At 69.8% G+C, this 56,474-nt stretch carries 52 protein-coding genes, 1 tRNA gene, 1 rRNA gene and 1 riboswitch (1 of these 55 running past the window's edge); of the genes, 30 read left to right on the top strand and 24 right to left on the bottom strand.

Translation table 11 applies throughout. The annotated features are described in order from the left end of the window. Positions 1–289, bottom strand: the start of a protein-coding gene (locus CX1_RS00275) for a 5-(carboxyamino)imidazole ribonucleotide synthase (protein WP_306302934.1). It extends 959 nt beyond the left edge of the window; 289 of the gene's 1,248 nt are visible here — the first part of the coding sequence; its start codon is at positions 287–289; its stop codon lies beyond the left edge, outside the window. Positions 290–402: 113 nt separating this feature from the next. Between CX1_RS00275 and CX1_RS00270 the strand changes: the two genes are divergently transcribed. Next, positions 403–1,899: a DUF1846 domain-containing protein gene (locus tag CX1_RS00270; RefSeq protein ID WP_060925123.1), complete on the top strand. Its 1,497-nt coding sequence runs from the start codon at positions 403–405 to the stop codon at positions 1,897–1,899. Between the two features lie 4 nt (positions 1,900–1,903). Here CX1_RS00270 and CX1_RS00265 read toward each other — a convergent pair whose 3' ends face one another. Both CX1_RS00265 and CX1_RS00260 read right to left on the bottom strand, forming a co-directional pair. After that, positions 1,904–2,365 carry a PH domain-containing protein gene (locus CX1_RS00265; protein ID WP_046649911.1) on the bottom strand — a complete coding sequence of 154 codons (462 nt, stop codon included), beginning with the start codon at positions 2,363–2,365 and terminating at the stop codon, positions 1,904–1,906. A 2-nt stretch (positions 2,366–2,367) separates the two neighbouring features. After that, positions 2,368–3,216, bottom strand: a complete 849-nt coding sequence (locus CX1_RS00260) for a biotin--[acetyl-CoA-carboxylase] ligase (RefSeq protein ID WP_046649912.1) — start codon at positions 3,214–3,216, stop codon at positions 2,368–2,370. A 220-nt stretch (positions 3,217–3,436) separates the two neighbouring features. Between CX1_RS00260 and CX1_RS00255 the strand changes: the two genes are divergently transcribed. The 4 genes from CX1_RS00255 to CX1_RS00240 all read left to right on the top strand — a co-directional run bounded on the left by CX1_RS00255 (position 3,437) and on the right by CX1_RS00240 (position 7,919). Then, a complete protein-coding gene (locus CX1_RS00255; RefSeq protein ID WP_082718941.1) occupies positions 3,437–5,092 on the top strand; it encodes an acyl-CoA carboxylase subunit beta in 1,656 nt (551 codons plus the stop codon). A 126-nt stretch (positions 5,093–5,218) separates the two neighbouring features. Beyond that, complete coding sequence (locus tag CX1_RS00250) at positions 5,219–6,847, top strand: acyl-CoA carboxylase subunit beta (protein ID WP_046649957.1); 1,629 nt, start codon at positions 5,219–5,221, stop codon at positions 6,845–6,847. Then, positions 6,844–7,107 (top strand): acyl-CoA carboxylase subunit epsilon, encoded by a 264-nt coding sequence (locus CX1_RS00245; RefSeq protein WP_046649913.1) that lies wholly within the window; start codon positions 6,844–6,846, stop codon positions 7,105–7,107. Before CX1_RS00250 ends, CX1_RS00245 begins: the two co-directional genes overlap by 4 nt. Before the next feature lie 116 nt (positions 7,108–7,223). Next, a complete protein-coding gene (locus tag CX1_RS00240) occupies positions 7,224–7,919 on the top strand; it encodes a Maf family protein (protein ID WP_060925122.1) in 696 nt (231 codons plus the stop codon). A 61-nt stretch (positions 7,920–7,980) separates the two neighbouring features. On the opposite strand, the gene CX1_RS00235 is transcribed toward CX1_RS00240, so the two are convergent. Next, complete coding sequence (locus CX1_RS00235) at positions 7,981–9,048, bottom strand: Cj0069 family protein (protein ID WP_113570114.1); 1,068 nt, start codon at positions 9,046–9,048, stop codon at positions 7,981–7,983. A gap of 291 nt (positions 9,049–9,339) precedes the next feature. Here CX1_RS00235 and CX1_RS00230 point away from each other — a divergent pair, with 291 nt between their 5' ends. The 6 genes from CX1_RS00230 (at position 9,340) to CX1_RS00205 (ending at position 14,981) form a co-directional block, all read left to right on the top strand. Next, the gene (locus tag CX1_RS00230; protein WP_046649916.1) at positions 9,340–10,233 is read left to right on the top strand and encodes a sulfurtransferase; all 894 of its coding nucleotides are present in this window, start codon (positions 9,340–9,342) and stop codon (positions 10,231–10,233) included. 446 nt (positions 10,234–10,679) lie between these two features. After that, positions 10,680–12,458 carry an acetyl/propionyl/methylcrotonyl-CoA carboxylase subunit alpha gene (locus CX1_RS00225; protein WP_046649917.1) on the top strand — a complete coding sequence of 593 codons (1,779 nt, stop codon included), beginning with the start codon at positions 10,680–10,682 and terminating at the stop codon, positions 12,456–12,458. A gap of 221 nt (positions 12,459–12,679) precedes the next feature. Then, a complete protein-coding gene (locus CX1_RS00220; RefSeq protein WP_052753102.1) occupies positions 12,680–13,126 on the top strand; it encodes a GNAT family N-acetyltransferase in 447 nt (148 codons plus the stop codon). Between the two features lie 66 nt (positions 13,127–13,192). Beyond that, a complete protein-coding gene (locus tag CX1_RS00215) occupies positions 13,193–14,155 on the top strand; it encodes an FGGY family carbohydrate kinase (RefSeq protein WP_046649959.1) in 963 nt (320 codons plus the stop codon). Positions 14,156–14,228: 73 nt separating this feature from the next. Beyond that, on the top strand, positions 14,229–14,459 hold the full coding sequence (locus tag CX1_RS00210) for a hypothetical protein (RefSeq protein ID WP_046649918.1): 231 nt from the start codon (positions 14,229–14,231) through the stop codon (positions 14,457–14,459). 33 nt (positions 14,460–14,492) lie between these two features. Next, positions 14,493–14,981, top strand: a complete 489-nt coding sequence (locus CX1_RS00205) for a CPBP family intramembrane glutamic endopeptidase (protein ID WP_052753104.1) — start codon at positions 14,493–14,495, stop codon at positions 14,979–14,981. Here CX1_RS00205 and cobF read toward each other — a convergent pair. Next, positions 14,978–15,808 (bottom strand): precorrin-6A synthase (deacetylating), encoded by an 831-nt coding sequence (cobF, locus tag CX1_RS00200; protein WP_046649919.1) that lies wholly within the window; start codon positions 15,806–15,808, stop codon positions 14,978–14,980. The genes CX1_RS00205 and cobF overlap by 4 nt on opposite strands. Positions 15,809–15,811: 3 nt before the next feature. Next, positions 15,812–16,099: a cg0963 family protein gene (locus CX1_RS00195; protein WP_052753105.1), complete on the bottom strand. Its 288-nt coding sequence runs from the start codon at positions 16,097–16,099 to the stop codon at positions 15,812–15,814. Between the two features lie 270 nt (positions 16,100–16,369). On the opposite strand from CX1_RS00195, the gene CX1_RS00185 reads away from it, so the two are divergent. The 4 genes from CX1_RS00185 (at position 16,370) to CX1_RS00170 (ending at position 19,532) form a co-directional block, all read left to right on the top strand. After that, positions 16,370–16,445, top strand: a tRNA-Arg gene (locus CX1_RS00185). Positions 16,446–16,783: 338 nt separating this feature from the next. Further along, positions 16,784–17,116 carry a hypothetical protein gene (locus CX1_RS00180; RefSeq protein ID WP_052753106.1) on the top strand — a complete coding sequence of 111 codons (333 nt, stop codon included), beginning with the start codon at positions 16,784–16,786 and terminating at the stop codon, positions 17,114–17,116. A gap of 298 nt (positions 17,117–17,414) precedes the next feature. Then, complete coding sequence (locus tag CX1_RS00175; protein WP_060925120.1) at positions 17,415–18,665, top strand: hypothetical protein; 1,251 nt, start codon at positions 17,415–17,417, stop codon at positions 18,663–18,665. Positions 18,666–18,887: 222 nt separating this feature from the next. Continuing rightward, a complete protein-coding gene (locus tag CX1_RS00170; RefSeq protein ID WP_046649924.1) occupies positions 18,888–19,532 on the top strand; it encodes a hypothetical protein in 645 nt (214 codons plus the stop codon). A 39-nt stretch (positions 19,533–19,571) separates the two neighbouring features. Here the strand turns inward: CX1_RS00170 and gcvT are convergent, their stop codons facing one another. The 7 genes from gcvT to CX1_RS00135 form a co-directional block, all read right to left on the bottom strand. Next, positions 19,572–20,753 carry a glycine cleavage system aminomethyltransferase GcvT gene (gene gcvT, locus CX1_RS00165; protein WP_046649962.1) on the bottom strand — a complete coding sequence of 394 codons (1,182 nt, stop codon included), beginning with the start codon at positions 20,751–20,753 and terminating at the stop codon, positions 19,572–19,574. A 260-nt stretch (positions 20,754–21,013) separates the two neighbouring features. Next, complete coding sequence (locus CX1_RS00160; RefSeq protein WP_060925119.1) at positions 21,014–22,669, bottom strand: solute symporter family protein; 1,656 nt, start codon at positions 22,667–22,669, stop codon at positions 21,014–21,016. Between the two features lie 3 nt (positions 22,670–22,672). Beyond that, a complete protein-coding gene (locus CX1_RS00155; RefSeq protein ID WP_046649925.1) occupies positions 22,673–23,059 on the bottom strand; it encodes a DUF485 domain-containing protein in 387 nt (128 codons plus the stop codon). A gap of 283 nt (positions 23,060–23,342) precedes the next feature. Further along, positions 23,343–25,799, bottom strand: coding sequence for an HAD-IC family P-type ATPase (locus tag CX1_RS00150; protein WP_046649926.1), 2,457 nt, complete (start codon positions 25,797–25,799; stop codon positions 23,343–23,345). Positions 25,800–25,811: 12 nt separating this feature from the next. Beyond that, positions 25,812–26,561, bottom strand: coding sequence for an enoyl-CoA hydratase (locus CX1_RS00145; protein WP_046649927.1), 750 nt, complete (start codon positions 26,559–26,561; stop codon positions 25,812–25,814). Positions 26,562–26,595: 34 nt separating this feature from the next. Further along, on the bottom strand, positions 26,596–27,447 hold the full coding sequence (locus tag CX1_RS00140) for an aldo/keto reductase (protein ID WP_046649928.1): 852 nt from the start codon (positions 27,445–27,447) through the stop codon (positions 26,596–26,598). Between the two features lie 75 nt (positions 27,448–27,522). After that, positions 27,523–29,289, bottom strand: a complete 1,767-nt coding sequence (locus tag CX1_RS00135; protein WP_082718940.1) for an FMN-binding glutamate synthase family protein — start codon at positions 29,287–29,289, stop codon at positions 27,523–27,525. A 107-nt stretch (positions 29,290–29,396) separates the two neighbouring features. Here CX1_RS00135 and CX1_RS00130 point away from each other — a divergent pair, with 107 nt between their 5' ends. From CX1_RS00130 to CX1_RS00115, 4 genes are all read left to right on the top strand, one after another. Further along, complete coding sequence (locus tag CX1_RS00130) at positions 29,397–29,714, top strand: helix-turn-helix transcriptional regulator (protein ID WP_046649929.1); 318 nt, start codon at positions 29,397–29,399, stop codon at positions 29,712–29,714. Further along, entirely contained in the window at positions 29,711–30,310 is a 600-nt protein-coding gene (locus CX1_RS00125; protein WP_046649930.1) for a hypothetical protein, read from the top strand. The genes CX1_RS00130 and CX1_RS00125 overlap by 4 nt, the downstream gene beginning before the upstream one ends. Positions 30,311–30,401: 91 nt before the next feature. Continuing rightward, the gene (locus tag CX1_RS00120) at positions 30,402–31,313 is read left to right on the top strand and encodes an ABC transporter ATP-binding protein (protein WP_046649964.1); all 912 of its coding nucleotides are present in this window, start codon (positions 30,402–30,404) and stop codon (positions 31,311–31,313) included. Continuing rightward, positions 31,310–32,572, top strand: coding sequence for an ABC transporter permease (locus tag CX1_RS00115; RefSeq protein WP_052753107.1), 1,263 nt, complete (start codon positions 31,310–31,312; stop codon positions 32,570–32,572). The genes CX1_RS00120 and CX1_RS00115 overlap by 4 nt, the downstream gene beginning before the upstream one ends. Before the next feature lie 92 nt (positions 32,573–32,664). Here CX1_RS00115 and CX1_RS00110 read toward each other — a convergent pair whose 3' ends face one another. Then, positions 32,665–33,672 carry a ribokinase gene (locus CX1_RS00110; protein ID WP_255217613.1) on the bottom strand — a complete coding sequence of 336 codons (1,008 nt, stop codon included), beginning with the start codon at positions 33,670–33,672 and terminating at the stop codon, positions 32,665–32,667. Beyond that, complete coding sequence (locus tag CX1_RS00105; protein WP_046649932.1) at positions 33,665–34,612, bottom strand: nucleoside hydrolase; 948 nt, start codon at positions 34,610–34,612, stop codon at positions 33,665–33,667. Before CX1_RS00105 ends, CX1_RS00110 begins: the two co-directional genes overlap by 8 nt. Before the next feature lie 196 nt (positions 34,613–34,808). On the opposite strand from CX1_RS00105, the gene CX1_RS00100 reads away from it, so the two are divergent. Then, a complete protein-coding gene (locus tag CX1_RS00100; RefSeq protein WP_046649933.1) occupies positions 34,809–36,293 on the top strand; it encodes a carboxyl transferase domain-containing protein in 1,485 nt (494 codons plus the stop codon). A gap of 98 nt (positions 36,294–36,391) precedes the next feature. Here the strand turns inward: CX1_RS00100 and CX1_RS00095 are convergent, their stop codons facing one another. Next, positions 36,392–36,751: an FKBP-type peptidyl-prolyl cis-trans isomerase gene (locus tag CX1_RS00095; protein ID WP_046649934.1), complete on the bottom strand. Its 360-nt coding sequence runs from the start codon at positions 36,749–36,751 to the stop codon at positions 36,392–36,394. A 175-nt stretch (positions 36,752–36,926) separates the two neighbouring features. Continuing rightward, positions 36,927–38,222, bottom strand: a complete 1,296-nt coding sequence (locus tag CX1_RS00090) for a citrate synthase (protein WP_244465423.1) — start codon at positions 38,220–38,222, stop codon at positions 36,927–36,929. Between the two features lie 650 nt (positions 38,223–38,872). Here CX1_RS00090 and serC point away from each other — a divergent pair. The 3 genes from serC (at position 38,873) to CX1_RS00075 (ending at position 42,146) form a co-directional block, all read left to right on the top strand. Continuing rightward, positions 38,873–40,009 (top strand): phosphoserine transaminase, encoded by a 1,137-nt coding sequence (gene serC, locus CX1_RS00085; RefSeq protein ID WP_060925118.1) that lies wholly within the window; start codon positions 38,873–38,875, stop codon positions 40,007–40,009. 134 nt (positions 40,010–40,143) lie between these two features. Then, positions 40,144–41,229, top strand: a complete 1,086-nt coding sequence (gene sepH / locus CX1_RS00080) for a septation protein SepH (RefSeq protein ID WP_046649935.1) — start codon at positions 40,144–40,146, stop codon at positions 41,227–41,229. Between the two features lie 11 nt (positions 41,230–41,240). Further along, positions 41,241–42,146 carry a DUF6928 family protein gene (locus CX1_RS00075; protein WP_060925117.1) on the top strand — a complete coding sequence of 302 codons (906 nt, stop codon included), beginning with the start codon at positions 41,241–41,243 and terminating at the stop codon, positions 42,144–42,146. On the opposite strand, the gene CX1_RS00070 is transcribed toward CX1_RS00075, so the two are convergent. From CX1_RS00070 to CX1_RS00060, 3 genes are all read right to left on the bottom strand, one after another. Beyond that, entirely contained in the window at positions 42,125–42,970 is an 846-nt protein-coding gene (locus CX1_RS00070) for a TrmH family RNA methyltransferase (protein ID WP_060925116.1), read from the bottom strand. The genes CX1_RS00075 and CX1_RS00070 overlap by 22 nt on opposite strands. Further along, entirely contained in the window at positions 42,971–44,473 is a 1,503-nt protein-coding gene (locus CX1_RS00065; RefSeq protein ID WP_060925115.1) for an NCS2 family permease, read from the bottom strand. It abuts the gene before it with no gap. Positions 44,474–44,605: 132 nt separating this feature from the next. Then, complete coding sequence (locus CX1_RS00060) at positions 44,606–45,340, bottom strand: DUF3027 domain-containing protein (protein ID WP_046649936.1); 735 nt, start codon at positions 45,338–45,340, stop codon at positions 44,606–44,608. A 15-nt stretch (positions 45,341–45,355) separates the two neighbouring features. On the opposite strand from CX1_RS00060, the gene CX1_RS00055 reads away from it, so the two are divergent. After that, positions 45,356–46,216: a glutaminyl-peptide cyclotransferase gene (locus tag CX1_RS00055; RefSeq protein WP_046649969.1), complete on the top strand. Its 861-nt coding sequence runs from the start codon at positions 45,356–45,358 to the stop codon at positions 46,214–46,216. A 62-nt stretch (positions 46,217–46,278) separates the two neighbouring features. Further along, positions 46,279–46,821: a DUF2771 family protein gene (locus CX1_RS00050; protein ID WP_240452536.1), complete on the top strand. Its 543-nt coding sequence runs from the start codon at positions 46,279–46,281 to the stop codon at positions 46,819–46,821. 12 nt (positions 46,822–46,833) lie between these two features. Here CX1_RS00050 and CX1_RS00045 read toward each other — a convergent pair whose 3' ends face one another. Next, the gene (locus CX1_RS00045; protein ID WP_046649972.1) at positions 46,834–47,244 is read right to left on the bottom strand and encodes a cold-shock protein; all 411 of its coding nucleotides are present in this window, start codon (positions 47,242–47,244) and stop codon (positions 46,834–46,836) included. Positions 47,245–47,587: 343 nt separating this feature from the next. Then, positions 47,588–47,772, top strand: a riboswitch (cyclic di-AMP (ydaO/yuaA leader). 20 nt (positions 47,773–47,792) lie between these two features. Here CX1_RS00045 and CX1_RS12705 point away from each other — a divergent pair. Then, positions 47,793–48,464 carry a transglycosylase family protein gene (locus CX1_RS12705; protein WP_082718938.1) on the top strand — a complete coding sequence of 224 codons (672 nt, stop codon included), beginning with the start codon at positions 47,793–47,795 and terminating at the stop codon, positions 48,462–48,464. A gap of 196 nt (positions 48,465–48,660) precedes the next feature. Here CX1_RS12705 and CX1_RS00035 read toward each other — a convergent pair whose 3' ends face one another. Further along, complete coding sequence (locus tag CX1_RS00035) at positions 48,661–48,852, bottom strand: hypothetical protein (RefSeq protein WP_046649974.1); 192 nt, start codon at positions 48,850–48,852, stop codon at positions 48,661–48,663. A 64-nt stretch (positions 48,853–48,916) separates the two neighbouring features. Here CX1_RS00035 and CX1_RS00030 point away from each other — a divergent pair, with 64 nt between their 5' ends. The 3 genes from CX1_RS00030 (at position 48,917) to CX1_RS00020 (ending at position 53,777) form a co-directional block, all read left to right on the top strand. Next, entirely contained in the window at positions 48,917–51,328 is a 2,412-nt protein-coding gene (locus CX1_RS00030; protein WP_082719034.1) for a helicase-associated domain-containing protein, read from the top strand. Positions 51,329–51,421: 93 nt separating this feature from the next. Next, complete coding sequence (locus CX1_RS00025) at positions 51,422–53,098, top strand: DNA repair helicase XPB (RefSeq protein ID WP_060925113.1); 1,677 nt, start codon at positions 51,422–51,424, stop codon at positions 53,096–53,098. A 43-nt stretch (positions 53,099–53,141) separates the two neighbouring features. After that, a complete protein-coding gene (locus CX1_RS00020; RefSeq protein ID WP_046651012.1) occupies positions 53,142–53,777 on the top strand; it encodes a DUF3239 domain-containing protein in 636 nt (211 codons plus the stop codon). Between the two features lie 28 nt (positions 53,778–53,805). Here the strand turns inward: CX1_RS00020 and CX1_RS00015 are convergent, their stop codons facing one another. After that, positions 53,806–54,909: an alpha/beta hydrolase gene (locus tag CX1_RS00015; protein ID WP_060925112.1), complete on the bottom strand. Its 1,104-nt coding sequence runs from the start codon at positions 54,907–54,909 to the stop codon at positions 53,806–53,808. 79 nt (positions 54,910–54,988) lie between these two features. Here CX1_RS00015 and CX1_RS00010 point away from each other — a divergent pair, with 79 nt between their 5' ends. Next, positions 54,989–56,203, top strand: a complete 1,215-nt coding sequence (locus CX1_RS00010) for an aminotransferase class I/II-fold pyridoxal phosphate-dependent enzyme (protein WP_046651014.1) — start codon at positions 54,989–54,991, stop codon at positions 56,201–56,203. Positions 56,204–56,297: 94 nt separating this feature from the next. Here CX1_RS00010 and rrf read toward each other — a convergent pair. Beyond that, positions 56,298–56,414: ribosomal RNA gene (rrf, locus tag CX1_RS00005) — 5S ribosomal RNA — on the bottom strand. Positions 56,415–56,474: the final 60 nt, after the last annotated feature.

Below are 56,474 nucleotides of genomic sequence, written 5' to 3'. Positions count from 1 at the left end.
GGAGATGCTCGGTGGGCACGTGTTCATGGTCGAAGGTCACGGCGTCGACGGGGCGGATGGTGCCGTCGGCGCGCACGCGGGTGGCGCGGCGCAGGTCCTCGAGGTCGGTGTAGTCGCCGAGCTCGACGTCGCGGCAGATCTGCGCGGCCGAGGAATCCCCCGAACCGGCGAGCAGGCGGACGGACTGCCCGATCTCGATTGCGGCGGTCTGCATCATGCGGGCCAGCTGGCCGTCGCCGATGACGGTGACGACGGGCATGCCCGGCGCGTGCGCGGGATTCGCGGGCACGGTCCGGTCGGCGGATTCGTTCTGGCTGTTCTCCGGTGCGGTCACGGGTCCATCATAGGCGGCGGCCGCCCGCCGCCCGGAGGCGGTGGCCCGGGCGGCTACGATGGGTGCCCATGCAGGATCATGCCGTGGGATTCGATCGCGACCAGTACATCAACCTCCAGTCCGAGCACATCCGCCGGCGCCGCGAATCCATCGGCGGCCGCCTCTATCTGGAGATGGGCGGCAAGCTGTTCGACGACATGCACGCCTCCCGCGTCCTGCCCGGGTTCACGCCGGACAACAAGATCGCCATGCTCGAGCGCATCAAGGACGACATGGAGATCCTGGTGTGCATCAACGCCCGCGATCTGCAGCGCAACAAAGTCCGCGCCGACCTGGGCATCCCCTACGAGGAAGACCTCCTGCGGCTGGTCGACGTCTTCCGCGAGCGCGGCTTCCTCACCGAGCACGTGGTGCTCACCCAGTACGAGGAGGGCAACGCCGCCGCAGCGGCGTTCCGCACCCGCCTGGAGCGCCTGGGCATGAAGGTGTCGCTGCACTACATCATCCCGGGATACCCGGCCGACGCCGAGCGCATCGTCGGCGAGGACGGCTTCGGCCGCAACGAATACGCCGAAACCACCCGCGACGTCGTCGTGGTCACCGCCCCCGGGCCCGGCTCGGGCAAGCTGGCCACCTGCCTGTCGCAGATCTACCACGAGCACGTCCGCGGCGTGACCTCCGGTTACGCGAAGTTCGAGACGTTCCCCATCTGGAACCTGCCGCTGGATCACCCGGTGAACATGGCCTACGAGGCCGCGACGGCCGACCTCGACGACGTCAACATGATCGACCCGTTCCACCTGTCCGCCCACGGCGAGCAGGCGGTCAACTACAACCGCGACGTCGAGGTCTTCCCGCTGCTCAAGCATTTGTTGGAGCTGATCTCCGAGCGTTCGCCGTACGAGTCGCCCACCGACATGGGCGTCAACATGGCCGGATTCGCCATTTCCGACGACGCCGTGTGCCGCCACGCCGCCGAACAGGAGGTGGTGCGCCGCTACTACAAGGCGCTTGTCGACGAACGCCGCGACGAGGCCGATCCCGTCGTCTCCGATCGGATCGCCATCATCATGGGCAAGCTGGGGCTCAACCGCCGCTCACGGCCCGTCGTCGAGCCCGCCCTGCAGTTGGCCGAGGAAACCGGCGCCCCCGCGTCGTCCATCCAGCTGGCCGACGGCGAGATCATCGTCGGCAAGACGTCAGAGCTGCTCGGCTGCTCCGCGGCGATGCTGCTCAACGCCCTGAAGCACCTGGCCGGGATCGACCCGCGCATCGACCTGCTCGCGCCGTCGTCGATCGCGCCGATCCAGACGCTTAAGACCCGCCACCTGGGCAGCCGCAACCCCCGCCTGCACACCGACGAGGTGCTGATCGCCCTGTCGGTGTCCGCCGACGGCGACGACAACGCCCGCCGCGCCCTCGACGAGCTGGCCAACCTCCGCGGCTGCGACGCCCACACCACCACGATCCTGGGGTCCGTCGACGAGGGCATCTTCCGCCACTTGGGCATCCTGGTCACCTCCGAGCCGGAGTACCAGGTCAAGCAGCTGTACCGGAAACGGTAGACCCTCAGGTCATCCGATTGACCATCTTCGCCACCTTGCGGGTGGCGGGGACGTCGCGGATGGCCATCGGCGGCCCGAACGGGCTGACTCGCAGCTGCAGGACGTTGCCGCGGCGGTCGACGCCGCGCACCGACCGCAGATCGACCGTCACCACGCGCGGCCGCAGCAGGCCGCGCCGCAGGATGATCCGCCGGTCCGTCAGCACGAACCGTTCCCCCAGCCACTCCAGGCCGGGCTTGACGACGCGCCACGCGACCAAGATCGGCCACAGCAGAAGCAGAAGGTCCCGGAGTCCGGCGAGGTCCCCCGGCGCGATGCGCGGGGAATCGATGAATCCGACGAGCAGCCAGATCACCCCCGTGATCGCGGCGAGCTCCAGCAGCGGCCACGTCAGGCGGCCGAACACCGGGTTCGTGTCCAGGAGGACGTCTTCGCCGTCGTCCATCTCGTCCCAGGGAAACGCCATGCCTACTTCGCCGCCTCCCCCGCGTAGCCGCCGTCGACCGCGCGCAGGTGGCGGACGTCCCCGGCGGTGACGGCACGGTTCTCCCCCGCGTCATCGCGGACCACCAGTTCGCCGTCGTCGAGGATGTCGACGGCCTCGCCGACCAGCTCGCCTCCGCCGGGCAGCTCCACGCGCACGCGGGCGCCCAGGGTCAGGCAGGTGGCGCGGTAGTCGGCCATCATCGCCTCGCGGTCGAAGCGCCACTGCCGCTCGCGGCGGTCCAGCGCATCGAGCAACGCCGCGGCCAATTTCGTGCGATCCAGATTCGAGGCGCCGGCCAGCGCCAGCGACGTGGCGTGCGGCACCGGGAGCTCGTCCTCGCGCAGGTCGACGTTGACGCCGATGCCCACCACCAGCGCCGGGGGCGCGATCGACGCGGCCTCGACGAGGATGCCGCACAGCTTGCGGCCGCCGAGCAGCACGTCGTTGGGCCACTTCAACCCGACCTCGGGGCGCGCCACGGCGTCGTCGTCGAGCACACCCGTCGCGTCACGGACCATGTCGACGACCGCGAGACCGGCGACCAGCGACAGCAGGCCCAGGTCCTCCGCGGGAACGCCCTCCGGGCGGAACAACGCGGACACCGCCAGCGACGCACCGGCGGGCGCGGTCCAGGACCGGGAGAGGCGGCCGCGGCCGGCGGTCTGCTCCGAGGCGACCACGGCGATGCGGTCCGGCGCACCCTCCGCCGCCATGCGGGTGACGTCGGCGTTCGTCGAGCCGGTGGACTCCACCGCGAGCACCCTGCGCCAGCGCGGCAGGGCGGCGCGGAGGGCTGCGGCGTCCAACGGGGAACGGGGGTCGTGGGTCATGGCACCGAAGTCTAGCCGGGGGTGCGGATGCCCCGCGTCCGCCCATGGGACGAGAAATCACCGCGAATGCACACCCGCCGTTACCGTCCCGTTATTTGGCCGTGACCTGGATGAATGAAAAACAGTGTTCGCCACCCTGCAAGTTACGGTTTTGGCAAGTGACATTTATCACAGGGCATCGACTTCACCTTTTCGCTCCCAAACGCTATCTTCCTCAAACATGACCTTCTCCTCACGTTTGCTCCCCGCCGATCAGGACACCGCCGCCGCGTCCGCCGCCGACCAGTTCGGCGACGACCGCCCGCCGCAGACCACCGCGGCGAAGAACGAGGACCTGCTCCGCCGCCGCGCCGAGGCCACCATGCCCGTCGGGCCCGCCGCGCACCAGAAGGTCCGCGACAAGGGCCGCATGACCGCCCGCGACCGCATCGCCCACCTCCTCGACGAGGGTTCCTTCGTCGAGACCGACGCCCTGGCCCGCCACCGCACCAAGGACTTCGGCATGGACGCCAAGCGCCCCGCCACCGACGGCATCGTCACCGGCTGGGGCACCGTCGACGGTCGCGAGGTCTGCGTCTTCTCCCAGGACGGCACCGTCTTCGGCGGCGCCCTCGGCGAGGTCTACGGCGAGAAGATGGTCAAGCTGCAGCAGCTGGCCATCAAGACCGGCCGCCCCATCGTCGGCCTGTACGAGGGCGCCGGCGCCCGCATCCAGGACGGCGCCGTCTCCCTGGACTACATCGCCCAGACCTTCCACTACAACGTGAAGGCCTCCGGCGTCGTCCCGCAGATCTCCGTCATCTTCGGCGCCTGCGCCGGCGGCAACGCCTACTCCCCCGCGCTGACCGACTTCGTGGTCATGGTCGAGAACTCGTCGCGCATGTTCGTCACCGGCCCCGACGTGATCAAGACCGTCACCGGCGAGGAGATCACCCAGGAGGAGCTCGGCGGCGCGTCCACCCATATGGAGCTGGCCGGCAACACCCACTACACCGCCACCGACGACGAGGACGCCCTGGACTGGGTCCGCGACCTGCTCGACCACCTGCCGGACAACAACCGCGTCCTCCCGGAGATCATCGAGGACGACTTCGACTTCGAGGTCAACGAGGACGACCGAGCCCTGGACAACATCATCCCGGACAACCCGTCGCAGCCGTACGACGTCCGCGACGTCATCTCCTCCCTCGCCGACGACGGCGACTACATGGAGATCCAGGAGGGTCGCGCCGACAACGTCGTCATCGCCTTCGGCCGCATCGAAGGCCGCGTCGTCGGCTTCGTCGCCAACCAGCCGCTGCAATTCGCCGGCTGCCTGGACATCGACGCCTCGGAGAAGGCCGCCCGCTTCGTCCGCACCTGCGACGCCTTCAACATCCCGCTGGTCCTGCTCGTCGACGTCCCGGGCTTCCTGCCCGGCGCCGACCAGGAGTACCAGGGCATCCTGCGCCGCGGCGCGAAGCTGCTGTACGCCTACGCCGAGGCCTCCGTCCCGAAGATCACCGTCACCATGCGCAAGGCCTACGGCGGCGCGTACTGCGTCATGGGCTCCAAGGGACTGGGCGCGGACCTGAACCTGGCGTGGCCGACCGCGCAGATCGCCGTCATGGGCGCCGCCGGCGCCGTGGGCTTCCTGCACCGCCGCGAGATCAAGGCCGCGATCGAGCGCGACGGCGACGCCTCGGAGCTCATCAAGCAGTACGAGCAGGCCTACGAGGACCACATGCTGAACCCGTACCTCGCCGCCGAACGGGGGCTCATCGACGAAGTCATCCTTCCGTCGGAGACCCGCGTCCGCATCGCCCGGAACCTGCGCCTGCTGCGCGACAAGAAGGTCGCCTGGCCTGCGCGCAAGCACGGGAACATGCCGCTGTAACAAGGCGTCCGCGCCACCCTTCGGGGGCGGCGCGCACCCCCGGCGACGACCCCCTATCCACCCGCAAGCGAACGCCGGTTGCCCCCATTTCCCGGACCGTAGTTCCCTGAACGTAGACTCGTGAACATGACGACTGCCGCACACACCACCACCGGCACCGAGCCGGACAAGTCCACCACCGCTGGCAAGCTCGCCGATCTGCGCGCGCGCCTCGCCGAGACCCAGGCCCCGATGGGCCAGGCCTCCATCGACCGCGTCCACGACAACGGCAAGCTCACCGCCCGCGAGCGCATCGAGTTCCTCCTCGACGATGGTTCGTTCGTCGAGATCGACGCCCTGGCCCGCCACCGCTCCAAGAACTTCGGCCTGGACTCCCGCCGTCCGGTTACCGACGGCGTGGTCACCGGCTACGGCACCATCGACGGCCGCAAGGTCTGCGTCTTCTCGCAGGACGGCGCGATCTTCGGTGGCGCGCTCGGCGAGGTCTACGGCGAGAAGATCGTGAAGATCATGGATCTGGCCATCAAGACCGGCGTGCCGATCATCGGCATCAACGAGGGCGCCGGCGCCCGCATCCAGGAGGGCGTCGTCTCGCTCGGCCTTTACTCGCAGATCTTCTTCCGCAACACCCAGGCTTCGGGCGTCATCCCGCAGATCTCCCTGATCATGGGCGCCTGCGCCGGTGGCCACGTGTACTCGCCGGCCCTGACCGACTTCATCATCATGGTCGACGGCACCTCCAAGATGTTCATCACCGGCCCGGACGTCATCAAGACGGTCACCGGCGAGGAGGTCACGCAGGAGGAGCTCGGCGGCGCCGGCACCCACATGGCCACCTCGGGCACCTCGCACTACACCGCCTCCGACGACGAGGACGCCCTGTCCTTCGTCCAGGAGCTGGTCGGCTACCTGCCGTCGAACAACCGCGCCGAGGCCCCGCGCCTGGAGGCCGAGCCGTTCGAGGGCTCCATCGCCGACAACATCAACGAGACCGACCTCGAGCTGGACACGCTGATCCCGGACTCCCCGAACCAGCCGTACGACATCAAGGACGTCATCACGCGCCTGGTCGACGACGGCGATTTCCTGGAGATCCAGGAGGACTACGCGCAGAACGTCGTCATCGGTTTCGGCCGCGTCGAGGGCCGCTCGGTCGGCTTCGTCGCCAACCAGCCGATCCAGTTCGCTGGCTGCCTGGACATCAAGGCGTCCGAGAAGGCCGCCCGCTTCGTCCGCACCTGCGACGCGTTCAACATCCCGATCATCATGCTGGTCGACGTCCCGGGCTTCCTGCCGGGCACGTCCCAGGAGTTCGACGGCATCATCCGCCGCGGCGCGAAGCTGCTGTACGCCTACGCCGAGGCGACCGTCGGCAAGATCACGGTCATCACCCGCAAGGCGTACGGCGGAGCGTACTGCGTCATGGGCTCCAAGGACATGGGCGCGGACATCAACCTCGCCTGGCCGACCGCGCAGATCGCCGTCATGGGCGCCTCCGGCGCCGTGGGCTTCATCTACCGCAAGGAGCTGAAGCAGGCCGCCGCCGACGGCAAGGACGTCGTGGCGGTGCAGAAGGAGTACGAGGCCGAGTACGAGGAGACCCTGGTCAACCCGTACATGGCCGCCGAGCGCGGCTTCATCGACGCGGTCATCCCGCCGTCGGAGACCCGCGGCCAGATCATCGAGGGCCTGCGTCTGCTCGACCGCAAGGTCGTCAACGTGCCCGCCAAGAAGCATGGGAACATTCCGCTGTGACCGATAACGCCAACGACACCACCGCCACCGACAACGCCGAGGCGCAGGAGGCCCCCAAGGCCCCGTTCCTCAAGGTCGTCAAGGGCAACCCGACCGATGCGCAGGTCGCGACGCTGGCCGTGCTGTTCGCCGGCATGGCCAACGGTGCCGCCGACGCCGGCCCGAAGGGTCCCCGCAATCAGTGGGGCAACCTGGACGACCGCCTGCAGCAGCCGCTGAGCTACAGCCCGGGCAGCTTCCAGAACGTCCAGTTCTACTAGGCCGTTACCGGGCCAGACCCGCTTGCTTTGCGACGACGCCGTCGCCTCCCTTCACCGGGGAGGCGGCGGCGTCGCCGTTTTTCGGGTCCGGCGCGGCCCCGCTACCGTTGTCCCCCATGAGTACCGTGCCCGCCGCAAGCCCCGCGCCCACCCGTCGCATCGTCCTGGCGTCCAGTTCCCCGTCCCGGCTGATGGTCCTGCGTTCGGCGGGGGTCGAGCCGGTGGTGTCGCCCCCGGACGTCGACGAGGACGCCATCCTCGATGAATTGAGAGCGAAGGGCGCGGACGCCGGCACCGTCGTCAAGCGGCTGGCGCAAGCCAAGGCCGCGGCCGTGACCGGCGCACTGGCCCGGGAGGAAACGGGCGGGGGCACGGATGGCGGGGACGGCGTCACCGTGGTCATCGCGTGCGATTCGATGCTGCTGATGGGCGGGGAGCTGTCCGGCAAGCCGCACACCGTCGAGGAGACGGTGCGGCGGTGGAAGGCACAGCGTGGGCGTAACGCGGAGCTGGTGACGGGGCATTCGATCACGGCCCTGCTGCCCGGCGGGGATATCCGCACGGCGACGGAGGCGGTGTCGACGGTGGTGCGGTTCGGCGAGCCGTCGGACGCCGACATCGTCGCCTACGCCGAGTCGGGCGAGCCGCTGGGTTGCGCCGGCGCGTTCACGCTCGAGGCGCTGGGCGGATGGTTCATCGACGGCATCGACGGCGACCCGTCCAGCGTCCTGGGGCTGTCCCTGCCCCTGATCCGGCGCACGCTGGCCGGATGGGGCCTCGACGTCTCCGCGTTCTGGAACGTGGCGCGGTAGAAGCGGCGAATCGGAAGGCCCGCCCGGCGGGAACCGGGCGGGCCAATGGGGGGCGGGGCGACTAGGCGTCGCCGAACTTGTCGACGACCCGTTTGATGGCCTCGTCCGCCACCATCTCCTGGATGCCCATGTCCAGCTCCGAGGTGAAGCCGACGCAGGAGCAGTTGATCTCGCCGAGGACGAAGGTGTCGCCGCCGTCCTCGCCGTCATCGAGCATGAAGTCGGCGGTCCAGATCAGCGGGATGTTGTCGCCGCCGAGCTTCTCCGCGATGACCGGGCGGGCCTCGGCGAACATGTCGACGAGCTCCTGCCAATCCTCCGGCTTGTCGTAGGTGTACTTCGCGCCCGAGAACAGGGTGGCGGAGAAGTTGTCGCCGCCGGCGGCCGGCTTCTTGTGCACCACGAACACCGGGTGCGGGCCGACCATGAGAACGCGGACCTCGCCCTCGACGATGCGCGGCATGAAGCGCATGTCCACGAGCATGCCGTTGTCGCCGATGATGTACTGGTCGCAGAAGTCCATGAAGTCGCCGAGCTCGCGGACCTCGGTGTGGTTGTCCACGGCCTCGGTGCACTTGAGCTTGGTGTCCAGCGGCAGGGAGGTGCCCGGCTCGACGGACGCGGCGACTTCCTTGTCCTCCAGCTGCACGCGCCAGATGCCGGAGCCGGTCGAGCCGCGGTTCTGCTTGAGCACGCGCTCGCCGTAGGACAGCGACGTCGGGAACGTCTCGTGGAAGGACGCGACGTCGTAGTACGCGGCGGTGTCGGTGGGCACCAGGCCGGTGTCCTTGAGCTTGACCAGCGCGTCCTTGGCGCCGTACGCCATCATCTCCTCCGGCGTGGACATGCCCACCAGGCCGGCCTCGTCGGACAGGCGGGTGAGCAGATCGAAGTAGTCCTTCTCGCCGCCGGGGATGTTGCCCGGGTTCACGCGGGAGATGTAGCCGTCGTAGTTGGCGGACACGTGCTCGTAGAGGGCTTCGGCCCATTCGGGGCGGTAGTAGACGACGTCGGCGCCCCATCCCTTGGCGCGGATGGCCTCGACGATCGGCATGGTGTCGCGGCGGTGGCCATCGAAGAATTTGTCGGATCCGCCCTCGACCTCGAAGACGACGATGTTCTTGGGCATTTTTGCTCCTTGAAAGCATGGGGCCGGGATCGCCGGCACCGCATCCCCGTGCAGGTCGGGGCCCCGGAACCGGCGGGGTGAGTGCCCGTTCCGAGAAAAATCTTAAATGCGGAGTAAGAATTTATAAGGGTAACTTCCGTCACTTTCGCCCCCGCGCCAAGGTGCCCGCATTTACGCAGGTCACGAGCAACTTTCCGCCACGTGAAAAGCGACCGGCGGCAAGCCCCGTAAGGTGGTGGGTACCGTACAGCGCCGACCGCGCCGGCGCGGCACCCTCGAGAAGGAGCAAAGATGGCGGCCCCGCACGACCCGCACCCGCAGTTCCAGCAATACGCCCACCCGGAACGCCTGGTGTCCAGCAATTGGCTGGCCGCCCGCCTGGGCTCCCCCGGCCTGCGCGTCGTCGAATCCGACGAGGACATGCTCCTCTACGACATCGGCCACATCCCCGGCGCGGTGCGCATCGACTGGCACACCGACCTCAACGATCCGACCGTGCGCGACTACGTCGACGCGGAGGCGTTCGCGGAGCTCATGCGCTCCAAGGGCATTTCGCGCGACGACACCGTGGTGATCTACGGCGACAAGTCCAACTGGTGGGCGGCGTACACGTTGTGGGTCTTCGAGCTGTTCGGGCACCCCGACGTGCGCCTGCTCAACGGCGGCCGCGATGCCTGGATGACCGAGGAGCGCGACACCAGCTTCGAGGTCCCGGAGTACCCGCGCACCGACTACCCGGTCGTCGAGCGCGACGACCACACGCTGCGCGCCTACGCCGCGGATGCGCGCGAGCTCATGGGCAAGGGCAACCTCATCGACGTGCGCACGCCGGAGGAGTACTCGGGCAACCGCACGCACATGGTCGATTACCCGCAGGAGGGCGTGCTGCGCGGCGGCCACATCCCCACCGCGGTGAACGTCCCCTGGAACCAGTCCGTGCACCCGAATTCGCGGTTCCGCTCCCGCGAGGAGCTCGGCGCCATCTACTCGGACGTGCAGGCCGGCGACGACACGATCGTCTACTGCCGCATCGGCGAGCGCTCCGCCCACACCTGGTTCGTGTTGCACCATCTGCTGGGCCACGAGAACGTCCGCAACTACGACGGGTCCTGGGTCGAGTGGGGCAACATGATCCGCACGCCGATCGCACGCGGCATGGAACCGGGCGACGCCCCGGCGACGTAGCACGCCGGCTTCGGCCCGTCCGCGGAATGGTCTCGTTTGCTTGACGACGCCACCCGCGCCGACCCGGCACTTCCGTTCCCGCACCTCAGCCACCCCCGACGCAATCCCCCCGGACCCCCGCGCGCGATGCCGGTACGGCGATGGCGGCGGGGGTCCGGCGTTTCCCCGGTGGCGCGATGAAATGCGAACTTTGTCCGGTGCAACCATCGCCGCGCGAAACGGGCCGCGAACGAACATCGTTCAAGTTCATCGGGTGGCCCCAGGGTGGGGTGGGCCGACAAAGGCCGAAACGGCCACCTGTGACAGAATGACCGTATTGGGTTGGACGGTGTTAGCCCGTACATGTGCCCCGTGCATGTGGCGTGCGTGACCGTCGGACCCCGATGACTGTCGTTTCACCGCCGGTCGGACGAGCCGTCCGGCGCCCACGAAAACAGGAGGGTTTCGTGTCCGAGCAGACCACCGAGAAGATCACGAAGGTTCTCGTCGCCAACCGTGGCGAGATCGCCGTTCGCGTCATCCGCGCCGCGAAGGACGCCGGCATTCCGTCGGTCGCCGTTTATGCGGAGCCGGATGCTAACGCGCCCTTCGTGACGATGGCCGACGAGGCGTTCGCGCTGGGCGGCCAGACGTCCGCGGAGTCTTACCTCGTCTTCGACAAGATCCTCGACGCCGCCAAGAAGTCCGGCGCCAACGCCATCCACCCGGGCTACGGCTTCCTGTCGGAGAACGGCGACTTCGCCGAGGCCGTCGAGAACGCCGGCCTGATCTGGATCGGCCCGTCGCCGGAGTCCATCCGCTCCCTGGGCGACAAGGTCACCGCGCGCCACATCGCGCTGCAGGCCAACGCCCCGATGGCCCCGGGCACCAAGGAGCCCGTCAAGGACGCCGACGAGGTCGTCGCGTTCGCCGAGGAGTTCGGTCTGCCGATCGCCATCAAGGCCGCCTTCGGCGGCGGTGGCCGAGGCATGAAGGTCGCCTACGAGATGTCCGAGGTCAAGGACCTGTTCGAGTCCGCCACCCGTGAGGCCGTCGCCGCCTTCGGCCGCGGCGAGTGCTTCGTCGAGCGTTACCTGGACAAGGCCCGCCACGTCGAGTGCCAGGTCCTGGCCGACAAGCACGGCAACGTCATCGTCGCGTCGACCCGCGACTGCTCCCTGCAGCGCCGCTTCCAGAAGCTGGTCGAGGAGGCCCCGGCCCCGTTCCTCACCGAGGACCAGGACCGCCGCCTGCGCGAGTCCGCGAAGGCCATCTGCAAGGAGGCCGGCTACTACGGCGCCGGTACCGTCGAGTACCTGGTCGGTTCCGACGGCCTGATCTCCTTCCTCGAGGTCAACACCCGCCTCCAGGTCGAGCACCCGGTCACCGAGGAGATCACCGGCCTGGACCTCGTCCGCGAGCAGTTCAACATCGCCGAGGGCAAGGAGCTGTCCCTCAAGGAGGACCCGGCCCTGCACGGCCACGCCTTCGAGTTCCGCATCAACGGCGAGGACGCCGGCTCCAACTTCATGCCGGCGCCGGGCGCCATCACCAAGTACGAGGAGCCGTCGGGCCCGGGCGTCCGCATGGACACCGGCATCCGCGAGGGCGACGTCATCGGCGGCCAGTTCGACTCGATGCTGGCCAAGCTGATCGTGTGGGGCAAGGACCGCGATGAGGCCCTGCGCCGCTCCGCCCGTGCCCTGGCCGAGTACAACGTCGAGGGCCTGGCCACGGTCATCCCGTTCCACCGCCACATCGTCGAGAACCCGGCGTTCGTCGGCGACGGCGAGAAGTTCGACGTCTACACCAAGTGGATCGAGGAGGAGTGGGACAACCCCATCCAGCCTTACGCCGGCGACTCCGAGGTCGACGAGGACGAGGCCGTGCCGTCGCAGAAGGTCACCGTCGAGATCGACGGCCGCCGCGTCGAGGTTGCCCTGCCGGGCGACCTTGCTCTGGGCGGCGGCGCCGGCGGCGCCCGCAAGAAGGCCAAGAAGCGTCGCTCGGGCGGCGCCAAGAAGGCCGCCTCCGGTGACGCCGTGGTGGCCCCGATGCAGGGCACCGTCATCAAGGTCGAGGTCGAGGAGGGCCAGGAGGTCGCCGAGGGCGACACCGTGGTCGTGCTCGAGGCCATGAAGATGGAGAACCCGGTCAAGGCCCACAAGGCCGGCACCGTCACCGGCCTCGCGGCCGAGGCGGGCGCGGGCGTCGGCAAGGGCGACGTCCTGATGGAGCTGAAGTAAGCTCCCCCTTCCGGCCTCCGGGCCGGAGCCGAACCACGGCGATCCCCGCCGCACCGGAAGGTGCGGCGGGGATCGCCTTTTCGTGTCCGGCCGTCGATTCGGGGCCATTCCGGGGCCGCGCTTCCACTACTCTGGAGGGCAGTGAAGCCGCCGTTCCGGGCGGTTCGAGACGCGGATGCCGCCCGCTTCGGGTGACCCGCCGCACGAGAGGAATGCCCCCCATGGAACCCATGGAAATCAATGCCGGCCGTTTCCATCTCCGCCCGCTGCGCCAGGACGGCCGCGTCGACGACGCCCCCGCGCTGACCATCGCCCATGGCCGCGGCGTCTACCCCGAGTACTTCGAGGACGCCGCCGCCGATTGGGAGAACGACCGCGTCTACCGGTGGGCCGTCGCGGAGCAGACCAACATCGAGCTGCTGGCGGAGGTTGCGGTGACTCCGGTGGGCGACGACGCCGCAGAGGTCGCCATCTGCGTCGCCGGTGATCCGGAGCGGGTCGTGGAGGTCGACGACCCGGCGCAGGAGCCGGTCACCGTCGCCGACGCGGCGGATGCCGCCAAGCAGGCGGTGGGCCGTTGGATCGAGGGCCACCTGGGCCGCGTGGCCGTCGCGCCGCGCCCGTTCCCGGGCCACCAGGGCCAGCCGCGTCCCGTCGACGAGCGGTAGCGGGGAGCGCCAGTGCGGATTCCCGGCCAGTTCACCACGCTTTTCGACGCCCAGGCCCGGGCGATCCTGGGCCGCGGCGGCAAGGTCGTCGCCGCGATCGACCAGGGCACCACGTCGACGCGGTGCATCCTGTTCGACCGCGACGGCCACCGCCGCGGCATGAGCCAGATGGAGCACCGGCAGATCATGCCGAGGCCCGGATGGGTGGAGCATGACGCGGTGGAGATCTGGCGCAACACCCGCCGGGTCATCGCCGACGTCATGGCGGAGGAGGAGTGGTCGGCGGCGGACGTCGCGGCGCTGGGCATCACCAATCAGCGCGAGACCACCATCGTGTGGGATCGGGCGACGGGCGAGCCGGTGTACAACGCCATCGTGTGGCAGGACACGCGCACCGACTCCATGTGCCGGAAGCTCCGCGACGACATCGGCGAGGACCGCGTCCGCCGCATCACCGGGCTGCCGGTGTCCACCTACTTCTCCGGCCCGAAGATCGCGTGGATCCTGGACAACGTCGAGGGCGCCCGGGACCGGGCGGAGCGCGGCGAGCTCATCTTCGGCACCGTCGACACGTGGCTGACCTGGAACCTCACCCGCCGGCACGGCAAGGCGCTGCACGTCACCGACGTCACCAACGCCTCGCGCACCATGCTGATGAACCTGGAGACCCTCGAATGGGACCAGTCCCTGTGCGAGGCGATGGGCATCCCCATGTCCATGCTGCCGGCGATCGTCAGCTCGTCGCAGTACCTCGGGGTGGTGCGCTGGCAGGGGCCGCTGCACAACGTGGCCATCGGCGGCATCCTCGGCGTGCCCGTGACGCGGCCCGTGATCACCGAAACCACGGCGCTGGGCGCCGCCTACGCCGCCGGCCTGACGGTCGGGTTCTGGGAATCCACCGACGAAATCCGCGCCATGTGGCGCGAAGACGTGACGTTCACCCCGGACATGGACGCCGACCGCCGCGACGATCTCTTCGCCAATTGGGGCAAGGCCGTCACGCGCACCCTGGACTGGGTGGAGGACTGACGCCCGGGGCGCGTGACGACGGCCACGTGCCATTGTCCGGCGGGGCCGTCGATTCCGATGTGCTGATGAGGTCATGCACTCCACCGATCGACTCGCCCGCCATCTGACGACCTGGAAGGCCTGGTACGCCATCCCGGCGTCGCTGACGCTGCTGGTGACGTCGCTGATCCCCGCCATCGCCGGAGGGTTCCTCGACCCCGACGCGCCATCGACGAAGACGGTGATGGCGATCCTCATCCCCGTCCAGTTCATCGCGTTCGCGGCACTGGCCTTGGCGTTCATCGCGCTGTTCGAGAAAAAGTGACCGTCGACCGGGGATCTCGGGTTGACGGCGGGCATGCCGCGGCGGACCGTCGTCATCCTCGCCCCGGTGTGCGAGGAGCTGCTCTACCGCGGCGCCATCCTGCGCCCCATCCACGATGCGCTGATCCGCAGGGGCCGTTCGGCGCTCGTCGCCTCGACCATTGCGATCGCGCTGAGCGCCCTGGCCTTCGCCCTCCCGCACCTGGGCGATTCCCTCACCGGCCGCCAGGCCATCGCGTACATGATCACGGGCTGCGTCTTCGGCGTGGTGTACGTCCTCACCGGATCCATCACGGCGGCGATGGTGTCGCACGCCCTGCCGAGCTGGGTCACCTACGCCCGGATCCTGTACTTCGGCCATGGCGACTCCACGGTCCACCCGCTGCTGTGGATCCTCGTCCTGGGGTGCCCGGTATGGGTCTACCTCGTCGCCCGACTGCTCCGCGCCGTGTTCCCCGATCGCACCGCAACCGGGGCCGCCTTCGGAACCGCCGCCGGAACTTCCGGCGACCGCACGACCTAATCCCCCGCGTCGGTGGTGCCGGCCGGGCGGAGCAGGTAGATGTCCATGATCCAGCCGTGCTCGGCGCGCAGCGACTTCTTCAGCGCTGCGATGTCGGACCCGACGTCGCCGACGCGGCCGCGGCGCAGAACCTCCATCGGGGTGCCAAGGTAGGCGCCCCACAGGATCTCCTCGTCGGCGCGGGCGTGATCCAGCCACGCCGCGCCACCGTCGAGCATGACCATGGCGTCGGTGCCCGCCGGCCGCTCCCCCAGGCGCCTGCCGGTGGTCACCAGCACGGGTCGGCCGATGCGGTTGAACGTGGTCGCATGCGCGGCGGTCAGCGCCTGGATTGCGGTGATGCCGGGGATGACCCGCACATCGAGGTCCGCGCCGAAACCGCGGATGCGGTCGAGGATGCGCAGCGTCGAGTCGTACAGCGACGGATCGCCCCACACCAGGAACGCTCCTCGCCGCGACTCACCGGCGGGCCGCTCCAGGGAGCGCGCCATGGCGTCGTAAAGCACCTCGGCCCGGGCCCGATGCCAATCCCGGACCTCTCCCCCGTAGTCGGAGGGCGAGCGGTCGCGCGGCGGATCCGGGACGGCCACCAACTCCACGTGAGGAGCGTGGGCGTCGAGGATGGCGCGGCGCGCGTCCAGCAGATCGGACGTGGTCTCGCCCTTGTCCAGGGCGAAGACCACGTCGACGCCCCGAAGCGCCTCGACGGCCTCCAACGTCAGATGCGCCGGGCTGCCGGCGCCCATGCCGATGACATCCAGGGCCAGCGGCTGGGACGGGGTCCGAGACTGGGACTGGACCCGAGCGGCCGGAGTGCGGTCCCCCATCGACTACTTGGACTCGCGCGGGTTACCCTCGGCGCCGAACGCGCCGCTCATCTCCTCCGGGCTCAACGCCGACAACGACCCGGCCGTGTACCGGTTGGCCCAGGACTGCTTCAGGTACACGTCGCAGGCGTTGCCCATGTACTTGGCGTCGTAGTTGTTCAGCTCCATGACGGGCTTCAGCGTGCCGTCTTCCTGCAGCGCCGACACGACCAGGTGCGGGGACTCGGCGTCGTTGGTCACCTGGCAGACGAACTTGACTCCGTTGACATCGGTGAACGTGGGCTTCAGCACTTTCGGGACCTCGCTATTGTCGATTAGCCCTATGCCGACCATCGGCCGGGCCGTGGATCCCATGGTAGACCCGGCCCGGCCCGGCGGCGCGGCTCGCGACGGCCACGGGGGGATCACCGTTAGCCGGGATTCACGCACGCTGGGGCGATGCGGCACGACTGTGGCGATGATCATGGCTTTCGGCGACACCCGGACCGTGGGGTAATGTTGTGGCGTCGCGCCGGGGGCACGCGCCGCAGACCGCTGCCGGCCACCCGCCGCCGACGATCCGCCCCAGTAGCTCAGTGGATAGAGCACGGCTCTCCTAAAGCCGGTGTCGGAGGTTCGATTCCTCTCTGGGGCACCACATGAACGGGCATCGGATGCCCGATCCATCGCCGACATTCGGCAACTCGGTCTCCCCCTGCACCCGCCACCCGAACGGGGGATCGGCGGTGCCCGCATCGCCCGGGGCGGACCACTTTTCGCTGGCCAAGGGCCCTCGATCACCGTTAGCCGCCCCGGCAACGAAACTCACCGGGCGCGGGCGCCCCCAACGCGATTACTGTCGATGGTGGAAACGGTGCATTCGGATTTCGGGTGCACCCCGGAAGAACCGACGACCCGCCCACCGGCCATCCCGGTTGCACCAGGGTTTTTCGGCGCTTCCCCCACAGTGGAAGTACCCACGGAAAGGACTGCACAATGCCCGCCACCAAGAAGCCCGCATTCACCGACGTCGACGGAATCAAGGTTCACGCCAACCTGGTCGACATCGACGGCAACCTGCGCCTCAAGCTCGTCGACGAGAACGACAACCAGATTCTGCTGCTCAACTTCTACGACGCCAAGCAGCTCAGCGCCGCCGTGGAGATGTTCCTGGGCCAGCGCTACGGCGACAACTTCGCCAAGCTCGACGGCAACATCTCCCTCGAGGACCGCAAGGAGCTTTTCCACGAGGAGCTCGAGGAGAAGGAAGAGGAGCTGAAAAAGCTCGCGGAGGAAGAGAAGGCCCGCCGGGCCCGCGGCGAGCTCTAGCCTTCCCCCTTTCCTCCGGGACGCTCTCGCGCACCGCGCGCGTGCACGAGAGCGTCCACGGTCGTGCTTTGCGACGCCGACCCGCCCCGCCGAGGGGCGCGGTCGGCGTTTTCGCTCTGCACCGCAGACGAGACGACTGCGCCCACATCTTTTTGCCAGGCTTACCTAAGTCAGGGTAACCTCACCATGGTTATTTCGACGATCCGGAGGCCCAGTGATCCACTTCAGCGCGCACGTCCCCATCCCCCTCTCCACGCCGGCCCCCCGGCGCGTCCGCCGACGAATCGGGGCACTGACGATGGGGGTGGTCGCCGCGACGATGATCGCGGCGCGCCCCGCAACGGCCGCCGCCACCCCCGCGATCCCGCTGCTTCCCGCGTCGCCTTCGCTCCCCGGCGGCTTCCCGGCGCTGCCCTTCCCCGGGCCCACGGCCGACCGCGACGCCTCCGACGGCCCCGGGTTCATCCTCTCCGCGCGGGACGGGCTCCGCGACGATTCTGTCCTCGCCGTCACCGGCGGCGGCTACGCGCCCGGCGAGAACATCTACGTCACGCAGACGATCGAGAAGCCCGCGTCCGGGTACCCGGAGACCTACGGCGAAGCCGTCAAGGTCACCGTCGGCGACGACGGTGCGTTCACCGCCGAACTGCCGGTCGACGTGATCTTCGGCGAGGTGGATTGCCGAACCACCCAGTGCTACGTGGCCACGTTCACGGCCTTCCCCAAGCTCGTCGATCGCAGCCAGGACGCGTGGGAGCCCATCCACTTCGACGGCGCCGCCGCACCCGCCGGGCCCACGCCGAACGGCTCCCCCGCCGCGCCAACGCGTCCCGGCGCGCCGGCCACCACGGCACCGTCGCAAAGCACCGGACGCGCCACCACGGCGGCGACCTCAGCGAATGGGCCGAGCGTGACCCTGTCGACGAACGAGATCGCCGCCTCCGGAGTCACCTCCGTCACCGTCACCGGCACGGGCTTTGCGACGACCGGCGCGGGCGTCTACGTCGGCGTCGCCGAAAAGGCCAGGTTCTCGCACACCGACGCCTCCAACTTCGGGTCCGTGAACTACGTCAAGGCTTCCGAAATGGGCGCGGACGGTTCATTCACGACCGTCGTCGATGTGGAGCCGGTATTCGCCGCCGGCAACTGCATCGACAACGCCTGCGCCATGTTCACCTTCGCCGCGCACGGCTCCTCCGACCGCAGCCAGGACACCGCCACCGACCTCGTCGTCGCGGGCACCGCCGCCGAGAAGGCGGCGGCATCGGCGGCCGCACCCGCCGGCGCGAAAACCGGGTCGAAGCCGGTGGGCTCGAAGTCGACGACCGGCACCGGTTCGGGGCAGCCCGCGGGCCTCGGCACCGGCGCGAGCGAGGAAGAAGCGGCGACCACCGCCGAAGCCACCCTCGCCGCATCCGGCTCCCCCATGGCCACCTTGTCCGCCGGGCTGATCGGCGCCGTCGCCGGGGCCGCGCTCCTCGGTGCCGGGGTGCTGCTGGGACGCCGAACCCGCCGCGCGGATTCGGCGGGTTCGGCGGAAGGGGTCTAGCGCTCCATCAGTGGTCTTCCGTTCCCGCGGCGGCCGCGCCCGAACCCGGCGTGGCGGTCACCGCCACCTTCACCGTGCACGCCTCCCCTCCTTCATGCCGGGGACACGTCCGGATTCCGCCGTTCCTCCGCCGCCGAAATCCCCGCCCGTCCGCCCGGCCATGTAGGCTCACCCCGAATACGCACGAGCGGATTCGATCGCGAACCCCGGGGAGGTACCGACATGAAGCGCACCATCATCGCCGCCGCCGCATGCGGCGCCGCCCTGCTCGCAGCCGCGTGCACGCCACAGGAAGCGCCCGTGAACCCGGCCGCTTCGTCGGCGTCCGGCGCCGATGCCACCACTGCCGCGGAATCGTCGCGGGCGGCGGAGTCGACCTCCGAAGAAACCGGTTCGAGCACGTCGGAGTCCATGCCGGAATCGGAGGCCGACGAGTCGCCGTCGGCACCGCCGGAATCCACGACCACCAATGCCGCCACCCGCGACATGGCGCGGGACCCGGCGGGCACCCCGTCGGCGACCCGCCGCGGAGACGGCCGCGCCCGCATCGGCGATCCCTGCCCGGGCCTGGAGGGGACGCTGCGCCCCGCGGTCAATGGCGAGAATCTCGTCTGCGCGGGCGGCACGGTTCCCCGTTGGACCGTGATCCTCGACGAGCCCGTGCCCACCGAGCCGACGAATCCCACCGAGCAGCCCTCCGACCCGACGGAGGAGCCCAGCCCCACCGGCGAGCCCGGCGGCAACGGCAACGGCGGCTCGAACGGAAACGGGAATGGGGCCGGCAACGGCAACGGACACGGCCCCCGCGGCCACGGCAACGCCGGTGCACCGTGGGCCACCCCGGACCCGGCGGCGCCGGCGCGCTAGCCGCGCCCCTCCCGTCGCGCCGATTTCCCGCGTTCGGCGCTACTTGCGCTTCTTGCGGTTGTAGAACGGCGTCGGCACGACCGTCGCGGTGCGCTGCTCGCCCTCGACGTCGAGGGTGAGCTCCGTGCCCTTCGACCCCAGCCAACGGTCGACGTAGGCGAACGCGATCGGGTACCCGAACGTCGGCGACACCTTCGTCGAGGTGATCTCGCCGACTTCGTTGCCGTCGGCGTCGCGAAGCACCGCGCCGCGCTCCGGCGCCACCTTGCCCTCGATCTGCAGGCCCACCAGCATCTGCTGCGGCTGCGGCTGATTGACCAGCGCGTTGCGGCCGATGAAGTTGCCCTTGGTCGGGCCCATCACCGACTTCAGCCCGGCCTCCAGCGGCGTGCGCTCGCGGGTCAGCTCGCGGCCGTACAACGGCATGCCGGCTTCCAGGCGCAGGATGTCGCGGCACAGCAGGCCGCACGGGCGCACGCCGAGATCGGCGCCGTCGTCGGCCGGATCCTCCGGATTCTCGACGGCCCCGCCCGCGGCCAGCAGCGCGTCCCACACCTCGGCGCCGCGCTCGGCGGGCGGGAAGACCTCGAAGCCGTCCTCGCCGGTGTATCCGGTGCGGGCGACGATCATCTCGACGCCGGCGACCTCGAGCGACGTGCACGAGTAGTAGCGCAACGCATCGAGCGTGCCGTGCGAATCGGAGGGCACCACGCGGCGCAACAGCTTCGCGGCCTTCGGCCCCTGCACCGCGATCAGCGCGATCTCGGAGCTGCGGTCGATGACCTCGACGTCGTAGCCGCCGACGCGCTCGCGCAGGGTGTCGTACACCTCGATCATGTTGCCGGCATTGTTGACCAGCATGAACTCGTTGACGCCCAGCCGGTAGACGATCAGGTCGTCGATGATGCCGCCGTCCTCCTGGACGATCATCGTGTACTTCGCCTTGCCCAGCGCGATGGGCTTGATGGCCGAAATGAGGGTGTGCGCCAGGAAGCTCGCCGCATCCGGGCCGGAGACGCGGATCTCACCCATCAGCGACAGGTCGAACAGGCCCACCGCCTCGCGCACCGCCCGGTGCTCCTCCAGCTCGGAGGTGTAGCGGAAGGGCAATTCGTGCCCGCCGACGTCGCGCATCTCCGCGCCCAGCGCCACGTGCCGGTCGTACAGCGGGCTGCGCAGCGGCTGCGTCGCGGGATCGGTGGTTGCGGTCGAGTCGGTCATGGATGCCTCCTGCTTCGTCACGCGCCCGACTCCGCCGGGCATGGTTGCCACTACCTTATCCCCGCCCCGGGATTTCCGCTTTTCGGCAGGTCACGGCGTTGCTTTGCGACGCCCCACGTCCACCTCGGCAACGGGAAAACCCCGTCCCGGCCGCCGGATTTCTCCGGGGTCGGGGCGGGGTTTTCGGATAAAGCCCTGCGCGCCACCGTGGGGACGCGCGCCGGTGCGGTGCGATGAACTCCGCAGCCGGCCGGATGCTCTTAGTGGTCGACGGCGGCCTCGGTGCCGACGCCGGTGAGGGAGCGAACCTCCATCTCGGCCTGGAGGTCATCCAGGTTGTCCGGCTTACCGACGTAGGTGCCGATGATGCCGGCGATGAAGCCGAGCGGGATCGAGACCAGACCCGGGTTCTGCAGCGGGAACCACGCCCAGTCGGCGCCCGGGACCATCGAGGTTTCGAGGCCGGAGACGGCCGGGGAGAAGAAGATCAGCAGCAGGGCGGAACCCACGCCGACGTACATCGAGGAGACGGCGCCGGTGGTGTTGAACTTCTTCCAGAACAGCGACAGCAGGATGGTGGGCAGGTTCGCCGAGGCGGCGACGGCGAAGGCCAGCGCGACCAGGAAGGCGACGTTCTGGCTCATGGCCAGGATGCCCAGGATGATGGAGGCGATGCCCAGCACGACGACCGTGATGCGGGAGACGCGGACCTGCTGCTCCTCGGTCGCGGTGCCCTTCTTGATGACGGCCTGGTACAGGTCCTGGCCGACGGAGGCGGAGGCCGTGATGGCCAGGCCGGCGACGACCGCGAGGACGGTGGCGAAGGCGACGGCGGAGATCAGCGCCATGAAGATGGAGCCGCCCAGTCGCAGCGCCAGCAGCGGGGCCGCGGCGTTCGCGCCACCCGGGGCGGCGAGGATCGCGTCGGGGCCGACCAGTGCGGCGGCGCCGAAGCCCAGGATCAGGGTCATCAGGTAGAACGAACCGATGAGCACGATGGCCCAGGTCACGGACTTGCGGGCCTCACGGGCGGTGGGCACCGTGTAGAAGCGCATGAGCACGTGCGGCAGACCCGCGGTACCGAGCACCAGGGCCAGGCCGAGAGAGATGAAGTCGAGCTTCGAGGTCTCGGTGGCGCCGTACTTCATGCCCGGCTGCAGCAGCTGGGAGCCCTGGGTGCCCGCCTCGGCGGCGGTCTGGGAGGCGTCGTGGGCGTTGACGGCCTGCTCGAGCAGACCGACGAAACCGGACTTGGCGATGACGAAGACCAGCACGGTCATGACGGCGACGCCGCTGACCAGCAGCACGGCCTTGATCATCTGGACGTACGTGGTGCCCTTCATGCCGCCGATGAGGACGTAGGCGATCATGACGATGCCGACGATGGCGACGACGATGGACTGCTCCAGCTTGCCGTCCAGGTTCAGCAGCACGGCGACGAGCGAGCCGGCGCCGGCCATCTGGGCGATGAGGTAGAACAGCGTCACGGCGAGCGTGGTGATGGCGGCGGCGGTGCGCACCGGCTGCTGGCGCAGGCGGAAGGCGAGCACGTCGGCCATGGTGAACTTGCCGACGTTGCGCAGCGGCTCGGCGACGAGCAGCAGCGCGACCAGCCAGGCCACGAAGAAACCGATGGAGTACAGGAAGCCGTCGTAGCCGCTCAGCGCGATGGCGCCGACGATGCCCAGGAAGGACGCGGCCGAAAGGTAGTCACCCGCGATGGCCAGGCCATTCTGGGTGCCGGAGAACTGGGCGCCGCCGGTGTAGAAGTCGGAGGCGTCCTTCTTGTTGCCGCCCTTGGAAACGCGGGTGACGACCACCATCGTGATCACGATGAACGCGACGAAGACGATGATGTTGAGGATCGGGTTGGACTCGGCGAGATCCGCCTGAGCGAGGAGGCTGTGGTTGTTCATGTCTTACTTGACCTCCCGGTTGCCGGAGTTGATCTTCTCGGCGATGACGCCGGACTCCATGTCTTCGCGGATCGCGGCCTGCTTCGGCTCCAGCTTCTTGTTGGCGAAGCCGATGTACCACCACGTGATGAAGAAGGTGGTGACGAACTGCAGGACGCCGAGCAGGATGCCGAGGCTGCCGACGATCGGCATCTCGGTGCCGAACAGGTCCGGCATGTACGTGGCCAGGAGGACGTACGCGACGTACCAGACCAGGCCCGCAACGGTCAGCGGGATGGTGAACGAACGGAACGTCGAGCGGAGTTCCTGGAACTCCTCGGTGCCCTGCACGTAGCGGTACTCCGCTGCGGTGGGCTTGTGCCGGTTTACCGGCTGGGGGGATGCGGACACTTGTGTGCCTTTCCGGGTCATCATGTACGGGCAATCACGGTTCACGCCGCGGATCATGGGACCCGGCGTGGGTAACACCTCACTCGGGGCGACGGCCTGTGTGGCGCATCACACCGGAATATGTGCGCCCATGAAGTTACCTGCAACACCCTCACCTGCGAAACAGGTCACACTCACAGCGTGATTTAAGGAAGTTCGCGCCACCCCCAAAGGTCGGTCCCACCTGGGATGACGACCCCAAACGCCGTTACCCCCGCCTATGCGCCGTTTCAGTTAATTTCTATTAACTGTTTTGATTTTCGAGCCGATGCGACCGCATCCGGTTGATCTGCCAGACGATTTCGACCAGCACCGCACCCGCAATGCCCGTCAGCACCGCGACGAAACCCATCCCCGGCGACACCGGGTGGAGGTGCAGCACGGCGGCGATGGGCTTGACCAGGAAGATGACGAAGTACGCCCCGCCGGCGGCCCCGAGCAGCGCGAGCTTCCACGGCTCGTAGGGCCGTGCGACGACGGCGAGCACCCAGAACGCGGTGATGATCAGCACCACCAGCGTGGCCGTCGACGCCGCCCCTTCCACCGCGAGGTCCGCGTCCGCACCCGGATACGCCCACACCCAGAACCCGAACGTCAGCGCGCCGACGATGAGGCCCGAGGGCAACGCCAGCCGGAACACCCGCGACGAAAACCCCGGCTTGGCCCGCTCGTGGTTGGGCGCCAGCGACAGCACGAAGGCCGGGATGCCGATGGTGAACCATCCGGTGATGGTCACGTGAATGGGTTCGAAGGGGTACGCGTATCCGATGACGCCGACGGCCAGCGCCAGGAACACGGAATAAATGGTCTTGGTCAGAAAGAGGTTCGCGACGCGCTCGATGTTGCCGATCACCCGCCTGCCCTCGGCCACGACGTGCGGCATGACGGCGAACCGGTTGTCCAGCAGCACCAGCTGCGCCACCGATCGCGTCGCCGGCGCCCCGGCGCCCATGGCCACGCCGATGTTGGCGTCCTTCAGGGCCAGCACGTCGTTGACGCCGTCACCGGTCATGGCCACGACGTGCCCGCGCGACTGCAGGGCCCGCACCATCGCCCGTTTCTGATCCGCGGTCACGCGCCCGAATACGTTGCCCTCCTCCACGGCGTCGGCGAACGCCTCGCGCGCCGCCTCTCCCCCGTCGGGATCCGGGAGCTCGCGGGCGTCGACGGGCGAGTCCGCGCCCGGCAGCTCCAGCGCCCGCCCGACCGCGCCGACCGACGCCGCGTTGTCGCCGGAGATCACCTTGACGGTGACGTTTTCTTCCGCGAAGTACTCGAGCGTCTCCCGCGCGTCGGGACGCAGCGTCTGGTCGAGCACGACCAGCGCCACCGGCTCCAGCAGCCCCGGATGCTTTTCGACGGGCTCGCCCGGCCCCGCCACCACGTCCGAGACGGTCACGGCGGACTTCGCCAGCAGCAGCACGCGAAGGCCCCCGCTCATCAGCTCGGCCGCACGGTCGAGCGCCGCCGAGCCGGTCGCGGCCAGGATGTCCGGCGCACCGAGCACCCACGTGCCGTGATCGCCGAACGTCGCACCCGCCCATTTCCGCGCCGAGGTAAACGGTGCCTTGTCGGTCGCCGCCCACCCCGGATCGGCGACGCCGGACTCGTCGAGGCTCTCGTTGATCGCCATCGTCGTGGCATTCGGCCTCTCCTCCAGCCGGCCCAACGCGGCGAGGACGTCGTGGACGGCCGCCACGCCGGCCCCGTCGTCAAGCAACTCCACGTCCCGCAGAAGCATGCGGTTTTCCGTCAGCGTGCCCGTCTTGTCCACGCACACGACGTCGACCCGGGCCAACCCCTCGATCGCCGGCAACTCGTTGGTGAGCACCCGCCTGCGCCCAAGGCGGACGATGCCGATGGCGAAGGCGATGGACATCATCAGCACCAGGCCCTCGGGGACCATCGGCACCAGCGACGCCACCATCGCCAGCAGCGACTCCTTCAGGTCCTGCCCCGACCGGAACAGCTGCGTCCAGATCACCAGCGCACCGGTGGGGATGAGGATCCACGTGATCACCCGCAGGATCTTGTTGATCCCGCGCAGCAGCTCCGAATCCGTCAGCGTGAACTTGCTGGCCTCCGCCGCCAGCTGCGCCGCATACGCCTCCGCCCCCACCTTCAACGCCTGCTGGGTGCCGCCGCCGGAAATGACGTGCGACCCCGAATACAGCGGATCGCCGACTTTCTTGTGCACCGGCTTCGACTCGCCGGTCAGCGGCGACTCGTCGACGTCGAGGTCGTCGACCGTGCGCGCCACCCCGTCGACGATGATCTGGTCGCCCGCCCCGAGCTCCACCAGATCGTCGACCACGATCTCCTCGCGGTCGATGTCGCGGGCCGGCCCGCCGTCGCGGATGACGAAGGGCCGGGCGCGCCCGACGATCGACAGCTTGTCCAGCGTCCGCTTCGCCCGCAGCTCCTGCACCACGCCCACGATCGAGTTGGCGATGATCAGCAAGCCGAAGGCGCCATTGACCCACGACCCCGTCCACAGGACGATCGCGAGCAGCACCGCGAGGATGGCGTTGATCCGCGTGAACACGTTCGCGCGGATGATGTCGGTGACCGTGCGCCCCGACGTCGGCGGCAAATGGTTGACCAGGCCGGCCCGGCGCCGCTGATCGACCTGCTCCGAGGTCAGGCCGCCGGGGCCGGTGGCGAAGGCACTGTCCAGGTCGGCGTCGCGTTCCCGGCGCATCACGTCCGCCGGCTACTTTCCGCGGAACACCGGGTCGCGCTTCTCCGCGCGCGCCCGGCCGGCCTCCGCGGCGTCCTCCGACGCCCAGACCCGCTCGTACAGCTCGCGCTGCTCCGGCTTCGGCGGCAGGTTCGTCTCGTCGTCGTTGAGCACCATCTTGTGGTACTCCAGGCTCATCGGCGCGAAGGACGCGATGCGCTCGGCGACCTCGCGGGTGACGTTGGAATCGCCCACGTAGGACGCCAGGCCGCAGGACTTCGCCTCCGACTGGTCGACCTGCTCGGCCGCCAGGAGGATGGTGCGGGCGCGGGCGCCGCCGACCAGCACGCGGGTGCGGCGGATGGTCCACGCGTCGACCGCGATGCCCAGCTTGACCGGCGGGATCATGAACCAGCCGCGCTCGCCGACGACCCGGAGGTCCGCGGCCATGGACAGCTGCATGCCGGCGCCGACCGCCGCGCCCTGCACGTCCGCGATGATGATGCGCGGGCACTCCTGCAGGGAGTGCAGCATGCGCGCCAGCTGCTCGTGGAAGTTGCCGTCGCTGTGCTGGCCCCCCAGATCGGCGCCGGCGCAGAACGCGCGGCCCTCGCCGCGGATGACGATGACCCGGCACTCCTCGCGGCCCGGCGCGGCGTCGACCGCGTCGGCGATGTCCGAGCAGACCCCGGCATTGAGCGAATTGCGCTTGTGATCGCGATCGATGGTGATCGTGGTGATGGGGCCGTCGTGCTCGACGCGGATCTCGGAGGTCTCAGACATGGTCCCAAACCTACCGGCCCGGACGGACCACCGTTCACTCATCTCCGAAGAATCGGGGGTCGCCCCCGATCCGCGAATCCGGGTCGGCCAGGGAGGAGATCGCCGCCATCTGCGCGTCGGTGAGCTCGAAGCCGAGGACCCCGAGGTTTTCGGCCATGCGGCCCTCGTCGGCGGACTTCGGGATGGCCACCAGACCGCGCTGCAGATGCCACCGCAGCGTCACCTGCGCCGGGGTGCGCCCGACCTCGGCCGCCACCTGCGCGATCGGCCCGTCGCCGAACTTCTTGGCGCGGCCCAGCGGGGCCCAGCTTTGCGTGACGACGCCCCGGCGCCGGTCGTCCTCGACCTGCGCGTCCTGGGGCAACCCGGGGTGCAATTCGATCTGGTTGACGGCGGGGGCCTCCGGAAGCTCGTCGAGCACCTCGGAATAGAAATTCGCCACTCCGGCGGAGCGGGTCAGTCCTTCGTCGCGAAGCTTCATGATCTCGGAGTAACTCTCGCCGAACAGCCCCTGCTTCGGGCAGGGCCAGTGGACGAGCAGCAGGTCGACGTAATCGAGGCCGAGCTTGCGCAGCGACTCCTGCGCCGAGCGGCGCGTGTCGGCGGCGGCCTGGGCATCGTTCCAGACCTTGGTGGTGACGAACAGTTCGTCACGGTCGACGAGCCCGTCGGAGACCGCGTCGGCGATGCCCTGCCCGACGCCGACTTCGTTGCCGTACAGCGATGCCGTGTCGATGTGCCGGTACCCGATCTCGATCGCATGGCGGACGCAGCGCCGCGCGGTCTCGTCGTCCATGCGCCACGTGCCCAGTCCGATCTGGGGAATGGTGTTTCCGTCGTTCAGGGTGAGGGAGGGAATGGTGCCCGCAAAATCGTCATTGGCCATGCCTCTTTTGTACTCCCGTCCCGGCGGACGGGCCATGGGCACGACCTCATTCTCCGTTGCACTCGTCTCGGCGCGTTACTTCTCGGCGTCCTCGTCCTGCATGTCTTCGGCCACCTGCTCCGCGTCGGCCGAGCCGCCGTGGACGTCGGCCCCCGCCGCAGCCTGTGCCCCCGCGGGCATCGCCGCAAGCTCGACCGTCTTGATCTCCTCCGCCGGTTCGACCGCCGGCTTCGCCCCGCCGTGCAGCTCCGGGTACCAGAAGCGCTCGGGGTCGGCGAGCGCCCAGTCCTCCGCCCAGGCGTGGAATCGGGTGCCCGTGAGCAGCTCGCCCGGTTCGAGCCAGTTGTACAGCTCCGCGTAAGTCTCGGCGTACTCGTCGGAAGTGCGGCGGAACAGCATCGACGGCGAGAGCTGATCGAAATTCTCCAGGCCCATCGAAGCGAGCATTCCCACGGCCTCTTGCACGGTGGCGTCGTGGAAGTTGCGCACGCGGTTGGCCTTGTCGTCGACGTCGACGGCCTTCCACCGCTTCGGGTTCTGCGTGGCCACGCCGACCGGGCATTCGTTGGTGTGGCACAGCTGCGACTGGATGCAGCCGGTGGCCATCATCATGCCGCGGGCCGAGGCCATGAAGTCCGCGCCCTGGCACATCCGCTTGACGATGTCGAAGCCGGTGACGATCTTGCCCGTCGCGCCGATCTTCACCCGGTCGCGCAGGCCCGCGCCGACGAGCGCGTTGTGCACGAGAACCAGGCCATCGGTCAACGGCATGCCCACGCGGTCCGAGTATTCGAGCGGGGCGGCGCCGGTGCCGCCCTCGGCGCCGTCCACGACGATGAAGTCCGGGGTGATGTCCTCTTCGACCATCGCCTTGCAGACGGCGAGGAACTCGATGCGCGAGCCGGCGCAGATCTTGAATCCGACGGGCTTGCCGCCGCTGAGCTCGCGCATGACCCCCATGAACCGCACCAGCTCGCGCGGGGTGGAGTAGACGCGATGGAACGGCGGGCTGACCACGCCCTCCCCGACCGGCACGCCGCGGGTCTTCGCGATGATCTCGTCGACCTTGTCGCCGGGCAGCATGCCGCCCAGGCCGGGCTTCGCGCCCTGGCTGATCTTCAGGTAGGTCGCCTTGACCTGCGGAAGCGCGGCCCGTTCGCTGAAGCGGTCGGGGTCGAAGTCGCCGTCGGCCGTGCGGCAGCCGAAGTAGCCGGAACCGATCTCCCAGAACAAGTCGGCGCCGTATTCCAGGTGATACGGGGAAATGGAGCCTTCGCCGGTGTCGTGGATGAAGCCGCCCATCGCCGCGCCCTTGTTCATGGCGCGCACCGCGTTCGGCGACAGCGCGCCGAAACTCATGGCGGCGACGTTGAAGATGGACACGTCGTAGGGCTGCGTGCACCCGGGGCCGCCCAGATGCACGCGCGGATTGGCGTTCACCGAGCGCGAGGGCGCCATGGAATGCGGGATGTACTCGTAGCCGGGCTCGGTGATCTTGCGCTCGGTGCCGAAGGACTTCTTCGAGCCCAGGCCCTTGGCGCGCTCGTAGATCACGGAGCGGGTGTCCCGGTCGAACGGGGTGCCGTCGAAGTTGCGCTCGATGAAGTATTGCTGGGTCTCCGGCCGGATGGACTCCAGGATGTACCGCGCGTGCCCGAGGATCGGGTAGATCCGCAGCAGCGTGTGCTTCTTCTGGATGAGCACGTCGTAGACCGCGACCAGGTCGAGGAAGACGAACACCGCCAGCGGCACGCCCCACCATGGGCTGACGAATACGGTCAGGGCCAACGCGATGACGTTGGCGATGAACAGGATCCCGAGAATCGTTGGCCGAGTGATCACGTTTTCCAGGGTACGTGCGTTCCTTCGACCAGGCAGTTTCGTCATCTACTGCATCCATTTCGTTGCGCCAGTTGACAGGTTGTTGGGTTTTCACAACACTTGGTGTCATGAGCCCAGTGAAACGGGGTCCGCAGCGGCCCATCTTCAACCGATTGGCGGTCCTGCGCGCCGAACGCGGGCTCAGCCGCGCGCAGCTCGCGCAGGCCGTCGAGGTCAACCACCAGACGATCGGGGCGCTCGAGCGCGGGGACCACTACCCCAGCCTCGATCTGGCGTTCCGCCTCTGCGAGGTGTTCGGCCTGCCGGTGGAGGCGGTGTTCTCCCGCGAGGAGTTCACCCCGATGTCGGCGGCGCTGTACGCGGCGCAGGTGCAGAACCCGAACCAGAATCCGACCCCGAACCCGAGCCACGAGGAGAAGCGATGAACCACACGCCCCCGACCGAGTCCGGGATCGGCGCGACCGATCGAGCCGCGCAGCGCAGTTTCCTCGAGCGCTGGCAGGCCCGGCGCGAACGGAAGTTCCTGGAGCGCCGCGAGATCACGTCCAACTGGTTCCCGAAGCTGCGCAACCGCGCCGCCCGCCGCAAGCTGGTGGTCGCGTACCTGGCCACCATCGCGGCGTTGCTCGTCGCCGGGGTCATGCTGACCTTCGCGATCATCGGGGACGGAGGTTCCGTGTGGTGGGGCGTGCCGTGGATGGTCTTCACGGTGGCGCTCGTGATCACGTGGACGACGCTGGTGATCGTCACCGACAACATCGACGGCGCCCCGATGTCCGTGCTCGACGAGTACGAGCGGGCCCGCGTCGAAGGGCTGCGCAGCTTCGCGTACCAGTGCTTCACCTGGTTCGGAATGGTGTTCAGCATCGGCCTCGTCTTCTTCGGGACCTGGGTCGGCTCGAACGAGCCCGACTGGGCCGCGGACGTCCCGTATCTGACGGGGATGCTGTTCCTGATCCCCTTCCTGGTGATTCTCTCGCTGCCCACCGCGATCATCGCGTGGACGATGCCGGATGACTGAACGGCCCCGCTCACCCCATACGACTCGATCAACCCAAAAAATCACAGCGTTTTCGCAATCGACCGATGACCGACCAGAAAGGATGGCGACCATGGCGGGACAGCCCCTGATCATCGACGGCCTCCGGAAATCCTATGGGGACCTCAAGGTCCTCGACGGCATGAGCTTCACCGTCCGCCCGGGCGAGATCTACGGATTCGTCGGGGCCAACGGCGCCGGCAAGACCACGACCATGCGCATCGCGCTGGGCGTGCTGACCACGGACGGAGGCGAGGTCCGCCTCGGCGACGTGCCGCTGGACGACACTTCGCGCCGCACCATCGGCTACATGCCGGAGGAGCGCGGGCTGTACCCGAAGGAGAAGGTCCTCGACCAGCTCATCTACTTCGCGCGCCTGCACGGCATGGACGCGGCGACGGCGAAGGACCGCGCCGAGTCCCTGCTGGCGACCCTGAACCTCACCGAGCGAGGCGGCGACAAGGTCGACACCCTGTCGCTGGGCAACCAGCAGCGCGTGCAGCTGGCGGCGGCGCTGGTCCACGATCCGGAGGTCCTCGTCCTCGACGAGCCGTTCTCCGGCCTCGATCCCATCGCCGTCGGCGTGATGTCGCGGGTGCTGCGCGAGCGCGCGGACCGGGGCATCCCCGTGGTGTTCTCCTCGCACCAGCTCGATCTGGTGGAGCGCCTGTGCGATCGCGTGGGCATCATCCGCGACGGCCGCATGCTCGCCGAGGGCACCGTCGACGAGCTGCGCACCGCGGGCCCGCGCCTGTTGGCCGTGGAGGTCCCCTCGGCGTCGGCGGGTTGGGCGGATTCCGTCCCCGGCGTCGCGTCGTCCGAGGTCGACGCGCAGGGCCGCACCGTTTTCACGCTTGACGACGACGCTCCCGCCGACACCGACCAGCGCCTTCTTGATCTGGCGCGCACCCACGGCCCCGTGCATTCCTTCGGCCCCGTCCACATTCCGTTGACCGAGCTGTACCAGGAGGTCGTCCAGTCATGAGCACGCCCATCAAGGATTCCACCCGCTCCGGCGGCCCCCGCGGCGCCGGTTCCACGACCGCGTCCGGCTACCGCGCCTCCACCGCCATCGGTTTGGTGACCAAGCGCGAGCTGCGCGAGAACCTGATGAAGAAGGGCTCGGTCGTCACCCTGATCCTCGGCATCGTCCTGGCCGTCGGCGGCGTGCTGCTCACGGCCTACCTGACCCGCGACGACGGGGAAACCACCGAGCCGACGCGCATCGCCGTCGTCGGCGAGGCCCCCTTCGCCGATTCCCTGGCCGACGCGCCGGAGGGCACGCTGCCCACCCCGATCGAAACGCTGCCCGCCGCCGACGAGGACGCGGCCCGCGCCATGATCGACGACGAGTCCGCCGACGCCGCGCTCGTGCCGGACGACGGTGCGACCGCGAACGAGTGGACGCTGCTGCAGAACGGCACGCCGGACACGCTCGTCGTCACGCTCAACTCCGCGCTCGCCGCCCAGCTGCAGGCCGACGCCATCGCCGCCCAGGGCGGGGACCCGGCGGCCGTCGCGGCGGCGGCCGGGCAGGGCTCGGTGACGTCGCAAAGCACGCAGGACATCGACTTCGCGGCGCTCATCGTCGTCGGCGTCGGCGTCATGGTGATGATCACCGCCATCATGATGTTCGGCGGTTCGGTGGCCAGCTCGGTCATCGAGGAGAAGTCGTCGCGCGTCGTGGAGATCATGCTCGCCACGATCCGCCCGCTGCACCTGCTCGCCGGCAAGATCCTCGGCGCGGGCCTGGCCGGCGCGATCATGATGGCCGCGATCGTCGCCGCCGCGTCGGTGACCATCATCGCCACGGGCCTGGCCGCGGACTTCGACATCCCGTGGCTCGCCGTGGCCACGCTGATCCCGTTCTTCATCCTCGGCTACCTGCTCTTCGCCGCCCTGTACGCGACGGCCGGTTCGCTGGTCAGCCGCATGGAGGACTTCGGCGCGGCGCAGATGCCGGTGCTCATCCTGTCCTTCGTGGCCATCTACGTCCCGGCCTTCGGCTGGTCGCAGCTGGACTCGACGTTCATGCAGGTCGCCGCGTGGATCCCGCCGGCGTCGGTGACCACCGCCCCGCTGCAGTACGCCATGGGCAACTTCAGCGGCCTGCAGCTGCTCGGCTCGGGCGCCGTGCTCGCCGCGTCCTGCGTGATCATGCTGCTGCTCGCCGCGAAGATCTACCCGCGCAACGTACTGCGCACCGGTTCCCGCGTCACCTGGATGCAGGCGCTGAAGGGCTAGCCGCGCCCTCCCCGCGCCCGCACGCGCCGAAGGCCCCGCCCCACCATCGTTCGGTGGTGGGCGGGGCCTTCGCTTTTCGACGGCGCCGGCGCCTAACCCCGTCGGCCGGTGCCCGCGAATTCCCGGACCTGCGCCGCCGAGCCGTACGAGGCCTGCGCCCCGGCGCCACCGGCCGCGTAGGCCGACACGGCCGCCGCGACGCGGGCGGAGTCGCGGACCCCGAGACCGGAGGCCAGTCCCGCCATGAGGCTGCCCATGTACGAGTCGCCGCAGCCGGTGGTGTCGACGACATCGACGGGCAACGGCTCGACGAGGGTCGCGGTGACGGAACGTTCGCCGGTCTCCTCCGCACCGGTCTCCACCACGACCGATCCCGCACCGCCGAGGGTGACCACGGCGGTGCGGATGTCGTGCTTGGCGGCCAACGCCGTCGCCGCGTCCGACCAGTCGCCGGATTCGGCGCCTTCCTCCACCGCGGCCGATCCCACGAGGACGGCGAGCTCGTGCTCGTTGACGATGAGCACGTCGACCAGCTCCAGCAGGTCCGCCGGCACGTCGCGCACCGGCGACAGGTTGAACACCACGGTCACCCCGGCGTCTCGGGCGATGCGCGCGGCCTCGACGACGGCGTCGTCGGCGACCTCCAGGCACAGGCCCAGCACCCCGGCGGCCCGGATGGCATCGCCCCGGTCGCGGACGAAGCCCGCGTCGACGGTGCCGTTGGCGCCGGCGGAAATGACGATGCAGTTCTCCGCCTCATCGTCGACCAGGATCATCGCCGTGCCGGTGGCCTCCGCCGCCTCGGCCAGGTGGGACACGTCCACGCCGGCGTCGACGAGGGAATCGCGCAGCAGCGCGCCATTGGGGTCCGCGCCGACTGCGCCGAGGAACGTCGCCGCCACGCCGAGCCGCCCGACGGTCGCCGCCTGATTCGCGGACTTCCCGCCCGGCAGCACCTCCAACGGGCCGCCGGCGATGGTCTCCCCCGGCTTCGGCAGCGACGCCACCCGAACGGTCAGATCGGCGTTGGCCGAACCCATCACGCAGACCTTCCCCGGGGAGGACGCCAGGACGTCGAAAAGCGGATCGAGATCAGGCACGGCCTGCCACCGACCCGATGCGGGACATGAACTCCGACAGGAAGCGCTCGACGTCGACCCCGACGGCCACCTTGACGTTCTTCACCGGGTCGTTGAGGCGGACCTCGTCGCCGATGGTGCGGCCGCGGGTCTCGCCGTCGACGTCGACCTTCATGTTGTGCTCGATGACCGTCACCAGCGACGGATCGACCGCGACGCCGACCGCGAGCGGGTCGTGCAGGCCGCAGCCGCCCAGATGCGGGGCCGTGGTGTCGTAGGCCTTGATGTAGTAGTCCGTCATGTCGGCCAGCACGCGGCCGGCGTCGGTGCCCAGCTCGCGCCACTGCTTCGTCTCGTCGTAGGTCAGCAGCGTCTGCAGGGTGACGTCGAGGCCGATCATGGTCACGTCGGCGCCGGAGCGGAAGAGCTTGTCTGCGGCCTCCGGATCCTGGTTGATGTTCGCCTCCGCCCACGGGCGCACGTTGCCCGGCACCGTCAGCGCACCGCCCATGATGACGATGCGCGCGTTGGCGGCGAACTCCGGGTCGCGATCGATGGCCGCGGCCAGGTTCGTCATCGGGCCCGTGGCCACGATGACCAGATCATCGCCGTGCTCCCGGACCGAATCGACCAGGAAATCGACCGCGCCACGGTCGTCGACCGCGCGCTCCGACGCGGGCAGGTCCACCTCGCCGATGCCGTTGGCACCGTGGATGAACGCCGAAATCTCCAGGACCTCGAACCCGTCCTTCGCCGAGGCGTGCGGCTCACCGTGGAAGACGGGCACGTCCGCCCGGCCGAACAGGTCGAGCAGCGCCAGGTTGTTGGCGACGCCGTCCTTCATGAGCACGTTGCCGTACGTGCCGGTGACGCCGATGAGCTCCAGTTCCGGCGAGCCGAGCGCGTAGGCCAGCGCCAACGCGTCGTCGATTCCGGTGTCGAGGTCGAGGATGGTCTTCATCGCCGGGTGATTCTCCGTTTCGGCGCCCGTCGCCAGCTGCGGCCAGGTCGCCGGGCGCCTTCGACGCGCGACCGTGGCCCGAACATTTACCCCATTATCCAGGTTTCCCGGATCCGGGTTCCCGAGGGCGGCGCAGCTCACCCGGGGCGTGCGCGGGACCGGCACGAAGACCGCAGCCTTGGCATAACCTGGAGACATGTCACGAACGAGCGCGCGCGAACTCATCGATTCCGTCATTGACCGGGGCACTTACCTCAGCTGGGACACCCCGCCGGACTACGGCGACATCGGCGCCGACTACGCCGTCACGCTGGAGCGGGCTCGCGAGAAGTCGGGGGTCGACGAGGCCGTGCTCACCGGCGAAGGCGAAGTGGGCGGCCGCCGAGTCGCGGTAATCTGCTCGGAGTTCTCCTTCTTGGCCGGCTCCATCGGCGCGGCCACCGCCCGCCGGATCATCCGGGGCATCGAGCGCGCGACCGCCGAACGGCTGCCGCTGCTGCTGTCGCCGACCTCCGGCGGCACGCGCATGCAGGAGGGCACCCCGGCGTTCGCGATGATGGTGTCCATCACCACCGCCGTCGCCCGCCACAAGGACGCGCACCTGCCCTTCCTCGTGTACCTGCGCAACCCCACGACCGGCGGCGTCATGGCGTCGTGGGGATCCTCCGGGCACTTCACGTTCGCCGAGCCTGGCGCCTTACTCGGCTTCCTCGGTCCCCGCGTCGTCGAGCTGACCACCGGCACCGGCATCCCCGAGGGCGTGCAGACCGCCGAGAACCTCTTCGAGCGCGGCATCATCGACGGCGTCATCTCGCCCGAGGGCCTGCGCGGTTCCGTCCGCCGCACCGTCGACGTGCTCATGCCGGACGTCGACACCGCCGAACCGGCCCCGCCGCCCAACGCCGTCCCCGACGGCCGCAGCGCCTGGGAGTCGATCCTGCGCACCCGGGAGCCCTCGCGGCCGGGCGGCGGCGACATCCTCGCCGCCCTCGAGGACCGCTCCGTGCCGTTGTCCGGCACCGGCGACGGGGAGAGCGACCGTGCCGTGCGGGCCGTGCTGGCCCGCATCGTCGGCCGCCCCGTCATCCTCGTGGTGCAGGACCGCCACCAGCAGCCGCCGCTGGGCCCCGACCCGATGGGCCCGGGTTCGCTGCGGTTCGCCCAGCGGGCGATCCGGCTGGCCGAAAGCCTGCGGATCCCCCTGGTCACCGTCATCGACACCGCGGGCGCCGAGCTCACGAAGGACGCCGAGGAGAACGCCATGGCGGGCGAGATCGCCCGGACCCTCACCGCGCTTCTCGACGTCCGCGTCCCCACCGTGTCCGTGATCCTCGGCCAGGGCTGCGGCGGCGGCGCGCTGGCCATGTTGCCCGCGGACCGTGCCCTGGCCATGCACGACGCGTGGCTGTCGCCGCTTCCCCCCGAGGGCGCGTCGGCCATCATCCACCGCGACACCGAGCACGCCCCCGAGATGATGGAGGCCCAGGGCGTGGCCGCGGAAGCGCTTCTCGACGCCGGCGTGGTCGACGAACTCATCGCGGAACCGGATGACGGCGCGGACTTGGTCGACCGGGTCCTCGGTGCCATCGGCCATGCCCTGTGGACGCTGGAGACGGATCCGGAGCGCGTCGGCCGCGAGCAGCGTTTCGCCCACTACCGGGAGTTCGCGCTCGGCACGTAGCGCTCGTCGAGCCGCGCGCGGGAAGCAGCGCACGCGAAAAAAAGGGGCCGGCCGACGGAAGTTCCGTCGGCCGGCCCCTTGCGATTGCCGGGGACCGTCTACTTGACGTCGAGCAGGTCGATGACGAAGACCAGGGTCTTGCCGGACAGGAAGTGGCCCGCGCCGGCGGGGCCGTAGGCCTTCTCCGGCGGGCAGATCAGCTCGCGGCGGCCGCCGACCTTCATGCCGGGGATGCCCTCCTGCCAACCGGCGATGAGGCCGTTGAGCGGGAACTCGATGGACTGGCCGCGGTTCCACGACGAGTCGAACTCGTCGCCGGTCTCGAATTCGACGCCCACGTAGTGGACCTCGACGCGGGCGCCGGGGGTGGCCTCCGCGCCGTCGCCGACGGTGATGTCGTTGATGACCAGATCGGTGGGGGCCGGGCCGGACTTGGCGCCGAGTTCGGGCTTCGTCATGGTGAATCTCCTCGTGTGGTCGCATCCGGATGCGGGGCATCCGCATGCACTGCGTCGGATGGTTTCTTCCCGCGAAGTCTAATGCACTCTCGCCCCGCGGTGGGCGACCCTCCCGACGACGACGCCCCGCCCGGCCATGTGGCCGGACGGGGCGTTGACGCCGTGGCGGGGACTCTTAGCGGTCCTCGCGGGCCGGGAAGTCGCGCTCGTTCTCGCCGGTGTAGATCTGGCGGGGACGGTTGATCTTCGAGGCCGGGTCGGTGACCTGCTCGTTGAAGTGGGCGATCCAGCCCGGCAGGCGGCCGAGGGCGAACAGGACGGTGAAGAAGTCCGTGGGGAAGCCCATGGCGCGGTAGATCAGGCCGGTGTAGAAGTCGACGTTCGGGTAGAGCTTGCGCTGCACGAAGTAGTCGTCGGCCAGCGCGATCTCCTCGAGCTTCATGGCCAGATCCAGCAGCTCGTCGCCGCCGAGGTGCTCCAGCACCTCGTGGGCCGTCTTCTTGGCGATGGCGGCGCGCGGGTCGTAGGACTTGTACACGCGGTGGCCGAAGCCCATCAGGCGGACGCCCGGCTCCTTGTTCTTGACGCGGTTCATGAAGTCGGTCGCGTCGCCGTCGTGGTTGTTCTTGATGTCCTCGAGCATCTCCAGGACGGCCTGGTTGGCGCCGCCGTGCAGCGGGCCGGACAGGGCGTTGATGCCGGCCGCGATGGAGACGAACATGTTGGCGCCGGAGGAGGCGACCATGCGCACCGTCGAGGTGGAGCAGTTCTGCTCGTGATCGGCGTGGAGGATGAGGAGCTTGTCGAGCGCGTCGACGAGCACCGGGTCGACCTCGTACTTCTCGGACGGGAAGCCGAACATCATGCGCATGAAGTTCTCGCGCGCGTTCAGCGAGTTGTCCGGGTACAGGTACGGCTGGCCCTTGGAGGCGCGGTAGGCGTACGCGGCCAGCATGGGCACCTTCGCCATCAGGCGGGCGGTGGCCAGCTCGCGCTGCTCCGGGTTCGAGGGGTCCAGCTCATCCTGGTAGTAGGCCGACAGGATGTTGACCGAGGAGGCGAGGGTGGCCATCGGGTGCGCGCCGCGCGGGAAGATGGAGAAGGCCTTCTTGAAGTCCTCGTCCAGCAGGGTGTGATGGCGGATGTCGTAGTTGAACTTCTCCAGCTGCTCCTTGGTGGGGAGCTCGCCGTTGATCAGCATGTAGGAGACCTCGTTGAACGTGGCCTTCTCGGCCAGCTGCTCAATCGGGTAGCCACGGTGGCGGAGAATGCCCGCGCCGCCGTCGATGTAGGTGATCGCGGACGTCGTCGAACCCGTGGCGGTGTAGCCGGGGTCGAACGTGGTCAGACCGGTCTCCGCGAGCAGCTTGCCGATCGCGATGCCGTCGTTGCCCTCGGTGGCCTTGACGATGTCCATCTCGAACTCGCCACCCGGGTAGTGGAGCACGGCCTTGTTGTTCTCAGTAGCCACAACTTCCCTTTCGCTGAAAATGTGTCGTTCAGGCAATCCGGCGTTGTCTCGCCGGCCACGGCCCACACTATCCGCGCGCCCCTCGGGACGCGCGGACGGTGCCCGGTGTTGATCGGCGGGCAACATCTTCGCCCGCTTCACACCAGGACCCGGCCGAGCCATACTCAACCGCCAGCAGTGGATTGCGACACACTCTAGCAAAGAATGTGAGGGCGACAACACCCTTACCCCCGCAGTTCTGTGCCCACGGAAGCATGGCGGCCAGCATATAGAACTTGCTTTCATGGGGCAACAACACGTTTAGCCAGGTCAACCCACAGTTATCCCCCATTCCCGCCACGACGGGCACGTTCCGCCCCGCAACCGCCCGCCCCACGTGCCCTCCACCTCCCCCTTTGGGGAGAAAAGCACCGGACCAGGGCCGCAGCACCGGAAACACCAAGCTCCAGGTCGATTCATTTTGCACAGATTTGACTTCGCAACCTTCACAAAATGTGAACTTTGCAAAGTCCTTTTCGCCACACCCGACGGCCCCCTCCGCCCCTTCACCCGCCGCGGGGGTTTCGGGGGCGATCCCCCGCCCGTGACCCGCCCGCACGCGGGGCGATAGAGTCTAGGTGGTCCATAACCCACCGAAAGGTTGCGCCCACATGAGCGATCAGTTCCCCTCCCTGCCCGCCGAGTTCCTCCCCGGTGACGGCCGCTTCGGCTGCGGCCCGTCGAAGGTCCGCCCGTCCCAGATCCAGGCCGTCGTCAACGGCGCCACCGGCATCATGGGCACGTCGCACCGTCAGCCGGCCGTGAAGAACGTCGTCGGCGAGGTCCGCGAGGGCCTGTCCGATCTCTTCTCGCTGCCCGCCGGCTACGAGATCATCCTGTCGCTGGGCGGCGCCACCGCCTTCTGGGACGCCGCCGCCTTCGGCCTGATCGAGAAGAAGTCGGCGCACCTGTCCTTCGGCGAGTTCTCGTCGAAGTTCGCCAAGGCCGCCAAGCTGGCGCCGTGGTTGGATGCCCCGCAGGTCATCGAGGCCGAGCCGGGTTCGGCCCCCGAGGTCGTCGCCGGCGAAGAGGGCGTCGACCTGATCGGTTGGGCCCACAACGAGACCTCCACCGGCGCGATGGTCCCGGTGACCCGCCCCGCCGGGTCCGAGGGGCAGCTCGTCGCCATCGACGCCACGTCCGGCGCCGGCGGCCTCCCGGTCGACATTTCGCAGGCGGATGCCTACTACTTCTCCCCGCAGAAGTGCTTCGCCTCCGACGGCGGCCTGTGGCTGGCCGCCATGTCCCCGGCCGCCCTGGAGCGCATCGCCAAGATCAACGCCTCGGACCGCTTCATCCCCGAGTTCCTCAACCTGCAGACCGCGGTGGACAACTCGCTGAAGAACCAGACCTACAACACCCCGGCCGTCGGCACGCTGCTGATGCTGGCCGACCAGGTCAAGTGGATGAACGACAACGGCGGCCTGGACGGCATGGTCGCCCGCACCACGGAGTCCTCGTCGCACCTGTACGACTGGGCCGAGGGCCGCGCCGAGACCTCCCCGTACGTCGCGGACGCCGCCAAGCGCTCGCTGGTCGTCGGCACCATCGACTTCGCCGACGACGTCGACGCCGCGAAGATCGCCAAGATCCTGCGCTCCAACGGCATCCTGGACACCGAGCCCTACCGCAAGCTGGGCCGCAACCAGCTGCGCATCGGCATGTTCCCGGCCATCGATCCGGAGGACGTCAAGAAGCTGACCGGCGCGATCGACTGGATCCTCGACAACGGCCACGCCTCCGCGTAACCAGCACGCAGAGGCCGGTCGCCCGGCTCGAGCGCAACCCCCACACGCCGCATCATCCCGATGGCGGCGTGGCGGGGGTTTCGTCGTTTAGCATGGGGGAAAGTAAACGGCGGCCATCCCCAGGAGGTTTTCGAATGCGGGAACTGAAGCCCATCGCGGACGCAGGCGAGCCGGGGACCATCATCCTCGTCGCCGCGGATGCCGGCACGGGGGACGAAGAGCGTTTCGTGCTGCCCGTCACCGATGATTTGCTCGACATGCTCACGTCGGCGTCGGGGCTTTCCGACGGCCCGGCGAAGACCGGCGGCACCGCGGAATCCGAAGCGGCCGGCGCCGATGGCGGCGCGAATGCCACCGCGGATGCCACCGCAGACGGTGAGACGGAGACCGGCGCCGATTCCGCGGCAGACGCAGCGGTCGGCGCAGCCGCCGACGAAGAGACGGACGAGGCTGCCGACTCTGTCGCCAAGGACGCTGCCGCCGACGACTCTGCCGCAGACCCCGCCGATTCTCCCGCGCGACCGGAGCCGAAGGTCGTCGAGCCGTCGGAGCCGCGCATGGTCCTGCGCCCCAGGGAGATCCAGGATCGCGTCCGCGGCGGGGCGTCGGTGGAGGAGCTGATCGAGCTCACCGGCATGCCCGCCCGCCGCATCGAGCCGTTCGCCCACCCCGTGCTGGCCGAGCGGGCCCGCATCGCCGAGCTGGGCAAGCAGTCGCGGCCGCGCCGCGCGGACGGGCCGGCGCAGTTGTCCCTGTGGGAGATCCTGGCCACCGCGTTCGCCGCGCGCGGCCTGGACCTGTCGACCTCCGAATGGGATGCGTGGCGTGATCCGGCCGGGCAGTGGATCATCGGCGTGACCTGGTCCGCCGGCCATTCGACCACCACCGCGGAGTGGGCGTTCCACGCGGAGGGCGCGTCGGCGTCGACCGTGGCGCGCAACACCATCGCCGCGGAACTGGTCGATCCCGATTTCGCCCGTCCCCGCCGCAATCTTTCCGCGGTCGACGACGGTGCCCCGGGTCTGCGCCCGGCACCGGCGTTCGACGAGTCCCCGGCCGCTCCGGACGCGGATGCGGCTGATTCGGACATCGACGACGCGCACGACGACGATTTCCTCCGCCATCCCGACGACGATCCGGCTCCGAAGCGGCGCCGCAAGACGGTCATGCCGTCGTGGGAGGACGTGCTGCTCGGGGTCCGCCCCACGGACCGGAAGTGACGGCATAGAACATGAACGCGATTCGGGGGCCGCGTGCGGGCGTCGCCACGATCTGGTTCGTCACCGCGGCGCAGCCGCTGGACGTGCTCGTCGCCGAGCCCGGCCATGACCGGGGTTTCGGCCGCAAGTACCTGGCCCTGCTGGATCCGCGCCTGACGGTGACGCCGATCGGCGATTTCCCGTTGAACCGTTCGGCGCCGGCCGGCCCCGGCGAGTTCTACATCGGCGGTTTCGATGGTCTCGCGGTGGTCCAGACGGTCCTCGAGGACGTCTCCCGCCCGTCGCAGCTGCCCGACCGTTATCTGCGGGGCATCGCGGCGACGGACGTGTACGTTTTCTCCTCCGATCCGGTCACCGGGTTCGGGGCCTTCGCCCATTGGCGGGCGGGCGTACTCAAGCGGGCCTTTTCGGCCACTCGTTTCACCATCATCGAGGACACCGGGGTCCCCGAGGTCTTCGAGGGCGATTTCTGGGCGGGCCGCCGCCGGCCCGAGGAACCGGAGACACCGGAAGACGCGACGGGCACCGGGTCGCCCCTCGCGCGGGGCGTGGCCATGCCCTTCGTCCCCGCGGAGCTCGCCGACGCCGCGGCCACCGGGTGGCTGGGCTTCGATCCCGCCGACCCCGGCCCGGACATCCCCGTCAGCGCCTTCGCCGTCGATGGGCGCCGCGCGTCCGTGCAGGATCCGGCGGCCCCGAAGCGGCAGCGGTCATCCGCGGAGCTTCACCACGCCGCCGCCGGCGCCGTCGATTACGACGACTACGAGGACCATTCGGCGCGCGCCCCGGACGACGCCTCCGGTGGTTTCCGGCGGGCCGGCCGCGCTGCGGCGGACGGGGCCCGCTCATTCGGCGCGGGCCTCCGCGACCTGGGCCGCAGGGCCTGGGCGAAGGCTCAGAAGCGCAATCGCTCGTAGAAGCCGATCGCCGCGGCGGTGGCCACGTTGAGGCTGTCGGTGCCCTCCGCCATGGGGATGCGGGCCCGGACGTCCGCGGCGCGCATGGCGTGCTCGGTCAAACCGGGGCCCTCCGCCCCGACGAGGATCGCGACCTTCTCCGCCGCCATGGCCTCCCACAACGGCACGGACCCCTCCCCCGGCGTCATCGCCACGATGCGGAAGCCCTCGTCGCGCAGCTGATCCAACGACCGCTGCCACGTCGTGGTCGTGCCCGGCAAGTGGGCGAACGGGGTGCGCAGGACATGCCCCATGGACACGCGCACGGCGCGGCGGTACAGCGGATCCGCGCACGCGGCGCCGAAGAGCACGCCGTCGACGCCCATGCCGGCGGCGTTGCGGAACATCGCGCCGATGTTCTCGTGGTCGCCGACGCCCTCCAGGACCAGCAGCGTCCGGGCGCCAGCCACGACATCGGCGACGGACGGCTCGGGGGCGCGGTCGGCCACGCCCAAGAGTCCCCGGTGCAGATCGAATCCCACGGCCTCCGCCAACACGGGGCGGTCCACCTCGAACCAGGGCACCGACAGCGCCGCCGCCCGCGCGGCGGACGGGCCGGACGCCAGGTCGTCGTCAAGCGCATCCAGGCGCCGGGACGTGCCCACGATGCAGCGCAACGGAAACCGCGACCCCGCGAGACGGGGGACGATCAACGACCCCTCCGCGATGACCAGCCCCTTGCCGCCCGGCAGATCCGGGCGGGAATCGGAGCGGTTGAGATCGCGGACCTCGTCGAGCCGCGCATCCGCGGGATCGGCGACGCGGATACGCCGGGGCGAACTCATCTACGCGCCCAGCAGAGCCGACACCGGCTCGATGCCGAAGTACACCAGGAACAGCGCGGCGACGACGTAGAGCAGCGGATGGACCTCGCGGGCGCGGCCCGAGAACAGCGCCAGCAGCGCGTAGGTCACGAAGCCGACGCCGATGCCGTTGGCGATGGAGTACGTGAACGGCATGATGACGATGGTCATGAACGCCGGCAGCGCGATGTCGAAGCGGGAGAAGTCGATCTCCTTTATCTGCGCCATCATCATCGCGCCGACGATGACCAGCACCGGGGCCGCGGCCTCGATGGGCACGATCTCGTACAGCGGCGTGAAGAACATCGCCAGCAGGAACAGCAGGCCGGTGACCACGTTGGCCAGGCCCGTGCGCGCGCCGTCGCCGATGCCGGCGGCGGAATCGACGTAGACCGTGTTCGACGACGAGGACGACGCGCCGCCGACGACGGCGCCGAGGCCCTCGACGACCAGGGCGCGCTTCATGCCCGGCAGAACGCCGTCCTCGCCGGCCAGCCCCGCCTGCTTGCCCAGGCCCGTCATCGTGCCCATGGCGTCGAAGAAGTTCGCCAGCACCAGGGTGAACACCAGCATCGTCGCGCCGATGACGCCCAGGCGCACGAACGCGCCGAACATGTCGAAGTTGCCCAGCAGCGACATGTCCGGCAACCCGCCGATGCCGTCGGGCAGGCCCGGCACGGCCAGGTTCCAGCCGCCCGGATTCGGCTCGCCGTCCTGGAACGACGGGCCCGACTTGGTCAGGGCCTCGACGATGAGCGCGATGATGGTGTTGACCACGATGCCGATGAACAGGCCGCCCGGCACCTTCCGCACCACCAGCACGCCGCAGATGATGATGCCCAGCACGAACACCGCCGTCGGCCACGACGTGATGTGGCCGCCGACGCCCAGCTGCACCGGCACCGTGGTGCCCGCCGCGTCCGGGATGCGGCGGACCAGGCCACCGTCGACGAAACCGATGATCGAGATGAACAGGCCGATGCCCACCGCCATCGCCGCCTTCAGCGACGGCGGGATCGCCTCGAACACCGCCGAGCGGAAACCGGACACCGCCAGCGCCACGATGATGATGCCGTCGATGACCACCAGGCCCATGGCCTCGGCCCACGTCAGGCCCTCGTTGGCGACGAACGTCACCGCCACCAGCGTGTTGATGCCCAGGCCCGCCGCGATGCCGAACGGGTACTTCGCCCACGCGCCGAAGAGGATGGTCATGACGCCGGCGGCGAAGGCCGTCATGGCCGCCACCTGCGGCACGGACAGCACCGTGCCCTCGACGTCCTCGATGCCGCCGAGGATCAGCGGGTTGAGGAGGATGATGTACGCCATCGCGAAGAACGTGACGACGCCGCCGCGGACCTCGGTGACCACCGAGGAACCGCGTTCGGTGATGCTGAAGTATCGGTCGATCGCGGACGTGGGGCCCGTGCGGGGCGCCGTCGCGGGCCCCTTCGGCTCCGCCGGGTCCACCTTGGATTCGGCCATTCGCTTGCGCTCCCGTCTGGAAGGGCGGCCGCCGCGGGTCGTCGAGGCGGCCGGGAATCGTTAATGCGCCTCTCAGAATCGCACCCCCGACCCCCGGTGGGCAACACGAAAGCCCCGGGCCCGCCCCGCAGGTCAGTTCCGGCGCAGATCCGCCCGCTCGACGATCTCCTGGTCGTCGTAGGCCTCGCCGCCCGGCGCGCCCGCCCCCGTGACCTCCGGGGTGGCCGAATGCGCGCCGCAGCCGTGGTCGACGTGGACGACGTCGCCGTCGAAGGCCCATTCGTTGACGCACGCGCCGAAGTCGGCGCCCAGCGGGCCCTCCAGCGGGATGAAGAAGGCGCACGTGCCGCAGTGGCGCAGGGCCTCCTCCGCGAATTCCCCGTGGGGCCCGGTGTCGCCGTCGAGCCAGCGCTGCGCCGTTAACCGCAGTCCTTCCTCGGTCAGTTCACGGTCTTCCGCGTCGGCCGTCGTCAAGCGGGGATCGTCGACCGCCGGCGGCAGCAGGTCCCGGGGCCCGAGGTCGCCGGGGCGCAGCCGCTCCTCGTAGGGAACCCACTCGGGCGCGCGCAGGGCGCTGTCGCCGGGGACGAGCGCGACTTCGCTGACCGTGATGTGGTCGGTACCGGGGGCGCACGCCAGCACGACGTGCCATTCCCAGCCCCGGTAGCCGGGCAGGTCGGCGGCGAAGCGGTGCACCGCCACCCCCGGGTGGGTCACGTTCACCCCGACGTGGCCGCCGGCGGGGCCCTCGTCCATGTCGTCGATGGCGCAGCGGGCGATGTCGACGGCCCGGTTCCCCAGCAGGGGGCCGCCGGGGCGGCGGCGATTACGGGAACGGCGTCGTCGGTTGTCTGTCACACCGGCCATTCTAGAGTGGAGGCCATGAAGCCCAGCGCCAAGGCCGCCTCGGCCGGCCTCCTGTCCGTCTTCGCCCTGCTCTCGGGTTGCTCCGGGCCGGGGCTTTCCGACGAGTCCTCCGCCACGCCGGCGGCCTCGGAGACGTCCGCCGGCATCGACGTGCCGCGCCTGGGCCTGGAGGTCGTGGCCGAGCACCCGTGGGACGATTCGGCGTTCACGCAGGGCCTGGAGATCGACGACGACGGTTCCCTGCTCGTGGGCACGGGCCAGTACGGGGAGTCGGCGATCTGGCGGATCCGGGATTGGCGCGCGGGTTCGCCGGCGGAGAACCGCCACCAGCTGCCGCCGGAGTTCTTCGGCGAGGGCATCACCCGCGCCGGCGACACGGTGTGGCAGCTGACGTGGAAGCGCGGCGTCGCCTTCGCCCGCGACGCCGCGACCCTGGAGGAGACCCGCCGCGCCTCCTACTCCGGCGAAGGCTGGGGACTGTGCGAGCAAGCCGGCCGCCTGGTCATGTCGGACGGGTCGAGCACCCTGACCTTCCGCGACCCGGCCACCTTCGCCGAGACCGGCCGCGTCGAGGTGCTCGCCGACGGGCTGCGCGTGGAGAACCTCAACGAACTCGAATGCGTCGACGGCCCGGACGGCCCCGAGGTGTGGGCCAACCTGTGGCGGACCAACGACATCGTCCGCATCGATCCCGCCACCGGCGAGGTCACCGGCTTCGCCGACGCGACCCCGCTGGTCGACGCGCTGTCCCCGGAGGCGCGCGCGAAGGCGGACGTGTTCAACGGCATCGCGCACGTCCCGGGCACGGACCATTTCCTGGTGACGGGCAAGTACTGGCCGACCCTGTTCGAGGTCCGTTTCACGGATGCGGGGTGACCGGCCGCTAGACTGACCCGCGGTTTGAACGACTTTCCCGAACGACCCCCGAGGAGCATCCAGTGGCGGCCCTGGCCAACAAGAAGACGTGGCGGATCATCGGCGTGATCGTCGCGGTCGCCCTGATCATCACGGGCCTGGTGCTGGTCCTGGACCGCGCCAACGACGGCACGGTCGACGACCCGGCCGCCCTGACCATGAAGGTGCGCGTCGGCGGCGAGGAGATCGAGGTCCGGCCCTACCGCGTGTGCGACATGTTCGCCCGGGGCGAGGGCGCCTGCACCACCGACGACGGAGCCACGGCGAACGTGTCCCTCGGCCCCGAGGACACCGCGGAAATCGAGGTCGCCGACGAGGTGTCGTCGGTGACGTGGACGCTGCAGCGCTTCTACGCCGACGAGTCGGTCAACTCCGCGGACAAGAAGGAGCCGGGCCAGGCGAAGACCGAGACCATCGCGGGCTCGGCCTCCGTCAACGGCGAGCGCACCCCGCTGGGCGTCGTCGAGGTCTCCACCACCGTGATCGGCGTCGACGACTCCGGCGAGGAGATCCCCTACGGCATCACGTGGTCGATCGTGAACGACGAAGGCGCCGCGCGGGACTAGATTGTTCCGGCCCTAGTGGTCGAGCTCGCGGGCCACGGCGCGCAGGACCTCGGCCATCTGGTGGCCGTCCTTGCGGTCGGGGTACCGGCCGGCGCGCAGGTCGCGCTGGACGGTCGACTCGAGCATCGAGATCATGTCGGAGATCATGCCGTTGAGGTCGGCCGGCGAGTGCCGCTTGGCCGGGCGGCGGCCGCCGGCACCGCCGCGGGCGACGCGCGGGGCCTCCTCGAGCACGGTGATGTGCAGGGCCTGGGGGCCGGGGCGGCCGTCGGCGTAGTCGTATTCGATGCGCTGGCCCTTGACCAGTTCCTCGACGCCCTCGGGCAGCACGGCATGGCCGACGTAGACGTCCTCCCCGCCGGGGTTGGACACGAAGCCGAAGCCGCGATCCTTGTCGTACCACTTGACCTTGCCGATGGGCACCGGGGCCACCTTTCTCTCGCATGTTGAAAGACCCGTCCAGAAAGACCCGATTGTACCCGAACGACCGAAACCGCCCGCAGATAACGGCACGGTAACGTGACCTTGCTCACATTACGGCCCGGCAACATCCGCCACATGCACCCCAAAACGGCGGGCCACCTGGAAGAACGTCGTCAAGCACCTGCTTTTCGACGAAAACGACCCGCAACCCGACCGCCCCGATTAACGTGACTAATCCGTTACCAACCGCTAGCGTGCACACACGACGCACCCATGGCAGCTCCGCCGCCCATCGCCCAACCCCGTCCAGGGCGGCACCACGGAGAGCCGGGCCAGCGAAAACTTCATGGAATCATCCGATCGAGACGGGGTCGGGGAACCCACCGGCGACAGCCGGACGGGTCGGACGGCACGGACATCACCGTGCCGGCCGCGATCCCTGGGGTGAAGCCGGACGCGACGCGTCCGCCGGGCATCCCTTCCGCCCGAACCCGACAGCTAACCCCGACGGCGAATCACCGAAATCAACGAGAGGGAAACCCGCAAACATGGCTCGTCACGCCTCCAAGAACCGCAGCTTCGTCTCCACCTCCGCCAAGGTCGCCCTGACCGGCGCGATCCTCGGCGCCGGCGCCGCGATGGCCGCCCCGACCGCCACCGCCGCCCCGGACTCCGACTGGGATCGCCTGGCGCAGTGCGAGTCCGGCGGCGACTGGCACATCAACACCGGCAACGGCTACCACGGCGGCCTGCAGTTCGCGGCCAGCACCTGGAACGGCTTCGGCGGCGGCGAGTTCGCCCCGACCGCCGACAAGGCTTCCCGCATCGAGCAGATCTACGTCGCCGAGAAGGTCCTGGCCCAGCAGGGATGGGGCGCCTGGCCGGCCTGCTCCGCCTCCCTCGGCCTGACCTCCGGCCCGACCGACCGCCCGCACCCGAGCACCGGCGGCGGCGCCAACTACGCCGGCGCCCAGGGCGGCCAGTCGCAGGCCCCGGCGGCCACCCCGGCGCTCGACGACGCCACCATCCAGGGCATCGTCGCCGACCTGCAGGGCGCCCGCTCCATCGAGGACCTGAACTCCATCCTCAACCAGGCGCGCACCATCGCCACCGCGCAGGGCGCCGCCCTGCCGACCGACGTCACCGGCGTCTACAACGAGGTCCTGGGCCAGCTCCTGGGCAACGTGCCGTCCATCCCGGGCGTCCCCTCGTTCAACTAAGCCCTCTTCCCGAGCCGGCCTGCGCCGCTGCAGCGAGAAGCGAAGAACCCGCCCCCGGTTTCACCGGGAGGCGGGTTCTTTCATGCGCGGGGCGCGCCACGGTCGATGATCGGTCCCCGGGCACGACGAAAGCCCGATGGGCGATCCGGGCACCGGATCGCCCATCGGGCCGGTCCGCGCGAACGCGGGCCCCGTACTACTTGTTGATGATGGTCGTCGGGTGGACGTAATCCAGGGTCTCCACCGGAACGGGGAAGACGGTCTCGCCGTAGGGGGAATCGGCGCCGGCGAAACGGCCCACGAACTCGGTGACGGCGTGCTCGCCCGGAGCGAGGTCCTGCGGCCAGCCCGGATCAACGTACTGGTTCTTCTTCTGAACGTTAGCCATGCTCATCATCATCTCAGAAACGGCGACGCCAGTCACCTTTCCCGGGACTAATGTGGGAGCGGAGATGACCCACGCCACCCCCTTCCCCCCGTTCCGCCGTTGGCTCGCCGCCCGTTCAGACGGATTCCTGGCCGACGTGCTGCGCAACCGCCCCGATGCGCTGAGTCCCCCGCCCCGGTCCTCCGACGCCCTGGCGGGGCGCCTGCAGCTGAGGTCGTCGGTGCATCGCGCGCTGGCCGACCTCGACGCCCTCGAGCTGGGGGTGCTCGAAGCCGCGATCGACCTCGGCGGGGACGCCGAGCCGGTCCGCGCGGCGGACGTCGTCGACGAACTCCGTTCTTCGCTGGCGGCGGCGGGGGTGCCCGCGAAGGACCGGCCGACCATCGCGCATGCGCGCGAGGCCCTCGACGGCCTGCGGAGCCGCGCCCTGATCCACGGCGACGGCCCGGGCGGGGCGGGCGCCTTCAGCGGCCGGTCGACCCGCAAGTCCGCAGACGACTGGGAGGACCATTTGATGGTCGCCGACGAAGCCGTCGCGGCGCTGCCGCCCGGTTGGCGCCTGATCCCGCGCCCCGGGGAACCATCGGTGGCCGAGCTGCGGTCGGCCCTGGACGCGGCCGACGAGCGGCAGAAGAAGCTGCTGGGCACGCTGGCGGAGGCCGGCGGCCTGGGCACCACCCGCGATGCGTCGGAGGACGCCGACCCGTCGCTGCCGGTGCCGCGGCTCATCGGGGCGGGACTGCTCGAGCGCATCGACGACGCGACGGTGCGTCTGCCCGGACGGGTCCGCGCTCTGCTGCGCGGCACCGTTCCCCCGGACGGCCCGCCGATGCTGCGCCCCGGCGCGGTCGCCACGGTGGAGATGCGCGACGTCGACGGTGCGGCCGCGGGTGCCGCCCTCGAGCTGCTGCGCCAGGTGCGGGCCCTGCTGGAGCTGCTCGGCGAACGTGCGGCGCCGACGTTGAAGGACGGCACCATCGGGGTGCGGGAGCACCGCCGGCTCGTCGAATCGCTCGGGGTCGGCGATGCGGGGCTGGCCCGCGTGGTCGCCATGTCCGCCTCGGCGGGCCTCATCCACGTGGGCACCCCGCGACCGCTGCCGGAGGACGATTCCGGCGGCGACTACCTCGCCCCCACCGTTCTCGCGGACACGTTCCTGGAGGAACCCGCCGCCCAACGATGGGCCCGACTGATCACCGGGTGGCTCGCATCCGAGGAGGCGCCGTGGATGGTCGGCGCGGAGGGGCCGGCCGGAAAACCGCTGGCGCTGTTGTCGCCCGACGCCCGGCGCGCCGGCGCCCCGGAGCTGCGCACCCGCCTGCTGCGGCTGTTGTGCGAGGGCGTGGAGCCGGGGTCCGGCATCGCCGATGTCCGCGCGCGTTTCGCGTCGCACCGCCCCATTTCCTCGTCGCACTGCCCCGATGACGTCCTGGCGGAGATCCTCTCCGAGTTCGCCGTCCTGGGGTTGGCCGCACCGGTCGGCGGCGGCGCGGGCTCCGTGATCGGCGCCGGCGCCTCGGGTGCCGGGCGCGCGGCGGCCGGCGAGGTGGGCGAGGCGGGAGCGCTTCACGACGATGATCTGGCCGGTGCCCTGGCCGCGTTTTTGCCCAAGCCCGCGACGCAGTTCATCGTGCAGGCCGACCTGACGCTGCTGGTGCCGGGCCCCGCCGAAGGGACGTTTTTGGAAACGCTGGAATCCTTCACGGACCTCGAATCCCCCGGGCTGGCCAGCGTCCACCGGATCTCGGAGGAGTCGGTGCGCCGGGCTCTCGACGCGGGGACGTCGGTGGCCGATCTCCACGGGTTCCTGTCCGACCGGGCCATCGGCGAGGTGCCGCAGTCGGTGACCTACCTGATCGACGACGTCGCCCGCCGCCACGGCCGCTTGCGCGGTGGCCCGGCCGCCGCGTACCTGCGGTGCGAGGACCCGGCGCTGCTGGCCCAGGTCATGGCGGATCCGATCGCCGAGCACCTGGGCCTGCGGCGGCTGGCGGAAACCGTGGCCATCGCCCAGGTGGCCCCGCCGGCGATGATCGCGGCGCTGCGCGACGCCGGGCTGTCCGCCATCGCGGAGGACCCGCTCGGCGCCGCCCTGGATCTGCGCCCGCGGCCCCACCGCGTCCCGGAGGCGCCGCGCCGCCCGGCCCCGCCGGCCCGCGCCGACGACGGCCGCATCAGCCAGGCGCTGCAGGCGATCCAGGCCGGGGACCGTGCGGCCGACACCGGCGATGGCACGCGCATCGACATGGACGACGACCCGGCCACCGGTGCGGCGGCGCAGGCGCTGCTGCACCGGGCCGCACGGTCGGGGTCGGACGTGACCATCGGGTTCGTCGACCGCAATGGCCGCGCGGGGCGCCGGAAGGTCCGCCCGGTCACGGTGTCCGGGGGCCAGGTCGACGCCGTCGATCCGGCGACCGGGCAGGTTCTGCGGTTCCTGCTGCACCGTGTGACGGAGGTCGTCCTCGACGCGTGAGCGAAGCGGGGTCATAATGGGGTTTTGGCGCGTTTCGGCCCGGACGGCCGGTGCGCGCCCCGAGATTCCCAACGGAAGCAGTGGTGATGCCCCGTGTCCTTCGGCGACGGCCCCCTCATCGTCCAGTCCGACAAGACCGTCCTGCTCGAGATCGACCACGACGACGCCGGTGCCGCCCGTGCGGCGCTGGCGCCCTTCGCCGAGCTGGAACGGGCCCCGGAGCACATCCACACGTACCGGATCACGCCGCTGGCCCTGTGGAACGCCCGCGCCGCCGGCCATGACGCAGAGCAGGTCGTCGACGTGCTGGAGAAGTATTCGCGGTTCCCGGTGCCGCAGGCGCTGCTCATCGACGTCGCGGAGACCATGGACCGCTACGGCCGCCTGACGCTGGGCAAGCATCCGGCCCATGGCCTGGTGCTGGAGTCCAAGGATCCGGCCGTGCTGGCGGAGATCACGCGGCACAAGAAGATCCGGCCGATGCTCGGCGAAGAGATCGACGCCGACACGTGGACGGTCCACCCCTCCGAACGCGGCCGCATCAAGCAGGAGCTGCTCAAGGTCGGTTGGCCGGCGGGCGACACCGCCGGCTACGTCGACGGCGAGGCCCACGCGCTGGAGTGGGTCGGCGAGCACGAGGAGTGGGACCTGCGCGATTACCAGCGCCAGGCGGCGGATTCCTTCCGCGACGGCGGTTCCGGCGTCGTGGTGCTGCCGTGCGGCGCGGGCAAGACCATCGTCGGCGCGGCCGCGATGGTCGACGCGCAGCGCACCACCCTCATCCTGGTCACCAACACCGTGGCCGGCCGCCAGTGGCGCGACGAGCTGCTGCGCCGGACGTCCCTGACCGAGGACGAGATCGGCGAGTACTCCGGCGAGCGCAAGGAGATCCGCCCGGTGACCATCGCGACCTACCAGGTGGTCACGCGCAAGACGAAGGGCGAGTTCCGGGCGCTGGAGCTGTTCGATTCCCGCGACTGGGGCCTGATCATCTACGACGAGGTCCACCTCCTGCCCGCGCCGGTGTTCCGCATGAGCGCCGACCTGCAGTCGCGCCGCCGACTCGGGCTCACGGCGACGCTGGTGCGCGAGGACGGCCGCGAGGGCGACGTGTTCAGCCTCATCGGCCCGAAGCGCTACGACGCGCCGTGGAAGGACATCGAGGCGCAGGGCTGGATCGCGCCGGCGGATTGCGTGGAGATCCGCGTGACGCTGACCGACTCCGAGCGCATGATCTACGCCACCGCCGAGGCCGCGGACCGCTATCGCCTCGCCGCCACGTCGCCCACGAAGATCCCCGTCGTCGAAAAGCTCCTGGCGCGCCATCCGGGCGAGCCGACCCTGGTCATCGGGGCCTACCTGGACCAGCTCGAAGAGCTGGGCCGTGCCCTGGACGCCCCGGTCATCGACGGCAAGACGCCGAACAAGAAAAGAGAAGAGCTTTTCGACGCCTTCCGGTCCGGCGAATTGACGACCCTGGTGGTGTCGAAGGTCGCCAACTTCTCCATCGACCTGCCCGAAGCGGCGGTGGCGGTGCAGGTGTCGGGAACCTTCGGGTCCCGGCAGGAGGAGGCCCAGCGACTGGGCCGCCTGCTGCGCCCGAAGAAGGACGGCGGCGGGGCGATCTTCTACTCCGTCGTCGCCCGCGACACCCTGGACACCGAGTACGCGGCGCACCGGCAGCGTTTCCTCGCCGAGCAGGGTTACGCTTACCGCATCGCCGACGCCGACGAGCTGCTCGGCCCCACGCTGCCCGGGGATACCCTGTAGTGGAACCCGCAGGCCACCCGATCATCCCGGAGAGGATCCCCCGATGAGCTTCGACTTCACCGTCGACGAAGCCCACAACAACGCCAACAACGAGTATTTCCGGGACGGCAAGCGCCTGCGCCTGTCCGCCGCGATCATGGCCGTGCTCCTGTGGGGCGGCGGTGCGCTGGCCCTGTGGCTGCTGGGCACGTCGGGGGCGGGGCTGTTCCTGGGCATCCTTGCCATCACCTTCGGCACCATGTGCGCGTGGGTGGCGCTGACGCTGCCGGGCACCACCGGCACGCCGCAGGACCTGTACGACTCGTGGCCCTTGGCGCCGGCGATGATCGCCGAGGTCGGCCCGCGCACCATGACGCTGATGGCGCTGGTGAACACCGCCTCCGAGGAGGGCGCCGAGCCCCGCCACGCGCTGGCCCTGCGCACCGTGACCAAGGTCTCCGGCACCCCGCGCACGGTCGGCGCCCGCGTGCCGTCGGTGGCCGTCGGCGGCAAGCACCGCCGCGGCCGCGATCACTGGGACCAGATCACCCCGGTGCCGATCGCGTGGGCGACCCCCTCGTCCCGGACCCGCCGCAACGCCGAGCGTTCCATCCCCGAGGGCGACTGGCGGCTGCTGCGCGACAACCTGGACCGCGTCCCGGACGTCCGCGCCACCAAATACGACCTGCTGGAACTCTGACCCCCGTCCCGGGGCTCGAGCGGCAGGTTCAGCGGCCCCAGGACTCCTCGTTGGCCCGGTCGATGGCGTCCTTGTCGTAGTCGCCGGACGGGTCGCCGGGCAGCTCTCGGGCCGTGCCCGTGGCGTCGAGGATGTGGCGGGCCAGGTCGGTGATCCGTTCGCGCTGCACTGCGGGCACCGCCACGAAGTGCGTGGCCAGGAACTCCGACATGGTCGCCGCTCCCCCTGCTTCCTTCAGCTTGGCGACGATCACGTCCCCGCCGGCCACCGTGTCGTCCTCGGACCCCGTCTGCACGTGCAGCCGCGGCAGCCACGACGCGTCGCCGAGGGCCGGCGACACCGAAGAATCCGTCGCATCCGCGTGGCCGAAGATCGCCTCGAGCATGTCCGTGCCGCGCCCCCGCAGATCCAGCGACGGGGCCGTCAGCGCGAGCGAGGTCACGTCCGCGTCGGCGTCGTGAAGCATCTTGGCCGCGAGGAACGCCGCGTGCCCGCCCGAGGACCGTCCCCACAGGACCACCGGGGCGCCGGCGGCGATCTCGGGGATCGGAGCCGTGCGGGCCCACGTCACCGCGGCGACGAGATCCTCCGCGGCAGCCGGCATGCGATGTTCGGGCGCCAGCCGCATGTCCACGTCCACGACCACCGCGCCCGAACGCTGCGCCAGCGCCGCGCAATCCGGCCCGAAGGATCCGTCGCGGGCGGTGCCGTCGCCCATCCACCACGCCCCGCCGTGGGCGGCGACGACCACCGCGCCAGTCGGGTCGGACGGGACGAACACGCGCACGGGCACGCCGTCGGCGTCGAGGTCCTCGATGCGGCAGTCGGCGCCATCGAAGGCGACAAAGGGCAGCGTATGGTCCACTCCGGCGCCGAGGACGAGCATCGAGGCGTGCACGATGGCGTCCGGCAGTCGCGCGGAGCGATCGTTGGCGGCGGCGCGGGCGGCGCGGATCTCGTCGAGAGTGCCGGTCCACGGGACGGGCGCCGAAACGCGGTAGGCGGAGACGTGCTCGGCCAAGTAGTCGACGAGCTGGCGCAGCTTGCCCTCGTCGGTGGTCACGGGCGTGAAGCCCTCGCTCGCCGGGTCGTAGTCGGGGCGGGCGTCGAAGCCGGAGATCGGTTCACTCATGCGGCTCATTGTGCCAGCACCCCGCCGCCGGACGGCCATCCGGCACATCAGGCCGCGGGATTCGCCTACCGTCGAGCCCATGACCGGAATCCACGACGACGCCCCCGATCCGAGCGGCACCTTCGACCCGACCGTGCGCAGGCTGCGCCCGCTGGGCGAGACGATCTTCGCCACCATGAGCCGGTTGGCCAAGACCACCGGCGCGATCAACCTCGGGCAGGGCTACCCGGATCAGGACGGCCCCGAGCCGATGCTCGACGAGGCCGTCGCCGCCATCCGCCGCGGCGACAATCAGTACGCGCCGGGGCGCGGGACGGAGGAACTGCGTCGGGCCATCTGCGCCGATCGCGAGCGGCGCCTGGGGCAGCGGTGGGATCCCGAGACCGAATGCCTGGTCACCGTGGGCGCGACGGAAGGGATCACCGCGGCGGTGCTGGGCCTCGTGGAGCCCGGGGCGCACGTGGTGCTCATCGAGCCCTTCTACGATTCCTACCGCGCCGCCTTGGCGCTCGCCGACGCCACCTGGACGTCCGTGCCGCTGGTGCCGGGCCCGGACGGTTGGCGCCTCGACGGAGACGCGCTGAAGGCCGCCGTCCGCGACGACACGGCGATGATCATCATCAACACCCCGCATAACCCCACGGGCACCATCCTCTCCCCCGCCGAACTGGCGACCGTCGCCGACGCCGCGCACAGCTCCGGTGCCTTCGTCCTGGCCGACGAGGTCTACGAACGTCTGCTTTACGACGGCCACCCGCACCATTCCATCGCCGACGTCGAGGGCATGCGGGACAAGTGCATCATCGTGTCCTCGGCCGCCAAGACCTTCAACGTGACGGGATGGAAGACGGGGTGGGTGCTCGGATGCCCCGAAGTGGTGTCCGCCGTGACCATCGCGAAGCAGTTCCTCAGCTACGTCGGCGTCACCCACGTGCAGCCGGCGGTCGCCGTGGGCTTGAACGACTGCGTCGACTGGGTGGAGGAAATGGCCGCGGAACTGGCGTCGAACCGTGACGTCCTCGTGGACGGGCTGCGCGAGCTCGGGCTGGACGTCCACGATGCCGACGGCGGCTATTTCGTGGTGGCGGACATCTCTCCGCTGGGCCTGGGCAACGCACTGGAGACGTGCATGGCACTTCCGGAGAAGGCCGGCGTGGCCGCCATTCCGGTGACCGCGTTCGTCGCCGACGTCGACGACGAGCGGTGGCGCGATCTTGCCCGATTCGGCTTCTGTAAACGTGAAAGCACCATTCGGGAGGCGCTGGGCAATCTCCGGGCTTTCATGGAACGTTGATTGTCCGGAAACGACGAAAAGACCGTTGCCCCGACACGATCCCCCACTGGGGACCACATCAAGACAACGGTCTCATCATTCAAACCATGTTATTGGCCGGCGGTGACCTACTCTCCCACACCCTCCCAGGTGCAGTACCATCGGCGCAGGTGGGCTTAGCTTCCGGGTTCGGAATGGGACCGGGCGTGACCCCACCGCTATAACCACCGACACGTATACACGGGACACTTCGCAACCCACCACACGAAACCAACCAAGGTTATCGCGGGCT

Origin of the sequence: Corynebacterium xerosis NBRC 16721 = ATCC 373 (genome assembly GCF_001552415.1) — a bacterium.
Lineage (GTDB): Bacteria > Actinomycetota > Actinomycetes > Mycobacteriales > Mycobacteriaceae > Corynebacterium > Corynebacterium xerosis.
This window is presented reverse-complemented; position numbering and strand designations above follow the sequence as displayed.

What these genes read in the sequence shown, in the direction of transcription:
- CX1_RS00125 (WP_046649930.1), top strand. Translation starts at nt 29,711, where the DNA reads ATGAACCACACGCCCCCGACCGAGTCCGGGATCGGCGCGACCGATCGA.
- cobF (WP_046649919.1), bottom strand. Translation starts at nt 15,808, where the DNA reads ATGGGGGACCGCACTCCGGCCGCTCGGGTCCAGTCCCAGTCTCGGACC.
- CX1_RS00115 (WP_052753107.1), top strand. Translation starts at nt 31,310, where the DNA reads ATGAGCACGCCCATCAAGGATTCCACCCGCTCCGGCGGCCCCCGCGGC.
- serC (WP_060925118.1), top strand. Translation starts at nt 38,873, where the DNA reads ATGAGCGATCAGTTCCCCTCCCTGCCCGCCGAGTTCCTCCCCGGTGAC.
- CX1_RS00205 (WP_052753104.1), top strand. Translation starts at nt 14,493, where the DNA reads ATGCCGCGGCGGACCGTCGTCATCCTCGCCCCGGTGTGCGAGGAGCTG.
- CX1_RS00065 (WP_060925115.1), bottom strand. Translation starts at nt 44,473, where the DNA reads ATGGCCGAATCCAAGGTGGACCCGGCGGAGCCGAAGGGGCCCGCGACG.
- CX1_RS00180 (WP_052753106.1), top strand. Translation starts at nt 16,784, where the DNA reads ATGCCCGCCACCAAGAAGCCCGCATTCACCGACGTCGACGGAATCAAG.
- CX1_RS00260 (WP_046649912.1), bottom strand. Translation starts at nt 3,216, where the DNA reads ATGACCCACGACCCCCGTTCCCCGTTGGACGCCGCAGCCCTCCGCGCC.
- CX1_RS00250 (WP_046649957.1), top strand. Translation starts at nt 5,219, where the DNA reads ATGACGACTGCCGCACACACCACCACCGGCACCGAGCCGGACAAGTCC.
- CX1_RS00130 (WP_046649929.1), top strand. Translation starts at nt 29,397, where the DNA reads ATGAGCCCAGTGAAACGGGGTCCGCAGCGGCCCATCTTCAACCGATTG.
- CX1_RS00100 (WP_046649933.1), top strand. Translation starts at nt 34,809, where the DNA reads ATGTCACGAACGAGCGCGCGCGAACTCATCGATTCCGTCATTGACCGG.
- CX1_RS00030 (WP_082719034.1), top strand. Translation starts at nt 48,917, where the DNA reads ATGACCCACGCCACCCCCTTCCCCCCGTTCCGCCGTTGGCTCGCCGCC.
- CX1_RS00265 (WP_046649911.1), bottom strand. Translation starts at nt 2,365, where the DNA reads ATGGCGTTTCCCTGGGACGAGATGGACGACGGCGAAGACGTCCTCCTG.
- CX1_RS00175 (WP_060925120.1), top strand. Translation starts at nt 17,415, where the DNA reads ATGGGGGTGGTCGCCGCGACGATGATCGCGGCGCGCCCCGCAACGGCC.
- CX1_RS00095 (WP_046649934.1), bottom strand. Translation starts at nt 36,751, where the DNA reads ATGACGAAGCCCGAACTCGGCGCCAAGTCCGGCCCGGCCCCCACCGAT.
- sepH (WP_046649935.1), top strand. Translation starts at nt 40,144, where the DNA reads ATGCGGGAACTGAAGCCCATCGCGGACGCAGGCGAGCCGGGGACCATC.
- CX1_RS00270 (WP_060925123.1), top strand. Translation starts at nt 403, where the DNA reads ATGCAGGATCATGCCGTGGGATTCGATCGCGACCAGTACATCAACCTC.
- CX1_RS00230 (WP_046649916.1), top strand. Translation starts at nt 9,340, where the DNA reads ATGGCGGCCCCGCACGACCCGCACCCGCAGTTCCAGCAATACGCCCAC.
- CX1_RS00120 (WP_046649964.1), top strand. Translation starts at nt 30,402, where the DNA reads ATGGCGGGACAGCCCCTGATCATCGACGGCCTCCGGAAATCCTATGGG.
- CX1_RS00010 (WP_046651014.1), top strand. Translation starts at nt 54,989, where the DNA reads ATGACCGGAATCCACGACGACGCCCCCGATCCGAGCGGCACCTTCGAC.
- CX1_RS00240 (WP_060925122.1), top strand. Translation starts at nt 7,224, where the DNA reads ATGAGTACCGTGCCCGCCGCAAGCCCCGCGCCCACCCGTCGCATCGTC.
- CX1_RS00035 (WP_046649974.1), bottom strand. Translation starts at nt 48,852, where the DNA reads ATGGCTAACGTTCAGAAGAAGAACCAGTACGTTGATCCGGGCTGGCCG.
- CX1_RS00020 (WP_046651012.1), top strand. Translation starts at nt 53,142, where the DNA reads ATGAGCTTCGACTTCACCGTCGACGAAGCCCACAACAACGCCAACAAC.
- CX1_RS00140 (WP_046649928.1), bottom strand. Translation starts at nt 27,447, where the DNA reads ATGGCCAATGACGATTTTGCGGGCACCATTCCCTCCCTCACCCTGAAC.
- CX1_RS00160 (WP_060925119.1), bottom strand. Translation starts at nt 22,669, where the DNA reads ATGAACAACCACAGCCTCCTCGCTCAGGCGGATCTCGCCGAGTCCAAC.
- CX1_RS00150 (WP_046649926.1), bottom strand. Translation starts at nt 25,799, where the DNA reads ATGCGCCGGGAACGCGACGCCGACCTGGACAGTGCCTTCGCCACCGGC.
- CX1_RS00255 (WP_082718941.1), top strand. Translation starts at nt 3,437, where the DNA reads ATGACCTTCTCCTCACGTTTGCTCCCCGCCGATCAGGACACCGCCGCC.
- CX1_RS00055 (WP_046649969.1), top strand. Translation starts at nt 45,356, where the DNA reads ATGAAGCCCAGCGCCAAGGCCGCCTCGGCCGGCCTCCTGTCCGTCTTC.
- CX1_RS00070 (WP_060925116.1), bottom strand. Translation starts at nt 42,970, where the DNA reads ATGAGTTCGCCCCGGCGTATCCGCGTCGCCGATCCCGCGGATGCGCGG.
- CX1_RS00075 (WP_060925117.1), top strand. Translation starts at nt 41,241, where the DNA reads ATGAACGCGATTCGGGGGCCGCGTGCGGGCGTCGCCACGATCTGGTTC.
- CX1_RS00210 (WP_046649918.1), top strand. Translation starts at nt 14,229, where the DNA reads ATGCACTCCACCGATCGACTCGCCCGCCATCTGACGACCTGGAAGGCC.
- CX1_RS00105 (WP_046649932.1), bottom strand. Translation starts at nt 34,612, where the DNA reads ATGAAGACCATCCTCGACCTCGACACCGGAATCGACGACGCGTTGGCG.
- CX1_RS00235 (WP_113570114.1), bottom strand. Translation starts at nt 9,048, where the DNA reads ATGCCCAAGAACATCGTCGTCTTCGAGGTCGAGGGCGGATCCGACAAA.
- gcvT (WP_046649962.1), bottom strand. Translation starts at nt 20,753, where the DNA reads ATGACCGACTCGACCGCAACCACCGATCCCGCGACGCAGCCGCTGCGC.
- CX1_RS00145 (WP_046649927.1), bottom strand. Translation starts at nt 26,561, where the DNA reads ATGTCTGAGACCTCCGAGATCCGCGTCGAGCACGACGGCCCCATCACC.
- CX1_RS00170 (WP_046649924.1), top strand. Translation starts at nt 18,888, where the DNA reads ATGAAGCGCACCATCATCGCCGCCGCCGCATGCGGCGCCGCCCTGCTC.
- CX1_RS12705 (WP_082718938.1), top strand. Translation starts at nt 47,793, where the DNA reads ATGGCTCGTCACGCCTCCAAGAACCGCAGCTTCGTCTCCACCTCCGCC.
- CX1_RS00220 (WP_052753102.1), top strand. Translation starts at nt 12,680, where the DNA reads ATGGAACCCATGGAAATCAATGCCGGCCGTTTCCATCTCCGCCCGCTG.
- CX1_RS00015 (WP_060925112.1), bottom strand. Translation starts at nt 54,909, where the DNA reads ATGAGTGAACCGATCTCCGGCTTCGACGCCCGCCCCGACTACGACCCG.
- CX1_RS00060 (WP_046649936.1), bottom strand. Translation starts at nt 45,340, where the DNA reads ATGGCCGGTGTGACAGACAACCGACGACGCCGTTCCCGTAATCGCCGC.